General features: G+C 68.8%; 49 protein-coding genes (2 of these 49 cut by a window edge). 24 read left to right on the top strand and 25 right to left on the bottom strand.

Annotated features, from left to right (window positions below; genetic code table 11):
• A protein-coding gene (locus CY652_RS08695) for an AarF/UbiB family protein (protein ID WP_102130304.1) crosses the window boundary here: on the top strand, nt 1-1,090 show its 3' portion. 479 nt of this gene lie to the left of the window's left edge; only the last 1,090 of its 1,569 coding nucleotides appear in the window; its start codon lies off the left edge, out of view; the stop codon is at nt 1,088-1,090.
• Nucleotides 1,091-1,142: 52 nt separating this feature from the next.
• Here the strand turns inward: CY652_RS08695 and CY652_RS08690 are convergent, their stop codons facing one another.
• From CY652_RS08690 to CY652_RS08680, 3 genes are all read right to left on the bottom strand, one after another.
• Entirely contained in the window at nt 1,143-2,282 is a 1,140-nt protein-coding gene (locus CY652_RS08690) for a L,D-transpeptidase (RefSeq protein ID WP_374703636.1), read from the bottom strand.
• Between the two features lie 210 nt (nt 2,283-2,492).
• Complete coding sequence (locus CY652_RS08685) at nt 2,493-2,801, bottom strand: splicing factor SR family RNA-binding protein (RefSeq protein ID WP_258002240.1); 309 nt, start codon at nt 2,799-2,801, stop codon at nt 2,493-2,495.
• A gap of 208 nt (nt 2,802-3,009) precedes the next feature.
• Nucleotides 3,010-3,630, bottom strand: coding sequence for a hypothetical protein (locus tag CY652_RS08680; RefSeq protein WP_102130303.1), 621 nt, complete (start codon nt 3,628-3,630; stop codon nt 3,010-3,012).
• Between the two features lie 241 nt (nt 3,631-3,871).
• Here CY652_RS08680 and CY652_RS08675 point away from each other — a divergent pair, with 241 nt between their 5' ends.
• From CY652_RS08675 to CY652_RS08645, 7 genes are all read left to right on the top strand, one after another.
• Entirely contained in the window at nt 3,872-4,387 is a 516-nt protein-coding gene (locus CY652_RS08675) for a DUF1993 domain-containing protein (RefSeq protein ID WP_102130302.1), read from the top strand.
• Nucleotides 4,388-4,486: 99 nt separating this feature from the next.
• On the top strand, nt 4,487-4,720 hold the full coding sequence (locus CY652_RS08670) for a hypothetical protein (RefSeq protein ID WP_102130301.1): 234 nt from the start codon (nt 4,487-4,489) through the stop codon (nt 4,718-4,720).
• A gap of 252 nt (nt 4,721-4,972) precedes the next feature.
• Entirely contained in the window at nt 4,973-5,293 is a 321-nt protein-coding gene (locus tag CY652_RS08665) for an ArsR/SmtB family transcription factor (RefSeq protein WP_102130300.1), read from the top strand.
• 64 nt (nt 5,294-5,357) lie between these two features.
• On the top strand, nt 5,358-6,419 hold the full coding sequence (locus tag CY652_RS08660; protein WP_102130325.1) for an alkene reductase: 1,062 nt from the start codon (nt 5,358-5,360) through the stop codon (nt 6,417-6,419).
• A 182-nt stretch (nt 6,420-6,601) separates the two neighbouring features.
• Nucleotides 6,602-6,805: a DUF3562 domain-containing protein gene (locus CY652_RS08655; protein ID WP_102130299.1), complete on the top strand. Its 204-nt coding sequence runs from the start codon at nt 6,602-6,604 to the stop codon at nt 6,803-6,805.
• 407 nt (nt 6,806-7,212) lie between these two features.
• Nucleotides 7,213-8,505 (top strand): aspartate carbamoyltransferase, encoded by a 1,293-nt coding sequence (locus CY652_RS08650; protein WP_102130298.1) that lies wholly within the window; start codon nt 7,213-7,215, stop codon nt 8,503-8,505.
• 244 nt (nt 8,506-8,749) lie between these two features.
• Nucleotides 8,750-9,337, top strand: a complete 588-nt coding sequence (locus CY652_RS08645; RefSeq protein ID WP_102130297.1) for a nucleotidyltransferase family protein — start codon at nt 8,750-8,752, stop codon at nt 9,335-9,337.
• Nucleotides 9,338-9,360: 23 nt separating this feature from the next.
• On the opposite strand, the gene CY652_RS08640 is transcribed toward CY652_RS08645, so the two are convergent.
• The 4 genes from CY652_RS08640 to CY652_RS08625 are packed head-to-tail and all read right to left on the bottom strand — an operon-like array spanning nt 9,361 to nt 14,096.
• Nucleotides 9,361-10,428, bottom strand: coding sequence for a 2-aminoethylphosphonate aminotransferase (locus CY652_RS08640; RefSeq protein ID WP_102130296.1), 1,068 nt, complete (start codon nt 10,426-10,428; stop codon nt 9,361-9,363).
• 1 nt (nt 10,429) lies between these two features.
• Nucleotides 10,430-11,623, bottom strand: coding sequence for a phosphonopyruvate decarboxylase (gene aepY / locus CY652_RS08635; RefSeq protein WP_102130295.1), 1,194 nt, complete (start codon nt 11,621-11,623; stop codon nt 10,430-10,432).
• On the bottom strand, nt 11,620-13,332 hold the full coding sequence (gene aepX, locus CY652_RS08630) for a phosphoenolpyruvate mutase (protein WP_102130294.1): 1,713 nt from the start codon (nt 13,330-13,332) through the stop codon (nt 11,620-11,622). Before aepX ends, aepY begins: the two co-directional genes overlap by 4 nt.
• Nucleotides 13,329-14,096 (bottom strand): phosphocholine cytidylyltransferase family protein, encoded by a 768-nt coding sequence (locus CY652_RS08625; protein WP_102130293.1) that lies wholly within the window; start codon nt 14,094-14,096, stop codon nt 13,329-13,331. Before CY652_RS08625 ends, aepX begins: the two co-directional genes overlap by 4 nt.
• Nucleotides 14,097-14,490: 394 nt before the next feature.
• Here CY652_RS08625 and CY652_RS08620 point away from each other — a divergent pair, with 394 nt between their 5' ends.
• From CY652_RS08620 to CY652_RS08605, 4 genes are all read left to right on the top strand, one after another.
• Entirely contained in the window at nt 14,491-16,059 is a 1,569-nt protein-coding gene (locus CY652_RS08620) for a methyl-accepting chemotaxis protein (protein WP_374703635.1), read from the top strand.
• Nucleotides 16,060-16,154: 95 nt separating this feature from the next.
• Entirely contained in the window at nt 16,155-16,775 is a 621-nt protein-coding gene (locus CY652_RS08615) for a LysE family translocator (protein ID WP_102130292.1), read from the top strand.
• 273 nt (nt 16,776-17,048) lie between these two features.
• Nucleotides 17,049-17,363, top strand: coding sequence for a hypothetical protein (locus CY652_RS08610; protein WP_102130291.1), 315 nt, complete (start codon nt 17,049-17,051; stop codon nt 17,361-17,363).
• Between the two features lie 665 nt (nt 17,364-18,028).
• Nucleotides 18,029-19,651 carry a methyl-accepting chemotaxis protein gene (locus tag CY652_RS08605; RefSeq protein WP_102130290.1) on the top strand — a complete coding sequence of 541 codons (1,623 nt, stop codon included), beginning with the start codon at nt 18,029-18,031 and terminating at the stop codon, nt 19,649-19,651.
• Here the strand turns inward: CY652_RS08605 and CY652_RS08600 are convergent.
• Nucleotides 19,641-20,282, bottom strand: a complete 642-nt coding sequence (locus CY652_RS08600) for a glutathione S-transferase family protein (RefSeq protein ID WP_102130289.1) — start codon at nt 20,280-20,282, stop codon at nt 19,641-19,643. The two genes, CY652_RS08605 and CY652_RS08600, sit on opposite strands and share 11 nt — an antisense overlap.
• A 265-nt stretch (nt 20,283-20,547) precedes the next feature.
• The gene (locus tag CY652_RS23905) at nt 20,548-20,754 is read right to left on the bottom strand and encodes a hypothetical protein (protein WP_146010048.1); all 207 of its coding nucleotides are present in this window, start codon (nt 20,752-20,754) and stop codon (nt 20,548-20,550) included.
• A gap of 332 nt (nt 20,755-21,086) precedes the next feature.
• On the opposite strand from CY652_RS23905, the gene CY652_RS08595 reads away from it, so the two are divergent.
• Complete coding sequence (locus CY652_RS08595; protein WP_102130288.1) at nt 21,087-22,166, top strand: LacI family DNA-binding transcriptional regulator; 1,080 nt, start codon at nt 21,087-21,089, stop codon at nt 22,164-22,166.
• Nucleotides 22,167-22,316: 150 nt separating this feature from the next.
• On the opposite strand, the gene CY652_RS08590 is transcribed toward CY652_RS08595, so the two are convergent.
• Nucleotides 22,317-22,724 (bottom strand): RidA family protein, encoded by a 408-nt coding sequence (locus CY652_RS08590; RefSeq protein WP_102130287.1) that lies wholly within the window; start codon nt 22,722-22,724, stop codon nt 22,317-22,319.
• A gap of 242 nt (nt 22,725-22,966) precedes the next feature.
• Nucleotides 22,967-23,824 carry an oxidoreductase gene (locus CY652_RS08585; protein ID WP_102130286.1) on the bottom strand — a complete coding sequence of 286 codons (858 nt, stop codon included), beginning with the start codon at nt 23,822-23,824 and terminating at the stop codon, nt 22,967-22,969.
• Nucleotides 23,825-23,952: 128 nt separating this feature from the next.
• Between CY652_RS08585 and CY652_RS08580 the strand changes: the two genes are divergently transcribed.
• Entirely contained in the window at nt 23,953-24,912 is a 960-nt protein-coding gene (locus CY652_RS08580) for a LysR family transcriptional regulator (RefSeq protein WP_102130285.1), read from the top strand.
• 71 nt (nt 24,913-24,983) lie between these two features.
• On the opposite strand, the gene CY652_RS08575 is transcribed toward CY652_RS08580, so the two are convergent.
• The 5 genes from CY652_RS08575 to CY652_RS08555 form a co-directional block, all read right to left on the bottom strand.
• Entirely contained in the window at nt 24,984-25,958 is a 975-nt protein-coding gene (locus CY652_RS08575; protein ID WP_102130284.1) for a LysR family transcriptional regulator, read from the bottom strand.
• Between the two features lie 355 nt (nt 25,959-26,313).
• Complete coding sequence (locus tag CY652_RS08570) at nt 26,314-27,408, bottom strand: XdhC family protein (RefSeq protein ID WP_102130283.1); 1,095 nt, start codon at nt 27,406-27,408, stop codon at nt 26,314-26,316.
• 78 nt (nt 27,409-27,486) lie between these two features.
• Nucleotides 27,487-29,715 (bottom strand): xanthine dehydrogenase family protein molybdopterin-binding subunit, encoded by a 2,229-nt coding sequence (locus CY652_RS08565; RefSeq protein WP_102130282.1) that lies wholly within the window; start codon nt 29,713-29,715, stop codon nt 27,487-27,489.
• A 31-nt stretch (nt 29,716-29,746) separates the two neighbouring features.
• Complete coding sequence (locus tag CY652_RS08560) at nt 29,747-30,733, bottom strand: FAD binding domain-containing protein (RefSeq protein WP_102130281.1); 987 nt, start codon at nt 30,731-30,733, stop codon at nt 29,747-29,749.
• Complete coding sequence (locus tag CY652_RS08555; RefSeq protein ID WP_102130280.1) at nt 30,733-31,431, bottom strand: (2Fe-2S)-binding protein; 699 nt, start codon at nt 31,429-31,431, stop codon at nt 30,733-30,735. The genes CY652_RS08560 and CY652_RS08555 overlap by 1 nt, the downstream gene beginning before the upstream one ends.
• A gap of 636 nt (nt 31,432-32,067) precedes the next feature.
• Here CY652_RS08555 and CY652_RS08550 point away from each other — a divergent pair.
• The 5 genes from CY652_RS08550 to CY652_RS08530 all read left to right on the top strand — a co-directional run bounded on the left by CY652_RS08550 (nt 32,068) and on the right by CY652_RS08530 (nt 38,568).
• Complete coding sequence (locus CY652_RS08550) at nt 32,068-33,126, top strand: NAD(P)-dependent alcohol dehydrogenase (RefSeq protein ID WP_102130279.1); 1,059 nt, start codon at nt 32,068-32,070, stop codon at nt 33,124-33,126.
• 137 nt (nt 33,127-33,263) lie between these two features.
• A complete protein-coding gene (locus tag CY652_RS08545) occupies nt 33,264-35,021 on the top strand; it encodes an ABC transporter ATP-binding protein (protein ID WP_102130278.1) in 1,758 nt (585 codons plus the stop codon).
• A gap of 187 nt (nt 35,022-35,208) precedes the next feature.
• Nucleotides 35,209-36,066, top strand: a complete 858-nt coding sequence (locus tag CY652_RS08540; RefSeq protein WP_102130277.1) for an oxidoreductase — start codon at nt 35,209-35,211, stop codon at nt 36,064-36,066.
• Nucleotides 36,067-36,549: 483 nt separating this feature from the next.
• Entirely contained in the window at nt 36,550-37,287 is a 738-nt protein-coding gene (locus CY652_RS08535) for an acetoacetate decarboxylase (RefSeq protein ID WP_102130276.1), read from the top strand.
• A 48-nt stretch (nt 37,288-37,335) separates the two neighbouring features.
• A complete protein-coding gene (locus CY652_RS08530) occupies nt 37,336-38,568 on the top strand; it encodes a patatin-like phospholipase family protein (RefSeq protein ID WP_102130275.1) in 1,233 nt (410 codons plus the stop codon).
• Between the two features lie 68 nt (nt 38,569-38,636).
• Here CY652_RS08530 and tkt read toward each other — a convergent pair whose 3' ends face one another.
• The 5 genes from tkt to CY652_RS08505 form a co-directional block, all read right to left on the bottom strand.
• A complete protein-coding gene (tkt, locus tag CY652_RS08525) occupies nt 38,637-40,637 on the bottom strand; it encodes a transketolase (protein WP_102130274.1) in 2,001 nt (666 codons plus the stop codon).
• 131 nt (nt 40,638-40,768) lie between these two features.
• Nucleotides 40,769-42,097 carry an MFS transporter gene (locus CY652_RS08520; RefSeq protein WP_102130273.1) on the bottom strand — a complete coding sequence of 443 codons (1,329 nt, stop codon included), beginning with the start codon at nt 42,095-42,097 and terminating at the stop codon, nt 40,769-40,771.
• Between the two features lie 75 nt (nt 42,098-42,172).
• The gene (locus CY652_RS08515) at nt 42,173-43,021 is read right to left on the bottom strand and encodes an NAD(P)-dependent oxidoreductase (protein ID WP_102130272.1); all 849 of its coding nucleotides are present in this window, start codon (nt 43,019-43,021) and stop codon (nt 42,173-42,175) included.
• 22 nt (nt 43,022-43,043) lie between these two features.
• Nucleotides 43,044-44,045 carry a transketolase family protein gene (locus CY652_RS08510; protein ID WP_102130271.1) on the bottom strand — a complete coding sequence of 334 codons (1,002 nt, stop codon included), beginning with the start codon at nt 44,043-44,045 and terminating at the stop codon, nt 43,044-43,046.
• Nucleotides 44,042-44,935, bottom strand: coding sequence for a transketolase (locus CY652_RS08505; RefSeq protein WP_102130270.1), 894 nt, complete (start codon nt 44,933-44,935; stop codon nt 44,042-44,044). The genes CY652_RS08510 and CY652_RS08505 overlap by 4 nt, the downstream gene beginning before the upstream one ends.
• Before the next feature lie 177 nt (nt 44,936-45,112).
• Here CY652_RS08505 and CY652_RS08500 point away from each other — a divergent pair, with 177 nt between their 5' ends.
• Nucleotides 45,113-46,021 (top strand): LysR substrate-binding domain-containing protein, encoded by a 909-nt coding sequence (locus CY652_RS08500; RefSeq protein WP_102130269.1) that lies wholly within the window; start codon nt 45,113-45,115, stop codon nt 46,019-46,021.
• A gap of 52 nt (nt 46,022-46,073) precedes the next feature.
• Here CY652_RS08500 and CY652_RS08495 read toward each other — a convergent pair whose 3' ends face one another.
• Genes CY652_RS08495 through CY652_RS08485 form a run of 3 tightly spaced genes read right to left on the bottom strand, consistent with a single transcriptional unit; the run spans nt 46,074 to nt 51,934 of the window.
• Nucleotides 46,074-47,552, bottom strand: coding sequence for an efflux transporter outer membrane subunit (locus CY652_RS08495; protein ID WP_102130268.1), 1,479 nt, complete (start codon nt 47,550-47,552; stop codon nt 46,074-46,076).
• Nucleotides 47,545-48,744: an efflux RND transporter periplasmic adaptor subunit gene (locus CY652_RS08490; protein WP_102130267.1), complete on the bottom strand. Its 1,200-nt coding sequence runs from the start codon at nt 48,742-48,744 to the stop codon at nt 47,545-47,547. Before CY652_RS08490 ends, CY652_RS08495 begins: the two co-directional genes overlap by 8 nt.
• Nucleotides 48,734-51,934 (bottom strand): efflux RND transporter permease subunit, encoded by a 3,201-nt coding sequence (locus tag CY652_RS08485; protein ID WP_102130266.1) that lies wholly within the window; start codon nt 51,932-51,934, stop codon nt 48,734-48,736. Before CY652_RS08485 ends, CY652_RS08490 begins: the two co-directional genes overlap by 11 nt.
• Before the next feature lie 183 nt (nt 51,935-52,117).
• Between CY652_RS08485 and CY652_RS23900 the strand changes: the two genes are divergently transcribed.
• Nucleotides 52,118-52,480, top strand: a complete 363-nt coding sequence (locus tag CY652_RS23900) for a hypothetical protein (RefSeq protein ID WP_146010047.1) — start codon at nt 52,118-52,120, stop codon at nt 52,478-52,480.
• Between the two features lie 150 nt (nt 52,481-52,630).
• On the opposite strand, the gene CY652_RS08475 is transcribed toward CY652_RS23900, so the two are convergent.
• Nucleotides 52,631-53,611, bottom strand: coding sequence for an aliphatic sulfonate ABC transporter substrate-binding protein (locus CY652_RS08475; RefSeq protein WP_258002239.1), 981 nt, complete (start codon nt 53,609-53,611; stop codon nt 52,631-52,633).
• A gap of 225 nt (nt 53,612-53,836) precedes the next feature.
• Here CY652_RS08475 and CY652_RS08470 point away from each other — a divergent pair, with 225 nt between their 5' ends.
• The 3 genes from CY652_RS08470 to CY652_RS08460 all read left to right on the top strand — a co-directional run.
• The gene (locus CY652_RS08470) at nt 53,837-54,907 is read left to right on the top strand and encodes an LLM class flavin-dependent oxidoreductase (RefSeq protein ID WP_102130263.1); all 1,071 of its coding nucleotides are present in this window, start codon (nt 53,837-53,839) and stop codon (nt 54,905-54,907) included.
• A gap of 375 nt (nt 54,908-55,282) precedes the next feature.
• The gene (locus CY652_RS08465; RefSeq protein ID WP_102130262.1) at nt 55,283-56,524 is read left to right on the top strand and encodes an MFS transporter; all 1,242 of its coding nucleotides are present in this window, start codon (nt 55,283-55,285) and stop codon (nt 56,522-56,524) included.
• Nucleotides 56,517-56,575: the 5' end (the start) of a thiamine pyrophosphate-binding protein gene (locus CY652_RS08460; RefSeq protein WP_102130261.1), read on the top strand. Its footprint extends 1,603 nt past the window's final position; the window shows 59 of its 1,662 coding nt (coding positions 1-59); its start codon is at nt 56,517-56,519; the stop codon falls past the right edge of the window. The genes CY652_RS08465 and CY652_RS08460 overlap by 8 nt, the downstream gene beginning before the upstream one ends.

Below are 56,575 nucleotides of genomic sequence, written 5' to 3'. Positions count from 1 at the left end.
CGACGACGACGCCGCGCTGCTCTGCTCGGTCGCGCGCTGGATGGAGCGCTTCTCGCTAACCGCGCGCCGCCTGCAACTGCACGCGCTCGCCCTCGCGTTGCGCGAGGAGTTGCGGCGCCGTTTCGACCTGCGAGCCCAGGCCGCCAACCTGAGCCAGAGCGGCCATCACTTCGCGCAGGACCGGCGCGTGCTTTCGCCCGACGTCATCTGGGACCTGTGCTCGGGACACACGCTCGCCGTCCAGCACGTCGATACGCTGCCCGCGACCGACGTCGCCGGCCTCGCGATGCACGGCGTGAACGTCGCCCAGGTGGCCGCGCATCTGATCGAAGTCGTCGCGCACCAGGCGTTCGAACACGGCTTCTTCCACGCGGCCTTCGACGCGCGCCACGTCGAGGTCAGCATCGAGCCGTCGACGCGCGGCCGGCTCGTGCTGGCCCGCTGCGCCCAGATGTCGAGCCTCTCGTCGCCCGAGCGCGAGTTCTTCGTGCATGGCGCAGCCGCGCTCTTCGAACAGGATTACGGACGACTCGCCGAGCTGCATCACATGGCCGGGCACCTGCCGGCGACGGCGCGCCCCGAGAAGCTGGAAGCGGAATTGCGCATGCGCAGCGAGGCCCATTTCGCGGCGCCGGCCGACACCCGCAGCGCCGGCGCGCTCCTGCATCCGCTGCTGCACGCGGTACAGCCGTTCGGCGGCCAGGTGTCGCCGCGCCTCGCTGCCGCGCAACGCGCCTTCGCCGATGCGGAGGCGCTCGCGCGCACGATCCATCCGGAAATCGACGCATGGAGCATCGCGCATCGCGCGCTGTCCGGCATCGCCCAGCGCGATCTCGATCATCGTGGCTGGATCAGGCGGCTTTCGAGCGAGTTGCCGCATCTCGCGCAGATCGCCCCGCGCGTGCCGCAACTCCTCTTCTGGTATCTGCAGCAGCAGGGCGGCGCCGCGTCGGAACGCCCGGCATCGGTCGCCGCCGGCACGCTCGTCGACGCCGTGCGCCGCGAACACCGGCGCACGCACAGCCTGCTGCTCGCCTGCGCGGCTTGCGGCGTGTTCATCGGCGTCGCGGCCATGCTGTTCGCGCGCTGAGCGCTTCGGGCCGCCAGCCGACGCGCGACGCGCGCCCCAACCGGCAGCCCCCTCAATCGGCCGTGTCGCCGCCCGGCGGCACCAGCGCCCGCGCCCGGCTGCCCGGCGCGGGCGACCAGGCGGGACGCGTCCGGCGCGCCGAATCGATCACGACGATATAGCGCCCCGCCCAGGGCGTGACGTCGCGATCCCGATGCAGCACCCAGAGCGACTTGCCCGACGCCACCAGCGCCTCGTACTCGGCGTCGAGGATGCCGTGGTGATCGATGAACACGTTGAGCGAGGCGGGAATGCGCACGCAGCCCTTGGAATGCCGGATGCCGAGCAGCGGTTCGAGCCGGTCCGGATCGGTTGCGTGCATCTGGAAGCGCATCGGCGAGACCCCGCCCTTGCCCCAGCCGCGCTCGCCGTCGACCCAGCCGAAGTCGTAGATGCGCATGTCGCGCTTGCCGTAGCCGCGAATGCCGTTCTCGTTCATCGTGCCTTCGGCGCGAAAGTCCATGTTGGACGGCGTGTGCTCGAATACGCCGAGCGGCGTGAGGAAGTGATCGAACTGGCCCGGCCGGCCGGTTCCGACGGGCGATGCGCCGATCATCTGCCACGGCTCGTCCGGCGTCGCGCGAAAGTAGATGAAAAGCGCCTGGACGTTCGCGCTGCGATCGACGAGCACAACGTATTCGTCGGCGAGCGAACCCAGTTGACGCTGCTCCAGCGCCGCCTGCAAACGCTCGCCGTACGCGCGCTGCGCCGCAGGCGGCACGTGCAGGCGGCGCGTCACCTCGCGCGCGAACGCATCGCGCAACGCCAGCGCGCGATGCGCTTCCTCGACAGCCTGCTCCGGCGAAAGCGCCGGATGCACGGGCACGGTCATCGACGCCGGCACGGCGGCGGACGCGGCGACGGCACTCGCAGCCGCCGATGCCGGCGCGCCAGGCGCCGAGCCCTGCGCGAACGCGGACACCGCTGAAGCTGCCGATGGAGCGTCTGCCGAGGCAGATCGAGGCGCGAGTGCGCCATGGGCATCGGAAGCCGGCAACGCATCGGCGGCCCATACGCCTCCGGTTACGCCGAACCATGCCGCCGCGCATAAGACGCGAACGCACGCGCTGCCGGCCCAAAGTCTGGAACGGCGCGACTTCGGCGCCCGACCCTCGCCCTCGCCGCCGGGGCGAAACTGTTCTTCTTTGCTCATCGTGAATTCGCGCCAATCAGGCTTATCGTCGACAGAAGCGGCTGCTCAACGCCGCCTCGCAGCCGCTCGCATGGTACCCCGAGTACGTGACCCGCCGCCGATCCGGGCCCTCGTCCACGACAGGCATGCGCCGCCCGCGGCCGACAACACCCTGAGGCGGAAAAAACAGGCAGAGAAAATCAGGCGAAGCCGGGCCCGACGGAAAACGCCTCACTCGGGCGCCGGGAACGACGTCGGCGCATCGGGTCGGGTATCGGACGATGAATGGGACTGCGGATCGAACGGCGCGGCACTCACCCGCAACGCGACGCCGGCAAACCGGCGACCCTGGAGTTCACGCGCGACGGCCTCGGCAACGTAGGGCACGTCGGCCTGGAGTTCGAGGTCGGCGTGCGCGTTGGAAGTGCCCACGTCGTAGACCGTGATGCTCTTCGCATAATGGCCCAGCTCCTGCTCGAAGAAGGACCGCACGTCCTGCTCGGAGCAGGACTCGGGAATGTTCCAGACGGTCAGATGCATGGCGCGCCTCGCCGTGAAAGAGAGGCGGACTCAACCGCCGCCCGCGCGGGCGGTCGGCCGGAAGCGGCAGAAGACGAAAGGCCGGGCGCAATCATCTCAAACCTCCGTTCGCATGAACCGCCTTCAGCATATCCCGAAATTCGGCACGCGCGCTACGGCTCGTCGCAGTGCTCGAACAGGGAGAGCAACGACGGTTCGGCGAACCCGGTCAGGAACCGCTGCTGGCCTTGTCCTCGGCGTCCGTCGTCTCGTCGTCGTCCGCCGCGCACGCGAGACGGGTGAAGCGCGCATACTCGCCGACCCAGTCGCCCATGATCGCGGCCTGGGCGTCCGCGAGGCTGATGCTGCCGGAGCACACGCAACGCTTGAGCCTTACGGTCAGGAGCGCCTTGCGTCGCTCGCCGCCATGCCCCGCCCACGGCAGCAGATCGAAGTTGTCCGGCGCGTCGGGCGAGCCGCCGAGCACGATCGGCACGCGCCGGTCGAGCGCATACGACGGACCGTCGCTCGCGTCGATCCCGCGCGCGGCCAGCAGCCGATCCTTGTACGCCATGATCTCGTCGAACGGCGGCGAGACGGTATCGGCATAGCCCGGACGGCAGATCGTATCGGCCACCGACTGCTGCGTCACGCGGCTGTCGAACAGCGACCCGTCCTGCGCCTGCACTTGCGCCCCGGCGACGCCATCGTGCAGGCCTCCCATGAGCAGCGCGAGCAGCACGGCGACGCGGCCGGCACGCAACGGCAGCGCACCGGCCGGCCGGCGGAGAAAGAACCGTTCAACCCTGCAACGCGCGTTGCCGCGCTTCTCTGCGTTTCCTGCGTCCATTGGTCCGCGCATCATGCGATGCGAATTGAATGTTTTCGCCGGGCAATTAAAACACATTCGAATTACAACAGGACAAACGGGCCGGGCCCTCGTACAACGCTCACGACGGGCGGCCCCATCTTGCCCGCCGGACCTGTGCGGGCGCCGGTCAAAGGCCGCCCGCGCCGATGGCGCATAATGAGCCGCCCGCCCGGCTCCGGCCGCGAAGCGCGGCGCGTCACTCCAGAAAAAAGGAATTCCCATGTCCCTCTCCATGTACCAGGCTTCGGTGCCCGTGCTGCTGCGCGGCCTCGAGAATCTGCAGGCCATCATCGGCAAGGGCGAAGCCCACGCTGCCGAAAAGCAGATCGATCCGTCCGTGCTGACGGGCTTTCGCCTGTTCCCCGACATGCTGCCGTTCACGCGTCAGATCTACATCGCCACCGACACCGCCAAGGGCTGCGCCGCGCGCCTCGCGGGCGTCGAGGCGCCGAAGTTCGACGACGTCGAGATGACCTTCGGCGAACTGGAGGCCCGCGTCCAGAAGACGATCGACTATCTGAAGACGTTCGAGCCTGGCCAGATCGACGGCTCGGAAACGCGCAGCATCACGCTGAAGATGCGCAGCGGTCCGCTCGAATTCACGGGACAAAGCTATCTGCTGCAATTCGTGCTGCCCAACTTCTACTTCCACCTCACCACGGCCTACGACATCCTCCGCCACAACGGCGTGGAACTCGGCAAGCTCGATTATCTCGGCGGCAAACCCAACGCCTGAACGCGCGAGGGCGCGACTGCGCGCATCGCGTGCGGCCGCGCCTCGTGCATCGACCGAAGCCCGCCGTTCCTCTTCCCCACTCTTCTGGATGGAATCCCCATGACACCCGACGAAGCGCGAGCCGAAGAAACGCGCGCGATGGCGCGCGTGCTGAGCGCCACCCAACGCGTGCAGACCGCGTTCGCCGCGCTGCAATCGCAGTTTCCGCCCGCCGGCAACGGGTCGCCGTCACCGCTCGCGCTGCAGACGTTCGATGCCTCGCTGCAGGAACTCGAGGACGCCCAGGCCGCCTTCGACGAACTGCTGAACGATCTGCTCGACGGCAATCGGTGAACCCCGGTTCCGACAACGATCCCGGCGCTCCTGACAGCTCTGTCGGCATCGCGGGCGAGCCGCCGGCATCTCGGCGTCAGGGCGAAACGCGATGCCGTTTGGTGGCGAGTACCGGGGTTGACCGTTAGTTGCGAATTGAATCGTGCATATCGGTAAAATCCGATATATGATTCGGCAGGTCACGATGCAAGCGGGTCGATTATCGGTTGATTATCAGCCGATTGCCGGCCGCCCCGCCCACCCACACACCCGATGAATCCGCCCGACAACCCCGTCGACATCGATGCCATCCACAAGGCGCTCGCCAATCCCGTGCGACGCGAAATCCTCGCCTGGCTGCGCGAGCCGCAGGCGCATTTCGCCGAGCAGGAACTGGCGCTGCTGGAGCACGGCGTCTGCGCGGGCCGCATCGACGCGCGCTGCGGGCTGTCGCAATCAACGGTCTCGGCCCATCTCGCCGCCCTGCAGCGCGCGGGCCTCGTCACGTCGAAACGCGTCGGACAGTGGGTGTTCTTCAAGCGCAACGAGGCGGTCATCGAGGCGTTTCTCGCGCACATGAACGCCGAGCTATGAACCGACGAACCGCATCGCCCGTTTTTCCCTGCCCGTTTCGATGGTCAACAAAAAGGTGAACGCAATGGCAACTCTCTTCGACCCGATCCAGATCGGCGACCTCACGCTGCCCAACCGCGTCTTCATGGCGCCGCTCACGCGCCAGCGCGCCGGCGACATTCGCGTGCCCAACGCGCTGATGGCGAAGTACTACGCCGAACGCGCGTCGGCGGGCCTGATCCTCAGCGAGGCCACCTCGGTCACGCCGCAGGGCGTCGGCTACGCGGCGACGCCCGGCATCTGGTCGCAGGAGCAGGTGGAAGGCTGGAAGCTCGTCACCGAAGCGGTTCATGCCGCGGGCGGCCGCATCTTCATGCAGTTGTGGCACGTGGGCCGCGTCTCCGACCCGACGTTCCTGGACGGCGCGCTGCCGGTCGCGCCGAGCGCGATCGCGCCGCAAGGCCACGTGAGCCTCGTGCGTCCGGAGCGCCCGTTCGTGACGCCGCGCGCGCTCGGGCTAGAAGAGATTCCGGGCATCGTCGCGGCCTACCGCAAGGGCGCCGAAAACGCGAAAGCGGCCGGCTTCGACGGCGTCGAAATTCACGGCGCGAACGGTTATCTGCTCGACCAGTTCCTCCAGGACAGCACGAACCGCCGCACCGACGCCTACGGCGGCCCGATCGAGAACCGCGCGCGGCTCATGCTCGAAGTCACCGACGCCTGCATCGCCGTCTGGGGCGCGAACCGCGTCGGCATGCACCTCGCGCCGCGCGGCGACGCACACACGATGGGCGATTCGAACCCGGCCGCGACGTTCGGCTATGTGGCGCGCGAGCTCGGCAAGCGCAAGATCGCGTTCATCTGCGCGCGCGAATCGCTCGGCGACAACCGCCTCGGACCGCAATTGAAGGAAGCATTCGGCGGCCCGTACGTCGCAAACGAGAAGTTCACGAAGGAAGACGCCCAGCAGGTGCTCGACGCCGGCGAGGCCGACGCGGTGGCCTGGGGCAAGCTCTTCATCGCGAACCCGGACCTGCCGCGCCGCTTCGAACTGAACGCGCCGCTCAACACGCCGGACCCGGACACGTTCTATGCGCCTGGCGAGGCCGGCTACATCGACTACCCGTCGCTCGAAGACGCGGCCTGACGGCGAGCCGTCGCGTCCGCCCGGCCTGCGATCGGCTGGGCGGACGCGATCCTGCCTGGCGACGCTTCCTGCGCAAAGGTGCCGGCGATAGGCCGATTCAATTGGCATACGCCGCCGGAGTGTTCTCTAATTCCAATCCCTGCCTGCGCCTTCCCAATCGCCCCGTCCCCGGAGATCGTCTCATGTCCCAGCCCGACGCCACGCAGATCGTTCACGACATCGCCGCGGAAACGAACACGCCGGAAGAAACGGTCGCCCGTATTTACGCCGATACGCTGAACAGCTACCGCTCGGACGCGCGCATCCTCGACTACGTCCCGCTGTTCACCGCGAGGAAAGTACGCGAAACGCTCAGGCACCACCACACGCCGAATCAGCGCAAGTAATCCCCGCCGTCTCTTTCCGTTTCCCCGGTTTCGAACCGCGATTCACGTCGCGCCTCGCGTGCCTGCCGCATCGCGGCAGATGCCGGCGTTGCCGCGCCCGTTCGTCTTCCGTCCGGCACGCATCGTCGCCGCGCGGTGAGGCCGGGTTTCCTGCTTCTTAAGGTCCGTTTAATTCTTCGCTGCGACCATACGTTCACCCCTGTTCGGCCGCCAGCGTATCGGCGGCATTTTTTTGCCCGGACGGTTCGCGCCTTGCGTCACTTGCATCAACCCACGCAAGCCGTTTGATCGGGAATGCAGGAGACTTCGCCCGTCCCGCGGCACCGCCTCGTAAAATCGCTTGACTTCCCGCCGCGCCAGACTAATATACGCAACGCGTACATTAACTACTGACAACGGGTGCCGGCATGAGTGTTCCGCAACAGGCCTTTCTCCGCGACGCCATGCGGCGTCTGAACATGACCCGCGACACGTTCGCGAGCCGCATCGGCGTGTCGCGCCGGGCGCTCGACACCTGGCTGCTGCCCGACGACTCGCAGGAATCGCGCGCCATGCCGGAGATCGTCGAACGCTTCGTGTCCGAGATCGTCACCGGCACCGAACCCCGCGAAGGCTCTACGCAGAGCGTAGATTCGCAGTCGCTTGCGAGCCAGATGCTGTTCGAAGGCCGGCCCCAATTGCTTTCCGTGGACCAGTTCTCGCGCGACTCGGTCGAAGCGCTCTTTCGCGTCGCCGACATCATGCAGCCGATCGCGCGCCGCCGGAAAATCTCGCGCGTGCTCGAAGGCGCCGTGCTCGGCAATCTCTTCTTCGAGGCCAGCACGCGGACGCGCGTGAGCTTCGGCGCGGCGTTCTGCCGGCTCGGCGGCTCGGTCTGCGACACGACGGGCTTCACGTTCTCGTCGATGGCGAAGGGCGAATCGATCTACGACACGAGCCGCGTGATGGCCGGCTACGTCGACGCGATGGTGATCCGCCATCCCGAGCAGGGCTCCGTGGCCGAATTCGCGCGCGCGACCAACGTCCCCATCATCAACGGCGGCGACGGCCCCGGCGAGCACCCGAGCCAGGCGCTGCTCGACCTCTATACGATCCAGCGCGAGTTCTCGCGGCTCGGCAAGATCGTCGACGGCGCGCACATCGCGCTCGTCGGCGACCTCAAGTACGGGCGCACGGTGCACTCGCTCGTCAAGCTGCTCGCGCTCTATCGCGGCATCAAGTTCACGCTCGTCTCGCCGCCGATGCTCGAAATGCCCGCCTACATCGTCGAGCAGATCTCGCGCAACGGCCACGTCGTCGAGCAGACGCCCGACCTGAAGGAAGGCCTGCGCGGCGCCGACGTCGTCTACGCGACGCGCATCCAGAAGGAACGCTTCAACGACGAATCGTTCGAAGGCTACACGCCGGACTTCCAGATCAACCAGGCGCTCGTCGATACGGTCTGCGGCCCGGACACGCTCATCATGCACCCGCTGCCGCGCGACAGCCGGCCCGGCGCGAACGATCTCTCGACCGACCTGAACCACGACTCGCGGCTCGCCATCTTCCGCCAGACCGACAACGGCATCCCCGTGCGCATGGCGATTTTCGCGGTGCTGCTCGGCGTCGAAAAACTGGTGCAGCACTCGATGCGCGACGCGGCATGGCGGCCGCCGACCCATCTCGGTCCTGACGACGCGGTCTTTCACGGCATCGATTGAGGCCGGCGCGCGCGGTATCGGCGAGATCGGCGTCACGGGCGTGCCGGCGGCTGGTCGCGAATGCCGTCTATCGCGCGACGGGCGTGCGGGGCGCGATCCGCCGATCGCGCCCGACAAGGTCGTGACGCCGGATCGCGCATGACGGGCCGCGGCGCCCGACGGCACGCCCGCGCGCGCGACACTTGCCTCGCCGGTCGTTGCGCCCCACAATCGGCCTTGTCCCCTCCTATCGGCGGCTCCCTTCATGGCCTATGCCTCGCTCGCCACCGGCTTACTGCTCGCCGGCGGCACTGGGTCGCGATTCGATCCCGACGGCCTGCGCAACAAGCTGCTCGCCCCGCTCGCGCGGGGCACCACCGTCGCACATCAGGCCGCTCATCAACTACTGCTGATCGTTCCCAACGTCATCGCGGTCGTGCGGCCCGGCTCCGAAACGCTCGCCCGCGCGCTCAACGAGGCGGGCTGCAGCGTGGTGTTCGCGGCCGACGCGACGCGCGGCATGGGTGCCAGCCTCGCGGCCGGCGTGGCGGCGAGCGACGATGCGGAGACGTGGCTCGTCGCGCTCGCGGACATGCCCTGCATAGAGGCCTCGACGATCGAAGCCGTCGCGCGCGCCGTGGACGGCGGCGCTTCGCTCGTCGCGCCGTACTATCGCGGCCAGCGCGGGCACCCGGTCGGCTTCGGCCTCGAGCATCGCGCGGCCCTGCTCGCGCTCGACGGCGACGAGGGCGCGCGCGCGCTCATCGCCGCCCATCCCATCACGCGCATCGACGTGGACGACCCCGGCATTCTGCGCGACGTCGATACGCCCGACGATCTGCACGGCCTCTAATCGGCAGGCCGTTTTTTAGTGCTTCAACGGATCGCTTCGTCGAACGCGGCGAGCAGACGGTCGACGTCGGGCGCGTGGATGTCGCCCATCGTCGAGATGCGGAACAGTTGCGAGGACAAGCCGCCCTGCCCCGCGTAGATCACGAAGCCGCGCGTCTTCAGCGCGTCGTGCAGACGGTCGTATCCGACGCCGGCCGGCAGCCGGTAGGCCCGCAGCACCACCGACGCGTCGCCGACCGGCAGCACGCCTTCGATGCCGCGCACGGCGAGCCCTGCCCGCGCCTGCTCGGCAAGCGCCGCGTAGCGCGCATGGCGAGCGCGCCAGCCGCCCTCGTCGGCGAGTTCGCGCAGCGCCTCGACAAGCGCGTAGTACGCATGCACCGATGGCGTGAACGGCGTGTTGCGATGATCCTGCAACCGGGCGAGCCGCGCGAGGTCGAGATAGTAGGCCCGGCTCGCCGCCCGTTCCAGCGCGTCGCGTCGCGCCACGACGAACGCCGCGCCCGGCACGCCGTGCAGGCACTTGTTCGCCGTCGCGGCCACGGCCGCGATGGCCGTATCGCCGAAGTCGATCTCCTCGGCCGCGAAGCTGCTCACGCCGTCCACCAGCAGTTGCACGCCGCGCGCGCGGCACGTCGCGCCGAGCGCGCGCAGATCGTTGAGCCGCCCCGTCGTCGTTTCGTGATGGATCACGGCGACGTGCGTGAACGCGCGGTCCGCGTCGAGATGCGCCGCGATGCGCGCGAGATCGGGCGCCTGCATCCAGTCGTGCTTCACAACCTCGTGCGCGATGCCGTACTGCGTCGCAATCTGCGTGATGCGCTCGCCGTAGACGCCGTTCTCGATCACGAGCAACTTGCCGTCGGCCGGCACGAGCGAGGCCACCATGCTTTCGACGGCCGCCGTGCCCGAACCCGTCAGCAGTACGGCCTGCCACGCCTTCGCGTCGAGTCCGTACACGCCGACGAGCCGCGCGCGCGCCTCGTCCTGGAGATCGAAGAACTCGCTTTCGCGATGGCACAGGTCCGTTTGCAGCAGGCTGCGCCGCACGCGCTCGGTCAGCGTGACGGGGCCGGGGTTGAGCAGCAGCATCTCAGCGAACTCCTTCGGCGGCACCGATGTGGCGCATCAGACGCGCTTTCACTTCGGGCGGGGTAATGGTGGGACGCGGCAGGCCGTCGGGCGTGCCGCGCCGGATCGCGATGCGCACGAAGCGCGGGCCGCCGCGCGCTGCGGAGGCCGCGGCGCGGGGCTCGCGCGCCGCCTGCAGCACCGCGTCGAGCGCCCCGAGATCGTCGCTCTCGACAGCCTCCGCATAGCCGCAGGCCGCGGCCACGCCGGCGAACGAGACCTGCGGCGAGACCGTCGCCTGGCCGCCCGTCGAATCGTGCGAACCGTTGTCGAGCAGCACGTGCGTGAGATTCGCGGGGCCGTACGCGCCGAGCGTCGCGAACGCGCCCATGCGCATGAGCGCGGCGCCGTCGCCGTCGAGCGCGATGACCGAGAGGTCCGGCCGCGCGAGCGCGAGACCGAGCGCGAACGGCGTCACGCAGCCCATCGAGCCGACCATGTAGAGCTGGTTCGCGCGGTCGTCGAGCGCGTAGAGCTCGCGTCCGCAGAAACCCGTCGAGGCGATCACGACGGTCGAATCGGCAGGCGTGCGCGCGATCACGCGTTCGAGCGCGTCGCGCCGCGACGGCAGCGCGTCGGCCTCGCGCGCGTTCCAGCGCGCCTGCACGGGCACAGCCTCACGCCGCGCGGGCGCCTCGCCCGGCTTGAGCGCGTAGGGCGCGACGCTGCCCTTCTGCATCACGAGCGCGTAGGGGCGCCCCGTCTCGTCCATATACGCGATCGCCCGATCGAGCGCCGGGCCGACCGCCCCGGCTTCGGTCGGGAACGTCTCCCACGGCACTTCCATCGTGTCGAGCATCTGCGGCGTGACGGGCCCCATCAGCGCGTGCTGCGGCTCGTCGGCGACGCCCGGCTGGCCGCGCCACGTGACGATCAGCAGTTGCGGCAGCCGGAACGTCCACGTGAGCGAGGTGAGCGGGCTCACGGCGTTGCCGAGCCCCGAGTTCTGCATCATCGTGATGCCGCGCCGGCCCGCGAGCGCCACGCCCGCGATCAGCGCGACCGCATCGCCCTCGTTGGCCGCCGATACGTAGTGCAGCGACGGGTCCTGCAGCACGTAGTTGATGAACGGCGTGAGGAACGAGCACGGCACGCCGGCGTACCAGTCGAAGCCGCGCGCGCGCGCCGCCTCGACGAACTGCGCCGCCTCGATCATGCCTTGTCTCCGGCGCCGCTCTCCGCCCCGATCGCGCCGAGCGGCGTCTGCGCGTGCGCGAAGTCGCCCGCGCGGCGGAAGTCCTCGAGATCGTTCACGCCGCGCCAGTGGCCGTGCACGTACTGCACCTCGATCTGCTCGCCCGCGTCGATCAGCGCGTTGAGCAGCGCCGGCATGTCGAGCGTGTCAAAATCGTCGCGCCGGCGCAGCTCGGCCAGCTTCGCGGCCAGCTTCTCGCCGCCCGCGCCGCGCACGTTCAGCAGCCCGACCCAGCGGCCGTGCGGCGCGCCCTCGCCGGTCGCGTGCGGCGCGTCGGCCTGGCCGCTCGACACGCGGCGCAGCAGCACGCGGTTGCCGAACAGGTCGCGATCGTCGGCCGCCGAGCACCAGGCGAAATCGCGCACGCTGCTGTTCTCGGTCGCCGGCGACGAGTCCACGACGACGCAGAAGTCGGCCTCGCTCTCGACGAGGTCGCGCACGATGTAGCTGCGAAACAGCAGGTCGCCGTACGAGATGACCGTGTCGCCCGCGAGCCGGTCGGCCGCGCATGCGAGCGAGGCAAGCTCGCCCGTCTGCTCGTGGCGCTCGTTGACGACGAGCCGGATGCCGGCCGTGTCGATCGCGTCGGCGCGATAGCCGCCCACCACCGTGATGTCGTTGACGCCCTGCTTCTTGAAGCCGTCCACGAGCCAGCGCAGGAGCGGCTTGCCGGCGACGGGCAGCATGACCTTGGGACGGTCCGTCGTCACCGCGTCGAGGCCGGTGCCGCGGCTTGCCGCGAGCACGACGGCCGAACCCGACTGGCTCGACGCCGACAGGTAGCGGCTCTCGGCCTCCGAGTATTCGTCGGCGTCCTGCAGACGGAAGATCTCGCCGACGGGCGCGATGCGGTCTTCGATGTCGACGAGCGTCTCGCTCTCGTGAATCTGCTTCGCGACCGCCTGCATCGCGGACGTGGCCGCGCGCACGAGATGGTTCGCCCAGATCACGACGCTGATGCCGGCCTTGCGGAACGCCTCGGTCGGCGTGCTGTAGTACTTGGTCGGCACGATCACGAGCGGGCCGCGGCCCGCCCATTCGCGCGCGAACGCGAGAATCTCGTCGGGTTTGGAGAGCTTGCTGTGAATGAGGATCGCGTCGGCGCCCGCGAGCCGGTACGCCTCCGCGCGCCTGAGCGCTTCGTCCATACCCCAGCCCGCGATGAGCGCCTCGACGCGCGCGACGATCGAGAAATGCTCGTCGTTCTGCGAGTCCTTGCCGGCCTTGATCTTGCCGCAGAACTCGTCGATCTCGGCGAGCGGCTGGCGCTCGCCGTTGATGAAGCTGTTGGTCTTGGGAAACTGCTTGTCCTCGATGCAGACGCCCGCGATGCCGCGCTGCTCGAGTTTCCTCACGAGACGGCGCACGTTGTTGAAGTTGCCGTAGCCCGTGTCGCCGTCGAGCAGGATCGGCAGGTCGCTCGCGTCGGCCATGAACTCGAGGTTGTCGACCACCTGGGTCCAGCTCGCCTCGTTGTTGTCGCGCACGCCGAACTGCGCGGAAATCGACAGGCCCGAGCCCCAGATCGCCTTGAAGCCGGCCTCGCGCGCGATCCGCGCCGACAGGCCGTTGTGCGCTTCCATCAGGAATTCGAGCTCGTTGCTGAGAAGCATCTGGCGCAGCCGGGCGCTGCGCGATGCGGAAACCATCACGGGTTCGCGTGCGTTCATCGTGTCACTCCTGCAGGACGGCGCAATTGCGGCAGCACCTGCTGCGCGGCGCGCGTCACATCGTTGGGAAAATCTATCTCGATCCACGGCGCGCCCGTCACGTCCGCCGTCTCGAACTGCGCTCCGCGCTCCAGCAGCAGGTCGCGCAGCGCCTCTTCGTGCGGCAGGTTCGAGCGCCCGCCCTCCACGTACCCCGCCACGATCCGCGCGAACCGCCGCGCCGTCTCTTCGTTCAGCCGGAAAAACCCCACCGATTCCCCGATCGTGTCGTACTCGAGGCTCACCGCCACCTGCTTGCGCAGCTCCACCGGTACCCCGTTTCGCAGGCACAGCTTCACCGGCTCGTCGCCGGCTTCGAAGTCGCGGTCAATCAGCAAACGGTTCGCCGGGCCCGCGCCCGCCACCAGTGGCCCGAGCACCCGCTCGTCGTAGAGCACGTCCGCATCCATCAGCAGCACGTCGCCGCCGCGTTCGAGCGCTCCGGCCACGCAATGCACCGTCAGCACGCTGCCCAGGTCGAAGCGCGGATTCAGCACGATCTCCACTTCATGCGGCCAGCCGATGCGCGCGAGCTCCGCCTCCACGCGCTCGGGCTGGAAGCCCAGCGCCAGCGTCACCTCTGTCACGCCCAACGCTTCGAGCAGTTGCAGGTGCCGTTCGAGCAGCGTCACGCCCTCGAAGCGCAGCAGGCATTTCGGAAATTGTTCCCCGGGAGGTTGCTGAAGCCGCAGGCCGAGACCCGCGGCAAGAATGATGGCGCGCATGAGTGTCGAGGGAGAGTGGTGGAGGCCCCTGGCTGGCTTCTGACCTTGCTTTTTATGGTCTGGTCGCGCTTCCCGTCGCGGGTCGCCTCACGGCTGCGCGGCCGCGCAGCGTCGCTGGCCGGGCCAAAGTCGCGACTATAACGGAATTGACACATCGTTGCTGTATGGCACCCCGAGTCGTGGCGAATCCTGTCATCACATGTCAATTTGTGGCTTTTTATGCCGATTTTTCGTGGATATTGGATCATCCCTGCACCGGGGTCCGTCGCCGTCGGACGTCCCCTTCGTGCCTCGCGATGCCCGCTCGCGCAGCCAGGGTTTGTCCCTGCTGTCCCGGCGTGTCGCACGACCGTAAACAAGACAGGAACAGAGGAGACAGCCGGGATCGATCGCCATGAAAAACATGACTCTCAATAGAAAGCTCGGCTCGATGATCGTCATCCTGTGGGTAGGACTGCTTTTGATCGGTGCGTTCGGCGCCTGGCAAACCCGCCTGTCCATGACGCTCGACCGGAAAACCCAACTCGCCTCGCTCGTCGAGGAAGCCGTCAGCATCGCCAACCATTACTACGCGCTCTCGCAGCGGCACGTCCTCAGCGAAGACGACGCCAAAAGGCAGGCGCTCGATGCGATCGGCGCGATCCGCTACGGACAGAGCGGTTATCTGAGCGTGAACGACGCGCGGCCCGTCATGCTCATGCACCCGACGCAGCCGCAGTTGATCGGCAAACCGCTCGCCGACTACGCCGACCCCAACGGCAAGCACCTGTTCCTCGAAATCGTCCGCATCGGCAACGGCCCCTCGGGCGGCGGCTTCCTCGACTACCTCTGGCCCAAGCCCGGCTCGACGGCCGCGGTGCCGAAATTGAGCTACGCGCAACGCTTCGCGCCCTGGGGCTGGTATCTCGTCACCGGCATGTACATGGACGACGTGAGCGCCGCGTTCTACGCCAGCCTCGCGCACTGGCTCGCCATCACCGTCGCGCTCGGCGCGATCTCGACCGTCGTGATGAGGCTCGTGCTGCGCAGCGTGCGCGGCAGCCTCGGCGGCGAGCTCGAAGTCGCCATCGAGGCCGCGCGACGCATCGCGCACGGCGACCTTACGGGCCCGGTGAGCGCGGCGGGCCGCAATCCGCGCAGCCTGATGCGCGCGCTCCAGACGATGCAGACGGGCCTCGCCGACACCGTCGCGCGCGTGCGCAGCGGCGCCGAGAACATCAACGTCGGCGCCAACGAGATCGCGGCCGGCAATACGGACCTCTCGCAGCGCACCGAGGAGCAGGCCGCCGCCCTCGTCCAGACGGCGTCGAGCATGGACCAGATGACCGCCAACGTGAAGCAGAACGCCGACAGCGCCGGGCAGGCGGCGCGCCTCGCGGGCGAAGCGGCCGACGTCGCCGTGCGCGGCAGCGAGGTCGTCGACGACGTGGTGCGCACGATGGGCGACATCACGGCGCACTCGCAGCAGATCGGCGACATCATCGGCGTGATCGACGGTATCGCATTCCAGACCAACATCCTCGCGCTCAACGCGGCCGTGGAAGCGGCCCGCGCCGGCGAGCAGGGCCGCGGCTTCGCGGTGGTCGCGGCCGAGGTCCGCAGCCTTGCGCAACGCTCGGCGAGCGCCGCGAAGGAGATCAAGGCGCTGATCGAAAAGTCGACGCAGACCGTCGCGCAGGGCTCGACGCTCGTCGCGAACGCCGGCGCGACGATGGGCGAGATCGTCCGGTCGGTCCGGCAGGTCAACCGGATTCTCGAAGAGATCAGCCACGCCTCGCGCGAGCAGAGCGCCGGCATCGAGCAGGTGAATCGCGCCGTCGGCGAGATGGACCAGGTCACGCAGCAGAACGCGGCGCTCGTCGAACAGGCAGCGGCAGCCGCGCACTCGCTCAAGGACCAGGTGACGGACCTGCGCGAGGCGATCGCGAGTTTCCATCTGCCGGCATCGCGCGATGCAGCCTGAGCGATGGACCCCGGCGGCCGGCCTGCTTCGCCCGCTTTTCGGGTTATGCTCGCCGCTTTATCCGGTTGCCCCCGATTAGACGAAACTCGCCGCCCATGAACCACCTCGCCCAACTCGCCGCCATTGCCGGCGTCATGCTGCTCGCCTGCGTGAGCCCCGGTCCCGATCTGCTCGCCGTCACCTCGCACGCGTTCTCGCGCCGTCGCGCGGGCCTGTGCGCGGCGGCCGGCATTTCCACGTCGCATGCCCTCTGGGCGACGCTCGCCGTGTTCGGCCTCGGCCTCATTCTCGCGAAGCTCGCCTGGCTCTACATGGGCATCCGCATCGCGGGCGCGGCGTATCTGCTCTATCTCGGCGCGAAGACGCTGATCGGCCTGCGCCGGCCCGCGGGCGAAACCGCCGTGCCGGCCGCGCGGCCGGCCAGCGGCCCGCAGGCGTATCGGCGCGGACTGCTCGTCGGCCTGACCAACCCGAAGGGCGCCGCGTTCTTCGGCAGCCTGTTCGTGACCGTACTGCCCGTGCACGCGCCGCTCTGGGTGCACGGCGCCACGATCGCCACCGTGGCCGTCGTCTCGATCGTCTGGTTCACGGCGATGGCGCTGCTCTTTTCGACCGGACGCGTGCAACGCGGCTACTCGAAACTGCGCCGTCCCGTCGACGCGTTGATGGGCACCGTGCTCGTCGCGCTCGGCGCGAAGCTCGCGTTCGACCGATAGCTTCGGCAGTACGCCGTCGCGGGACGGGGAATGCAACGTCCGTCGATAGCCTCGCCGGCTATCTTCATTCCCGCCTCGCGCGCGAGCGCCGTCCCGTTCGTCGCGCGGTGCCGCCCTCCACGTGACCGCGCGAGCCGGCGACTCTGATACGTATGCTTACAAGTGCTCACGGTTTTGCGCCGGCATCCCCGCTAAGCTGAATCCCGTCGATGGCCTCCTGTCGCGGCACCAGCCAGACAGACCACGCGACGACGAACTCGAAGAGGAGGATGAATGAAGACCCGAAGCTGGAACAAGCCCACGCGCGCCATCGTCACCGCGCTGCTCGCAAGCGGCGCACTGCTCGGCGCCGGTAGCGCCTTCGCCCAGGCTCAGCCGTACGCGCTGACGACCGACACGTCCGAAGCCGTGGGCGAGGCGCACCTGCTGCCGGTGGACCTGCACGTGTCGATCGGCTGGCACGGCAACCGTTACTGGGACGGCCATCGCTACTGGGCGCACGACGACTGGATGCACCGCCATCCGCACGATCCGGGCCCGCCCCGTGGTCGCGACGACCGTCGTCCGCCGCCCGGTCAACACTACTGATCGTCACGACGCCCGCTGTCCGGAGCGTCGCCGTTTCAGCGACGGCATAACGACAAGGCCGGTTTTCCCGTCGTGGGAAAACCGGCCTTGCCGCATTCGGCATTCGGCCGCGAGGAACGGAAGCACGCGTACCGCGCGCCGTCGCGCCGCCCCGGCGTCAAGCACCCCTGTCATTTTTTGATAAGAATTGCCGCTCTATTTTGATTCACGTAATCTGGACTCGCCTTTGAGAACAGGCGAGCTTTGCACTCACGCCCCGGCCGCACGAGCCTCGTTCGGCCGGGCTTTTTTCCGGCAAGCCGGAAAAATTCGCGCTGCGTAAGCGAGCGCAAACGATGTCGTCCGGCCCCGGTGATCATCGGGGCCATCAGATCGAGGCGCCTTGCTTCGGAGTTCTTGTCGGCCGGCCGCCCTCTCGCGATTCGCCGGCCCCGGTCGCCATTCGTTAACGCCGCCTCGCCGCGCCATTCGCGGTTGCGCTGCCGGCCGCCGTTGACGCAATCCGCTTCGACCGTCCGCCTCGCCCCTTCCCCGCTTCGCCCTCAAACCTGAGCGATTTACCAGGAGACCCTGAGCCTCGTAGGGGCTCTATCTCTAAAATCGGACTAAAAAGCCCGAGGACGCCGGATTGGCGGCCTTCGCACGCCCATCCAGCAAGGAAGACCATGCGCAACAACCAGCCCGTCACGCAGCAGGAGTACGACTACCCGCCCGCCCAGATGCTCGTCTCCGCGACCGACCTGACCGGCCGCATCCAGTACTGCAACCCCGCGTTCGTCTCGGTTTCGGGCTACTCGAAGGAAGAACTGGTCGGACAGCCCCACAACGTCATCCGCCACCCGGACATGCCTCGCGAAGCGTTCGCCGACCTCTGGACGACGATCCGCTCGGGCAGCCCCTGGTCGGCGCTCGTGAAGAACCGGCGCAAGAACGGCGATCACTATTGGGTCCGCGCGAGCGTCACGCCGGTCGTCGAGCAGGGCAGGACGGTCGGCTACCTGAGCGTGCGCGTCAAGCCGGGCCGCGACGAGATCCGTGCGGCCGAGGCGCTCTACGCGAAGCTGCGCGAAGGCCGGCTGCGCGGCCGGGTGCTGCTGGGCGGCCAGCTCGTGCGCACCGGGCTCGCGGGCCGACTCCAGAAGCTCCTGCGCGTCCCCGTCGCCGCGCGCGCCGCGATCAGCTACGCGGTCGCGCCCATCGCGCTGCTGGCAGCCGGCCTCGCCGCCTGGCAGGGCATGCCGCCCGCGCCGTTCTGGATCGCACTCGCCGTCACGACCGCCCTGAGCCTCGCCTCCTGGCAGCTCGTGGCGCGCACGCTCGGCGAACCGCTGCGCGACCTCTCGGGCGTCTCGCGGCGCATGGCCGCCGGCGACCTGACCGCCGAACTCGTGGTGACGCGCCAGGACGACCTCGGCGACATGCTGCGTGCGATGAACCAGTTGAAGGCCAACCTCACCGCGATCGTGCGCGACGTGCGCACGCAGATCGCCGGCGTGCTCGACGCGGCGCGCAGCATCTCGGAGAGCAACGTCGATCTCGCGCGCCGCACCGAAATGCAAGCCGCCTCGCTAGAGGAAACGGCCGCCACGATGGAACAGCTCACGGCGACGGTCCAGGCCAACGCCGACTCGAGCGAGCGGGCGCTCGAACTCGCGAAGAACGCTCAGGCCGCGGCGGCGGCGGGCGGCAGCGTCGCCGGCCAGGTCGAACAGACGATGGCCGGCATCGCCTCGGCCTCGCACCGCATCGCCGACATCATCGGCGTGATCGACGGCATCGCGTTCCAGACCAACATCCTCGCGCTCAACGCGGCCGTGGAAGCGGCCCGCGCCGGCGAGGCCGGCCGTTCGTTCGCGGTCGTGGCGAGCGAGGTGCGCATGCTCGCGCAGCGCTGCGCGTCGTCGGCGAAGGAAATCAAGTCGGTCATCGACGAAAGCACGGCCGAGATCACGCAGGGCACCGAACTCGTGATGCGCACGACCGCGCAGATGCGCGAAATCGACGAGGCCGTGAGCCGCGTGTCGTCGATCATCGTCGAAGTCGCCAACGCGAGCGGCGAGCAGGCCGACGGCATTCGTCAGATCAATCAGGCCGTCTCGCATCTCGACGGCGCCACGCAGCAGAACGCCGTGCTCGTCGAGCAGGCGGCGGTGACGGCGCAGCGGCTCGCGGAACAGGCCGACGTGCTCGACGAGGCCGTGCGCCTCTTCACGGTCGAGGCGCCGGGCACCGCCGTCGCCGGGCGCGGCAAGCCGGCCGCTCAGCCGGCGGCGGCCGTCACGGCCTGAGCACGACCTCGAACGCGGGGCGCGCCGTCGCCCTGCCGTACCAGTCGGCGAGCGCGGGCAGCGTCTCGCGCTCGCCCACGCGATCGGCGAAGCGATCGCCGAGATCGATCCACCGATGCACGCACAGGGCGACGACGAGGTCCGCCAGCGTGAAGCGGTCGCCCGCGAGATACGGCTGCCCTTGCAGCACGCCGTCGGCAATCGACAGCAGGCGCGAAGCGCCGTCGTACGACCCGGCGATCGCCCGATAGTCGCGCTGCGCCTCGGGCGTGCGGGTCAGACCGAGAAACGCGACGCGCAGCGTCGCCCACAACGTACCCAGTTGCCAGTCCATCCAGCGCTCGACGTCGGCTCGCGCACGCGCGTCCGCGGGCAGCAGCGCGCCGTCGCCGTACGCCGTCGCGAGATAGCGCGCGATGCTGTTCGATTCCCAGAGCACGAAGTCGCCGTCGACGAGCGTCGGCACGAGACCGTTGGGATTGAGCCGGCGATACTCGGGCGTGTCGATCACGCCGAACGCCAACCCCGCGTCGATCCGCTCGAAATCACGTCCCTCGACGCGGCCAAGCTCCGCGAGACACCACAGCACCTTCTGGACGTTGATCGAACTGCGTCGCCCGTACAGCTTCATGAACGCTCCTCCTTTGTCTGCCAGCGCGTCGTATCGCGAGCGAGGCACCGTGTGCCCGGCCCACGCGGTGGCCGCGAGTTCGCGAGCCACGGCGCAGTATCGGCTTCGTGCGCCGGTTCGGCAACCGGAATGGGGACGGACGGACGCGCTCGCCGGAAGAGACGACCTCGCGCGTTATCGCGAGTTATGGCGAATCGGATTGAACACGTGAAAAGGAAACGTTTTTAATCGCGACGAACGCTGCGTGAACGCCGTTATCGTCTTCTCAATGACGACGCTCGACGTCATCGCGAAGACGACGAATAAAAAAGAAAAAAATCGCTTGAAGCGCGAGGCGCGCTGCGGTCAGCGCGACACAACGGGACATAACGGAATAGGCGCTCCACTCTACGTTCACGCCAACGTTGTCGCTTGCCGTCGCGTGGCGGATGGCAAGCCGGTGTGCCGGCCCGTCGAGAGGCAAACGTTCCATGCCGCCCGTTCCCCGTTTTCTTGCGCCATTCGCATCGCACTCAAATTGAAGTCGTCAATGCGTCGATGCGCGTTTTGCGATTACCACACTTCATCGCAAACACAGCGGCAATTACAGGGGTCTGTCCCGTGCGATCTATCTCGTCGACCTGGATTTTGGAACCGTAGAATGAAAGGTTCCGGGCTCGATCCTGACGATGGACTGGACCCATTTACTGGCACGTCATCGACCAGGTTTTCCCCACAACCGTCAAATATCGTCAGGAATCAGAATGGAAACGTTTCCCGACGATATCCTCGCGACACTTAGTTGTCAAGGCGCAAGAGAACAGAATGAGCAAGAACGAGTCGGACGCCCCGCGCGGCAGGCCAGGCATCAAGGCCGTAGCCAAGCTTGCCGGCGTCGGAATCGCGTCGGTATCCCGGGTGCTTTCGGGACAGCCGGGAGCCAGTCCACAACTTACGCAGCGCGTGCTCGAGGCCGCACGCGAACTCGGCTATACCCCCAACGCACTGGCGCAAAGCTTGAGGCGGCGCACCACGCGCTCGATCGGCTTCGTCGGTTCGGACATCACGAATCCGCTGATCGCCGCGATCGTGAGCGGCGCGGAAAGCACGCTGAGCCACGCCGGTTATTCCGTTTTACTGACTAATTCGGGCGGCGTGCCCGGCATGGACGCGCGGCGCATCGAGGTGCTGCTGCAGCGCCAGGTGGACGGACTCATCGTCGTGCCGACGTTCGAGGACGAGCCCGACACGCTCGCGACGTTGCGCAACACGAGAACGCCCGTGGTGCTGGTCGATCGCACGCTGCCCGACGACGTCGGCGCGCACTACGTGCTGTCCGATCACTACCGCGGCGTGAGCGACGCGATGCGGCAGCTGCTGGCCGCCGGACACGAGCGGATCGGTCTCGTCGTCGGACGCGACGTGCGGCCCACGCGCGAGCGCATCCGCGCGGCGCAGGACGCCTATGCGGCCGCGAATCTCGCCCCCGATCTGCTGATCCATCGCGGCACGCTCTCGTCCGATCACGGCGAGGAAGCGCTGGAGTCGATGCTGTCGGACGCGAAGCCGCCGACCGCCGTGCTGCTCGGCGGCAACCAGTTGCTCGAAGGCACCCTGCGCGTCGTGCGCCGGCGCAGCCTCCTGCTCGGCCGCGATCTGTCGCTCGTCTGCTGCGACGACGTTCCGCTGAGCCGCCTCCACCAGCCGCCCATCGCAACCGTGACGCGCGACTCGACGCTGCTCGGCAAACGTGCGGCCGAACTCCTGCTCGCGCAGATCGGCTCGCCGGGGCCGAGCGAACCCGTCTATCTGCCGACCTGGTTCGAGGCGCGCGCGAGTTTCAGCCCGCGCAAGACGGGCGCGGCGAACGGCCGGCACGAATCCGCCTCGCAGCGGGCCGACTGAGCGGGAACGGGATTGAACGAAGAAGGCCGGGCGGCAGTGCGCCGCCCGGCCTTCTTCGTTGCCGGTCGAAACCGGATGCGTCGGAGAAAACGTCCTGTCCGACCGGACAGCGAACGGCATGACGAAATACGACGATCGGGATAGCGACCGTTACGTCTGCGCCGGACGGCGCGCGACGAAATCGATCTCGACGAGCGCATCGCGCGCGAGCCCGGTCACGCCGATGCAGGTGCGCGCCGGCAACCGACCCGGCGGGAAATAGGCCGAGTAGGTTTCGTTCATCGCCGCGTAGTCGCGCTTGAACTCGGTCAGGTAGATGCGCACGGACAGCACGTGCTCGAGCCCGAGTCCCGTGCCCTTCAGCACGAGAATCAGGTTGTCCATCACCCGCTTCGTCTGCGCGACCACGCCCTCGGGCAGCGGCGCGCCGTCGTCCTCGGGGAACGTCGGCATCTGGCCGGTCACGAATACCCAGCCGTCCTGTTCGGTTGCGTGGGAGAACGGGGCAACCGGCGTCGGCGCGCCCTCGACCATCCAGAATTTCGTCGGCGAATCCATCCTGCCTGGCTCCATGCAAAAAAGCCGCGCATGCGCGCGTCGGGGTGACGTTCCGGGAAAAACCAGCCGCGCAGGCGCGGCACAAAAAAATACCCCGGCCGGACGTGATCGGAACGGCGCGGGGACAGGAGGCAAAAAATTGCCCGCCTACCTTAACAGAGACCGAAATTTTCCATCAACCGGAAAATAAATAGGCCCGGCGCGACCCCGTTCCATCGCCCCGGAACAAAATCCGAAAAAAATCAGGACGAAAAATCCGTCGAGGCCGAGAGCGCACGCCACGCTTCCGTTTCCTGTTCGACGAAGGCGTTCTTCTCGGCGATCGCCTTCAGCGTGTCGGTGCCGAGCGGCAGACGCAGCGGCGGATGCGGCGCGTCGACCAGACTGACGAGCGCCGCCGCGAGCCGCTCCGGATCGCCCGGCTGCCGACGGTTGAGGCCCGCCGCCCGGCGGCGCACCGCGCCGGCCGTCGCGTCGTAATCGTCGATCACGTCGGGCGCGACGACGAGCGACGAGGCATCGAGAAAGTCGGTGCGGAAGTAGCCGGGTTCGACCACGGTCGCATGAATGCCGAGCGGCTCGAGCTCGCGATGCAGCGCCTCGGTCAGGCCCTCGACCGCGAACTTCGTCGAGCAGTACACGCCGAAGCCCGCCGAGCCCCGGTAGCCGCCGATCGACGAAATGTTCACGACGTGCCCCGAGCGCCGCGCGCGCATCGCCGGAAGCGCGGCGCGCGTCACGTTCAACAGCCCGAACACGTTGGTGTCGTACATCCGGCGCACGTCGGCGTCGCGCGACTCTTCCACCGCGCCGAGCAAACCGAAGCCCGCGTTGTTGACGAGCACGTCGAGACGGCCGAAGCGCGCGAGCGCGGCGTCGACGGCGGCGCGGGCCTGAGCCTCGTCGGTCACGTCGAGCCGCAACGGCAGCAGCGCGGGCGAATCGCCGAGGCGCGCGACGATCGGCTCGACGTTGCGGCCGGTCGCGACGACGGCGTTGCCGTCGGCGAGCGCCGCCTGCGCGATCAGCGCGCCGATGCCGCGCGAGGCGCCGGTGATGAACCACACCCGCTTGAACGCGGGTCGGGAAGCAGTCGTCATGAGGTCTCTCCTGTCGGGACGATGAAAGCGAACCCATGATAGGCAGCGCGACTAGCCAAAACTAGACGCCGATTGCTAGACTGATAATCAACTTTAATTTGCGAATCCCACGCGCTCCCTGCCCGGCCATGAACGAAATCCGCGCCATCACGACGTTTATCCGGGCCGCGACGCTCGGCAGCCTGCGCCGGGCGGCCGTCGATCAGGGCATCTCGCCCCAGGCGGCGAGCCACGCCGTGATGCAGCTCGAAAAGGAACTGGGCGTGCGGCTCTTTCATCGCACGACGCGCAAGCTGAGCCTGACCGAGGAAGGACAACGCTTCTTCGAATCGGTGCAACCGGCCGTGTCGATGCTCGCGGCCGCGCTCGACGACGCGCGTCGCGCCCGGCAGGAAATCGCCGGGCCGCTGCGGATCAGCGCGCCGCGCACGCTGGGCCGGCCGATGCTCTGGCAGCCGTTCTGCGCGTTCGCCGAACGCTATCCGGACGTGCAGCTCGACGTCCAGTTCGACGACCGCTTCACCGATCTCGTCGCCGAACGGGCCGACGTCGGCTTCCGGGGCGGCTCGCCGCCAGCCGCGGGGTCGATCGCGCGACGGCTCATGCCGATCCAGCTCATCGTCTGCGCGTCGCCCGACTACCTCGCGCGCCACGGCGCGCCGGCCTCGATCGACGACCTCGCCCGACACCGCTGCACGGGCTATCGCCGCGCGAACACGGGCAAGCTCGCGCTCTGGGAATTTCAGCTCGGCGACGAAACCGTCTATCGCGACGTACCCGCCGCGTTCTGCGCCAACGACACCGAAGCGGAAGCCGAGGCCGTGCTGACGGGCTATGGAATCGGGCAGCTCGCGAGCTTCACGGCCGTCCCGCCGATTCGCGCAGGGCGTCTCGTGCCGCTCCTCACGCCGTACGTGGCGCAGCGCGAGTCGATCTACGTCTACTACCGGCATCGCACCGAGCAGCCGCTGCGCGTGCGCACGTTCATCGACTTCATGGTCGAGCGGCTGGCCGACAACCCCGCGTTCCGCCTGACGGACGACGAACTGCGCGACCCTCGCCTCGCGACGCGGCGCGGGCTTCGGTAGGCGCGAACGAAGAACCGGGGGAAACCGGGGGAGGAAGGAAACGGAACGAGGCGGGGCGCCCCGCGAAAAACCTACCGCCCGGCAATCGGCTCGCGCAGCGCGGCCGGCCGCGGCGGCACGCTGCCGGGCGGCGGCGCCGAGGCGTTACGCAGCCGCTCGACCGAGCGGCTCGTCATGACGAAGTCGATGAACTGGCGCACGCGCACCGGGATGCGCTCGCGCTGGGCGTAGTACATGAAGATGCCGAGGCGATGCGTCGAGAGTTCGGGCAGCAGTTGCACGAGCGTACCGTCGCGCAAATCCCCGGTCACCATGTAGGTCGGCAACTGCCCGACGCCGATGCCCGCGCGCACCGCGCAGATTTCCGTCTCCACGTCGTTGAAGGTCGCGACGGCCGGGATCGGCTGATAGACGAACTCGCCGCCCACCTGCAGCTCCCAGGGCATCGGGCGCCCCGTGTTGGGATGCCTGAAGCCCGTGCAGCGATGCGCGAGCAAATCCTCCACCGACGCGGGCGCGCCGTGACGCGCGAGGTAGTCGGGCGAAGCGCAGATGATGAGTTCCATCGGGCTCAGCGAGCGCGCGATCACGCTGCGCTCGGGCTCGCTGCCCGCGCGAAAGCCGATGTCGATCTTCTGCGCCACGAGGTCGGTGAAGTGGTCGTCGAGCGCGGCTTCGAACTGCACGTCGGGATGGAGCGCCTGGAATTCGGCGATCAGCGGCACGACGAGCTGCAGGCCCAGCGAGCGCGGCGCGGTGATCCGGATCGTGCCGCCGAGCTGCTGCTTCGCGTAGATGGTCTTGTCCATCGCCTCGTCGAGCAGGCGCAGGCCCGCCTCGGCGAGCTCGAAGAGACGGCTGCCCTCGTCGGTGAGGCTGACGCGCCGGGTCGTCCGATGCAGCAGACGGATGCCGAGATGCGCCTCGAGCTGGGCGACCGCGCGGCTCACCGCCGGGGTCGTCAAGCCGGTGTCGAGCGCGGCCTGGCTGAAACTGCTCGCGCGGGCGACGCTCAGAAAAATGCCGAGTACCTTTGTCGTGTCCATGTCGAATCGTCGGCGGATGTGCCGGGACGAAGGCCGCGGCGAGGCGCGGCCCGCCGGCCGGGCCGGTCGCGCGAGCGCCGCGCGCGCGGAGAAAACGCGGCGCGGCGGATCGCGGTTGGGGGGGAAACGTCGAGCTGACCTTTCAAGATACCCGCAAGCCTATCCGAGCCGGGCCTGCCGGGCAAGACCCCGCCGCCGGCGGGCAGCGCCGGCGAACGGCGGAACGAGGCGGACGGACGGGCCGGAAGCCGCCGCCGGCCCCTTTCCGCCAGCGTCAGGCAACGGACAGCGGGCAACGGCAGCGGGAAACCCGCCGCGAGCCGCTACGCCCCCGCCCCTTTTGACGGACCCGCGTTCAGACGCCGGCGAAACTCGACGCGAAAGCGGCGACACCGGTAGCGACGCCGGCATCGTCCGCCGCCTCACCGGGCAGCGCGCAGGCCGACATCCCCGCCGAAAGCGTGCCGAGCGCCGCCTTGGCCGCCTCGACGTTGACCGCGCGTACCACCTCGACGTTGTTCTTGCGGGCAGTCAGCTCGGCGAGAATCGACAGCGCGATCTCGGGCGGCGTGCGGCTGCCGATGTAGAGGCCGACCGGCCCGTGCAGCGCGGCCAGCTCGGCGTCGGTCACGCCGAACAGTTTCAGCCGCTCGCGCCGCGCCGCGTTGTTGCGCCTCGACCCGATGGCGCCGACGTAGAACGCCGGCGTCTTCAGCGCCTCCATCAGCGCGAGGTCGTCGAGCTTCGGGTCGTGCGTGAGCGCGACGACGGCCGAGCGCGCGTCGAGTTGCATCGCCAGCACCGTGTCGTCGGGCATGGTCCGCACGAGCCGCGTGCCGCTCGCCTGCCAGCCGTCCGCATACTCCTCGCGCGGATCGCAGACGGTCACGTCGTAGCCGAGGCCCGTCGCGACCGTCGCCACGTAGAACGACAGTTGTCCCGCCCCGATCAGCAGCATCCGGTAGCGCGGGCCGTGCACCGTCGAGAGCGCGCGGCCGTCGAAGCGCAGGCTCCCGGACGCCGCCGACGGCGCGATCCGCGCGCGGCCCGTGGCCATGTCGAGCGTGCGCGAGACGAGCCGCCCCGCGCGCACGGCCTCGATCAATTCGCCGATCCGGCTTTCGGCGCGCAGCGGCTCCAGCACGAGGCGGATCGTGCCGCCGCACGGCAGGCCGAAGCGATACGCTTCCTCGGCGCTCACGCCGTATTCCGCGACGCGCGGCGGCGCGTCGTCGATGCCCTCGCGCCGCACGCGCCCGATCAGGTCGTCCTCGATGCAGCCGCCCGAAACCGAACCCGCCGTGCGGCCGTCGTCGCGCACCGCGAGCAGCGAGCCCTCGGGCCGCGGCGACGAACCCCACGTCGCCACGACCGTGACGAGCAGAACCCGGTGGCCGCCGTCGAGCCAGCGCTGCGCGGCCGAGAGCACTTCCGTGTCGATACTTTCCATGTCGATTGAGCCATCCGGCCGGGCCCGCGCGAAACAGGCGGGGCCCGGCCGCGCACCGTGGCGGCGCGGCCGGCGCGCCTACGCGCTCAGCGGCGCCGATTCGTCGATCAGCTTGTCGAGCGTGATGGGCAGCTCGCGCACGCGCTGGCCGGTCGCGTGATAGACGGCATTGGCCACCGCCGCCGCCAGCCCCGTCGCACCGATCTCGCCGATGCCGCGCACGCCGAACTCGTTGAGCTGAAGGTCCGGGTAGTCGAGCAGGATCACGTCGATGTCGGGCTGGTCCGCATGCACGGGCACGACGTACTCGGCGTAGTTGTTGTTGCCGGGCCGTCCGCTGCGCGGGTCGTACTCGGTGCCCTCGAAGAGCGCCATGCCCATGCCCATGATGATCGCGCCCTCGACCTGGTTGCGCGCCGTGAGCGGATTGACGACGTGGCCGACGTCGATCGCGCTCACCACGCGCGCCACGCGCAGGTGCGAGATGCCCGGGTCCCAGCGCACCTCGACGAAGTGCACGCCGAACGAGCGGAACGAATACTGGCCGACCGGCGCGCCCGGCGTGTGGGCGTACCCTTCGGCGCTCGCGAGCCGCTGGCCCTTGAGCACCGTCGCGAAGTCGACCGAGCGGTCGCCGTGCGTGAGGCGGCCGTTGCTCACGGCGATGTCGTCGGGCTTCACGCCGGCGAAATAGGCATTGCCGGTCGTCGCGAACAGCTTGAGCTGCGTCGTGGCGTGGCGCGTGGCCTCGGCGATGGCCGGCATCACGCTCGCGGTCGCCCACGAGCCGCCGGAGACCGGCGCGTCGGGGAACGACGAGTCGCCGAGCTTCACTTCAATCTGCCCGATCGGCAAGCCCGTCAGCGCCGCGACGGTCTGGGCCGCGATCGTGTAAGTGCCCGTGCCGATGTCCTGCACCGCGCAGGTCACGGAGGCCGTGCCGTCGCTGAGCAGTTGCACGCGCGCCTCGGCCGGCGTGCGGTAGGCGTCCCAGTTGCAGGCGGCCATGCCGTAGCCGATCACCTCGTTGCCGTCGCGCATCGAGCCGACGCGCGGATCGCGCTTCGCCCAGCCGAAACGCGCGCCCGCCTGCTCGATGGCCTCGTGCAGATGGTTGCTCGACCACGGCAGGTTATCCGCCTCGTCGCGCGTCGAGATGTTGAGCAGACGAAACTGCATCGGGTCCATGCCGGCCTGCAGCGCGAGTTCGTCGATGGCCGACTCCAGCGCGAAGAGCCCCGGCGCCGCGCCCGGCGCGCGCATCGAGGTGGGCGTGCCGCGGTTCACCTGGGTCGTCTGATGGCTCACGAGCACGTTCGGGCACGAGTAGAGATTGCGCGAGACGCCGCCGCAATTCTCGACGTACTGATCGATGTACGAAGTCGCGTTGATGGACTCGTGGCGCAGCGAGGTGAGCCGCCCGCTCGCATCGGCGGACAGGCGCAGGTGCTGCTTCGTCTCCGGCCGGTGGCCCGTGGTCGTGAACATCTGCGCGCGCGGCACGACGAGTTGCACGGGACGGCCGACCGCGCGCGAGACGGCGCTCGCGGCCACCGAATGCGGCCACATGAAGAGCTTCGAGCCGAAGCCCGAGCCGATGAACGGCGCCTCCACGACGACCTGGTCGGGCGTCAGGCCGAACACGCGCGCGATCGTGTTGCGATGGACCGTCACGCCCTGCGTGGACTCGTACAGACGCAGCGTGCCGCCGTCCCAGTACGCGACGCTCGCGTGCATCTCCATCGGATTGTGTGTTTCGACGGGCGTGCGGTAGACCGCGTCGATGCGGTGCGGTGCGCTCTCGAAGGCCGGCTCCGGGTTGCCGCGCGCGTGGCCGCGGCCGCCGTCGCGCGTGCCGCCGGCGGCCACGCCCTCGTCTAGGGTCGTGAGCGGCTTGTTCGTCGCGTACTGCACCGACACCTTGCCGGCCGCCTCGCGCGCGTGCGCGAACGTGTCCGCGACGACGAGCGCCACGAACTGGCCGGCATAGCTCACGTTGGCGTCCTCGAACGGCAGCCGGCGCTCGCTCGTCACCGACGCGCCGAGGTTATCCCTCGAAAACGGAATGGGCGGCACGCGGTAAAGCCGCGGGAAGTTCTCGTGATGAAAGATTTCGATGACGCCGGGTGTGCGGCGCGCCGCCGTCGTGTCGATGCGCAGCACGCGGCCGCTCGAAACGGTGCTGAACACCCCGTAGGCGTACACCATGCCGCTCGGGTGCTGGTCCGCCGCGTAGCGGGCCGCGCCCGTCACCTTGAGCCGGCCGTCGATGCGGCGCTGCGGTTGACCGATGATCTGTTCGTTCATGTCGTGTTCTCGCCAGTGAGCCGTCGCGTTGTCAGGCGACGAGCGACGACAGGTTGCGGAAGACGGCCTGCTGGCCGAGCGCGATCTTGAAGCCGTTCTGCCCGTACGAGCGCGCGCCGTCGAGCGCGACGGCCGCCGCGCGGCGGAACGTGTCCGGGCTCGCGGGCTGGCCCTTGAGCACGGCCTCGGCGTTCTGCGCGCGCCATGGCTTGGTCGCGACGCCGCCGAGCGCGAGCCTGGCATCGCGTATCGTCGAGCCGTCGAGCACGAGGATCGCCGCGCTGGAAGCGAGCGCGAACTGGTACGAGGCGCGGTCGCGCAGCTTCAGGTAGCCCGAGCGGCTGTGCGCGAGCGGCGCGTCGAGCGTGACGTGCGTGATGATCTCGCCGTCGCCGAGCGCATGCTCCTTCCACGGCGTGTCGCCGGGCAGCAGATGGAAGTCGAGGAAGTCGACGTCGCGCGCCGCGCCGTTCGGCCCCTGCACCTGGACGGTCGCGCCGATGGCCGCCATCGCGACGCACATGTCCGACGGATGCGCGGCGAAGCACTGGTCGCTGCCGCCGAGCACGGCGTGAACGTTGCGGTTCAGTCCGCCCACGGCCGAGCAGCCCGAGTTCGGCTCGCGCTTGTTGCAGGCCGACACGCCGTCGCGGAAGTAGCCGCAGCGCACGCGCTGCATGACGTTGCCGGCCGTCGTCGCCTTGTTGCGCAATTGCGTGCTCGCGCCGGAGAGCAGCGCCTCCGAAAGCACCGGGTAGGCCGTGCGGATGTGCTCGTTGCGCGCGAGCTCGGTGTTCGTGACCATCGCGCCGACGCGCACGCGGCCGTCGCCAAGCACCTCGATGCGGTCGAGATCGAGCCGGTGGATGTCGACGACGCGCGCCGGGCGCATCACGTCGAGCTTCATGAGGTCGAGCAGCGTCGTGCCGCCCGCGAGATAGACCGCGTCCGAGCCCTGGGCGCGCGCGGCCATTGCGTCGTCGAGCGAGGCGACGCGTACGTAGTCGAAGGCGCGCATCAGCCGGTCCTCCCCATCTTGCCGCGGGCCGTCTGGACCGCCGCGATGATGTTCTTGTACGCTCCGCAGCGGCAGATGTTGCCGCTCATCGCCTCGCGCACCGAATGGTCGTCGGCGGGAATGCGCGCGTCCTTGAGCACCGCGACGGCGCTCATCATCTGCCCGGACGTACAGTAGCCGCACTGGTAGGCGTCGTGCTCCCAGAAGGCTTCCTGGACCGGATGCAGGCGGCCGTTGTTCTCGAGCCCCTCGATGGTCGTGATGCTGTCGCCGTCGTGCATGAGCGCGAGCGAGAGGCACGAGTTGATCGACACGCCGTTCGCGTGCACCGTGCAGGCGCCGCACTGGCCCAGGTCGCAACCCTTCTTCGTGCCCGTCAACTGGAGCTGGTCGCGCAGCACGTCGAGCAGGATCGCGTTGGGCGCGACGCGCAGCTTGTACAGCGTGCCGTTGACGGTCAGTTGCAGCGGCAGCAGGTCGCCGCTTCCGGCCACGGCTGCCGCGACGGTCGCGGCATCGGCCGGCGCGTCGGGCGTCTGCGCCTCGGCCCGCTTCGCCACCAGCGTGCCGCTCGCGGCGGCAACGCCCGACGCGCCGACCGATTGCAGAAACCGCCGTCGCGATACGCCGCCCGAAGGCGACGCCGTTTCTTCGACCGGCGCGTCGACGGCGCCGTCAGGTTCGTTTCGCTGAGTCATGTGTGGACCACCTCGAATGAAAATCGCCCCGGTGAATGGAATCCGGGCGAATGTCCGGTTGCGCGTCTCGCCGGCCCCGGACCGGAATACCCGCCGGACGGCGTCTTCCGGACGCATGCGACAACTGCGCGACACTGTGCGAAAACCGGGCGACAATCGCGTCGCGCGCCTCCCCGTGCGTCCCCGCGGCCGGACCGTGCCGCGAGTAGCGCATCCGATGATAGGGCGACATGTGCCGCATCGGCCAGCTCATTTGATACCGCAATCATCAACAGTGATTTAGAGAAAGCTTAAAAGTTCGGGTTATTGTTGTGGTTTACATTGCGACAGCCGTGTCCGGGCGCCGTCATTGTTCACAAACGGTAAATTTTGTCTGTGACGCCGCGGTAATTTAAAACGCGGACCGATCACCTAGAATGAAGGGGCTGCGCAAGCGCCGTTCCGTTCAACGGACGTTCGCGCGAGCCGGCGCCGTCATCCGAAGACCTTCCTTCACGCGCTGCGCCGCCGGCTCGCCGTGCCGTGCCCTCGGGACACGGCACGGCGCCGATACCCCGCGGTATCGGGCACGGCGGGCGGCCGCAGCGCCGCCCGCACCCGCCGACTGTCGACACCCTTGTAAAGTCAGGAACCTCTATGCAAACGAAAGCCTATGCCGCTCAATCCCCCAGCACGCCGCTCGGGCCGATGACGATCGAGCGCCGCGAGCCCGGTCCTCACGACGTCGCCATCGACATCCTGTACTGCGGCGTTTGTCACTCCGACCTGCACACGGTGCGCGGCGAATGGCCGGGCATCCTGTATCCGAGCGTGGCGGGCCACGAGATCGTCGGGCGCGTCACCGCCGTGGGCTCGTCCGTGACGAAGTTCAAGACCGGCGCGCTCGTCGGCGTCGGCTGTATGGTCGATAGCTGCCGCGGTTGCCCGTCCTGCGAGGGCGGCTTCGAACAGTATTGCGACAAGGGCTTCATCGGCACCTATAACGGCAGCATCTTCGGCGGCTCCGAAAACACCTACGGCGGCTATTCGACCGCGATCGTCGTCGACGAACATTTCGTGCTCTCCGTCACGCACGACGAGAAGGACCTCGCGGCCGTCGCCCCGTTGCTCTGCGCCGGCATCACGACGTGGTCGCCGCTGCGCCACTGGAAAGTGGGACCGGGCATGAAGGTCGGCGTCGTCGGCATCGGCGGCCTCGGCCACATGGGCATCAAGCTCGCCCACGCGCTCGGCGCGCACGTCGTCGCGTTTACGACTTCGGCGAACAAGCGCGAAGCCGCGCATGCGCTTGGCGCCGACGAGGTAGTGGTGTCGCGCAACGCCGACGAGATGGCCAAGTACGCCGGCTCGCTCGACTTCATCCTGAACACCGTGGCCGCGCCGCAGGACCTCGACGCGTTCATCGGACTGCTCAAGCTCGACGGCACGATGACGCTGGTCGGCCTGCCCTCCACGCCGCACCCGTCGCCGTCGGTCGCGCCGTTCATCTTCAAGCGCCGCTCGCTCGCCGGCTCGCTCATCGGCGGCATCGCGGAAACGCAGGAAATGCTCGACTTCTGCGCGAAGCACGGCATCACGTCCGACATCGAGGCGATCCGCATGCAGGACATCGAGGAAGCCTACAGCCGCATGCTCAAGAGCGACGTCAAGTACCGCTTCGTCATCGACATGGCCTCGCTGAAGGCCGCCGCCTGACGAGCTGAAAGCAGCCGGAACGCCGGCAAGGACGCGCGGCCGGCCCCGCCGGCCGCCGTCGCCGTCGCGTCGTCTTTTTTGCCGACCGCCCGCCCCGCGCGGGCTTCCGGCCCGTTCCGCGCAGCCACGACACCTTCATGCAAGCTGCTCTCAAACGCCGCCGCCCGCAGGGCGGAACGGCCCCCGTCACCAACGCCCAGGTGCTCCGGTTCATCGCCGGGTACTGGATGCGCCACCGCGTCGCGTTCGCCGTCGCCTGCGCGCTCACGCTCGTCTGGACCGGGCTCGACCTGTGCCTGCCCGTCGCCTCCTCGCGCCTCATCGCGACCGTGGCCGCGCACGCCCACGGCAGCGCGTCGGCCTGGCGCGCCTGGCGCCTCTTCGTCGGGCTCTTCGCCGGCTACGTCGTCGCCCGCAACGCCACCTACCGGCTCTGGGCGCGCATGTCCGCCTACAACATGGAGGCGATGAACAACGAGGTCTTCGCGAAGGTGCAGGCCGCGCCTTCGGAGTGGCACAACGCGCGCCTCGCCGGCGAGACGATCCGGCGCGTGGTGCGCGCGATGTGGGGCTACGACGCCGTGACCGACGCCGTCACGGGCTGGTTCGTGCCCGCCTTCGTCGTGCTGTTCGGCCTGTGCGCGATGATCTTCTGGCGCGAGCCGCTCGCCGGCGTGCTCGCGCTCGCCATCGTCATCCTTTTTCTCGCCGTCAACGCCGTCCTGACGATCCGCTACGTGCGGCCCGCCAACCTGCGCTCGAACGCGCGCGACGCGGCGCTGAGCGGCATGCTGGCCGACTCGATCACCGCCAACGCCACCGTGAAGAGCTTCGCCGCCGAAGCGCGCGAGGCGACGCGCGTCGCCGGGGCGACGGCCGAATGGCGCGCCGCGGTGCTGACGACGTGGCGCCGCTTCATCAACATCGGCCTGCTGCAGAACTTCTTTCTGCTGACGCTGCTCGCCGGGCTCTCGGGCGCGATGCTGCGCGCCTGGACGCACGGCCGGGCCGGCCCCGGCGACGTCGCCTTCGCCATCACGTCGTTCCTGCTCATGAGCAGCTACCTCAAGAACGTGGGCGACAACATCCGCATGCTGCAACGGGGCATCGACGACACCTCGGACGCCGTCGCCATCCGCGACGAGGAGGCCGAGGCCATCGGGGAAGCGCCGCCGAGCGCGAGCGGCGCGGGCGGTGCGAAGCCGACGCGCGGCGAGATCGCGTTCGAGCACGTCTCGTTCGCCTATCCGGGCGCCACGGCGCCGGTCTGCCGCGACCTGTCCCTGCGCATTCGCGCCGGCGAGACGGTCGCCATCCTCGGCGAAAGCGGCTCCGGCAAGTCGACGCTCGTGAAGCTATTGCAGCGGCTTTACGAGCCGCAGCAGGGCCACATCGTGATCGACGGCGTCGACGCGCGCGAAATCTCGCTGCATGCGCTGCGCACCTCGATCGCGCTCGCGCCGCAGCAGCCCGACCTGTTCCACCGCAGCGTGTTCGAGAACATCGCCTACGGGCGACCCGGCGCCACGGCCGCCGAAGTCGAGCGGGCCGCGTACGCAGCCTGCGCCGACGCGTTCATCGCGGCGCTGCCGCACGGCTATGAAACGCAGGTCGGCGAGCGCGGCGCGAAGCTCTCGGGCGGCCAGCGGCAGCGCGTGGCGCTCGCGCGCGCCCTGCTCTCGGACGCGCCCATCGTCGTGCTCGACGAGACGACCTCCGCGCTCGACGTCGAGACCGAGCGCAACGTGCTCGAACGAATCGAGCCGCTGCTCGAAGGCCGGACCTGCATCGTCATTACCCATCGCGAATCGACCGCGCGCATCGCCGACCGGGTGCTGCGCTACGAGAACGGCCGGCTGCACGAAATCGAGGCCGACCTGCGGCGCATCGCCTGACCCGAACGCGGCCCGGACGGAGCAGCACGGCGCGCCGCGCCGCCGCCCGGCCGCTTCATCGGCTTCCGTCGGCTTCGCCGGCTTCCGTCAACACCGCGCATCGTCCGCGCCGGCATGCCTCGCTGGTACGCCAGCGCGACATGCGATGCGCTTCACCCCGCCTCAACTTTCGCAAGGAGCAAAGAAGATGGCTGACCAATCCCAACGCCCCGTCTGGTTCATCACCGGCTGCTCGACCGGCTTCGGCCGCGAACTCGCGCAAAAGACGCTGAGCCTCGGCTACCCGACCGTCGTCACGGCGCGCAACCCGGCCACGCTCGTCGACCTCGTCAAGGGCCACGAGAGCCACGCGCTCGCGCTCGAACTCGACGTCACGAAGCCGGCCCAGGTGCAGTCCGCCGTGCGCGAGACGCTCGCCAAATTCGGCCGCATCGACGTGCTCGTCAACAACGCCGGCATCGGCTACTTCGGCTCGTTCGAGGAAAGCGAGGCCGAGGAAGTCCGCAAGATGTTCGAGATCAACTTCTGGGGACTCGCCGACATGACGCGCGCGGTCCTGCCCGACATGCGCAAGCGCAAGTCCGGCACGATCGTGAACATCTCGTCGGTCGGCGGCATCGCCGCGTTCCCGGCGCTTTCCTTCTACAACGCGACCAAGTTCGCCGTCGAGGCGCTCTCGGAATCGCTCTCGCAGGAACTCGCGCCGATCGGCCTGAAGGTGCTGCTCGTCGAGCCGGGCCCGTTCCGCACCGACTGGGCCGGCCGCTCGGCCAACCAGGCGCCGCAGACGATCGACGACTACGCCTCGACCGCGAAGGCCCGCACCGACATGATCCGCGGCTACAGCGGCAAGCAGCCCGGCGACCCGGTGCGCGCCGCGCAGGCCATCGTGGAGACGGTCGAAAGCGCGAATCCGCCGCTGCGTCTTCTGCTCGGCAAGCCCGCGCTCGCGGGCGCACGCAACAAGCTCGAAGCGCTCAAGCGCGACTTCGACGGCTGGGCCGAGGTTTCGGCCGCCGCGGACTTCCCCGCCGACGAAGCCTGATCCGTCCCTCTCGCCCGGCCGACGCGGAGAAACACCGCCGCCGGCCGGCGACCTGCCTCGCCCCACCTGCAATTCGGGCAATAAGACATTGCGAATTCCGGCGCCGCCGTCATGCAAACGACAGGCGGAACCCGCGCCGCGCGGGCGGTGCGAGGCCCCGCCGGCCGCGCCGCCCGAATCCCGCCCGAGCCTTGTTTTGCGAGGACTCCACGCGATTTTCCGGTCGGCCGGTCGGCCCCCGCCGTCCCCGCTTTCCGGCCGAGCCCGCGCCGCGCCCTTTTCTCCGGCTGACGAAACGCTGTCGGTCGCGTGCCATCCCCATTCCGCCCGGCCATCCGTCCCTGCCCGTTATCCTGCGGCGCAACACCGGCCTGTGTTCAAATGCGGCTGACGCGGCGAGCCGAGGTCGTTCGCCGTCCCGATGTCGGGAATGCTGTTCGGGATCGTTATTTCCACAACCGATTTCCACAGGTGCAGACAGACATGGACATCCAGAGCGTGCGGGAAAAGGCATTCGCCATGCCGCTGACGAGCCCGGCCTTCCCCATCGGCCCCTACCGCTTCGTCGATCGCGAATTTCTCATCATCACCTACCGGACCGACATGGACCGCCTGCGCGAAGTGGTGCCCGCGCCGCTCCAGGTCGACCAGCCGCTCGTGCATTACGAGTTCATCCGCATGCGCGACTCTACCGGCTTCGGCGACTACACCGAGAGCGGCCAGGTCATCCCGGTGTCCTACGACGGCGTGGCCGGCAGCTACACGCTGCAGATGTTCCTCGACGACCACCCGCCGATCGCGGGCGGCCGCGAACTCTGGGGCTTCCCGAAGAAGCTCGCCAAGCCGACGCTCGAGGTGCACACCGACACGCTGATCGGCACGCTCGACTACGGTCCCGTGCGCGTAGCGACGGGCACGATGGGCTACAAGCACCGCACGCTCGACATCGCGGAACAGAAGCGCCGCCTCGAGGCGCCCAACTTCCTGCTGAAGATCGTGCCGCACGTGGACGGCACGCCGCGCATCTGCGAACTCGTCCGCTACCGCCTCGAAGACATCGAGATGAAGGGCGCGTGGTCGGGCCCCGCGTCGATCGAACTGGCCCAGCACGCGCTCGCGCCCGTCGCGCAGCTACCGGTGCTCGAAGTCGTCGAGGCACGGCACATCGTGGCCGACCTCACGCTCGCGCTCGGCGAAGTCGTCTTCGATTACCTCGCGTAAAGCCTCGGCCCGCGGCGCGCGCGCAACGGGCACACAAAAGGACACGCCATGAAGCCTCACGCTCCCACCGAGCGCCAGCTCGACGATACGGCCGAACTGGGCGCCGCGCCCGGCGCGCAATCGGCACCGCGCCCCAGGCGCCTGAAGGTGCCGCCCTACGAAACGATCGCGCTCGTGCTGCAGGGCGGCGGCGCGCTCGGCGCCTATCAGGCCGGCGTGTTCGAGGGCCTCCACGAGGCCGGCGTCGAACCGAACTGGATAGCGGGCATCTCGATCGGCGCGCTGAACACGGCGATCATCGCGGGCAACGCGCCGGCCGTCCGGATGCAGCGACTCCAGCAGTTCTGGGAGACGATCTGCCGCCCGGCCTGGTCGCCGCCGCTGCCGGCCGCGCTCGAGCACACCCTCTTCAACGCCCACGCCGAAATCCGCAAGCTGTTCACGGGCCTGCAGGCGACGGGCGCCGTCCTGCAGGGGCAGCACGGCTTCTTCGCGCCGCGCTTTCCGACGCCGCTGCCGTGGCTCGCGGGCGAACCGGACACGGCGAGCTGGTACGACACCTCGCAGCTCAAGTCCACGCTGCTGCGCCTGTGCGACTTCGACCGCATCAATTCCGGCGGCATCCGCGTCTCGGTCGGCGCGGTCAACGTCGCGACCGGCAACTTCGCCTACTTCGACAACACGAAGATCGCGCTGCGGCCCGAGCACTTCATGGCCTCGGGCGCGCTGCCGCCCGCGTTCGCGCCCGTCGAGATCGACGGCGAGTATTACTGGGACGGCGGCGTGGTCTCGAACACGCCGCTCCAGGAGGTGCTGCGCGCCACGCCGCAGAAGGACTCGCTCGTGTTCCAGGTCGATCTCTGGAGCGCACGCGGTCCGGTGCCGGACAACATCACGGACGTGACCGCGCGCATCAAGGACATCCAGTATTCGAGCCGCACGCGCTTCGTCACCGACACGCTCCAGCGCAGCCAGCACTTTCGCAACGTGCTGCGGCACGTGCTCGACAAGGTGCCGGAGGACGTCCGCGCGAACGACCCGTGGTGCAAGGCGGCGGCGAACATCGCGAACGGCCACCGCTACAACGTGCTGCACCTCATCTATAACCACAAGCCGTACGAGGGGCACTACAAGGATTACCAGTTCGGCGTTTCGACCATGCGCGACCACTGGGCGACGGGCCTGAAAGACATCCGCCAGACGCTCGCCCAGGAGGACTGGCTCGAGATGCCGACCAACGACGCCGGCTTCGTGACGCACGACATCCACCGGGTCCGCTGACGAACCGACGGTGACTGACAGGCCGGCGGCAGGCCGGACGAACCCCGCGCACCGGCGCTCGTCGCGCGTCAGGCGCGGCTGTCGCCGGACAGCAGACGCATAGCCTCTTCCTCGACGCGCGCGGGCGTGATGCCGAAGCGCTCGTAGAGCGCCTCGGCCGGCCCCGACGCGCCGAACCCGCGCATCCCGACAAACCCGCCCCGCTCGCCGAGATAACGGTCCCAGCCGAAGCGCACGGCGGCCTCCACCGCCACGCGGACCGTCTGCGCGCCGCCGAGCACGGCCGCGCGATATGCGGCGTCCTGCTCGTCGAACAACTCCGGGCACGGCATCGAGACGACGGCCGTCGCGATGCCGCGCGCCTGCAACCGCTCGCGCGCCCGCAGGGCGAGCGCGACTTCCGAACCGGTCGCGAGCAGCGTCACGCGCCGCTCGCCGCCTCCGGCCTGGGCCAGCACGTAGGCGCCCCGGCGCGACCGGTTCTCGGCATCATCGTCGAACCGCACGCCCGGCAGCGCCTGACGGGCGAACACGAGCGCGCTCGGCCCGTCCCGACGCTCGAGCGCGATCTCCCAGCATTCGGCTGCCTCGACGGCATCGGCGGGCCGCAGCACGCGCATAGTCGGCATCGCCCTCAGCGAGGCGAGGATCTCGACCGGCTGGTGCGTGGGACCGTTGCGGCCCACGCCGATCGAATCGTGGCTGAATACGAAGATCACCGGCAGGCCCATCAACGCGGCCATCCGCATCGCCGGCCGTTCGTAGTCCGAAAACGCGAGATAGGTGATGCTCGTGGCCCGCACGCCGCCGTGCGCGGCCATGCCGTTCGCCATCGCGCCCATCAGATGCTCGCGCACGCCGCAATGAACGTAGTGGCCGCCGCGCGCCTGCGCCGTGAACGCGTTCAGTTGCCGCTTGTGCCCGGTCGGCCCTTCGAGGTCAGCGCAGCCGATCAGGCGCTCGGGCAGGTACGGCACGAGCCGGTCGCTGATCTCGGCCGACGCCACGATGCCGGCCATGGGCTCGGCCGAGCGCGCCGCCTGCCGCCGATACTGTTCGAGCGGCTCGCGCCAGCCGCGCGGCAACTCGCCGGCCAGCACCCGCTCGAACTCCGCGCGCTCGCCGTCCGGCAGGGCCGCCACCCTCGCCTGCCAGTCCCGGTAGCGGCCGAGACTGCGCCGGCCGGCGCCGCGCCAGGCGGACAGCACGTCGGCCGGCACCTCGAAGGGCCCGTACGGCCAGCCGAGCTGCGCGCGCGCCCGCGCGGCATCGTCGTCGAACAGCTTGCCGCTGTGGCCGCCGCGCTCGCCCTGCAACCGTTCGAGGCCGCGCGCGATGACGGTACGGCAGGCGATCAGCGACGGCCGCGGATCGGCGCGCGCCATCGTCATCGCCGCCGATACGGCCTCGACGTCGTGGCCGTCCACCTCGAGCACGTGCCAGTGCGCCGCGCGAAAACGCGCGCAGACGTCCTCGCTGATCGAAAGCGCCGTGCTGCCGTCGTCGGTGATCCGGTTGTCGTCCCAGCAGACGATCAGCCTGCCGAGCCGCAGATGCCCGGCGAGCGAAATGGTCTCCTGGCCGATGCCCTCCTGCAGGCAACCGTCGCCGGCAAAAACCCAGGTGTAGTGATCGATGAGGTCGCGGCCGAACTTCGCGCCGAGCCAGGCCTCGGCGACGGCCATGCCGAGCGCGTTCGCGATGCCCTGGCCGAGCGGGCCCGTCGTCACCTCGATGCCGGCCAGCGGATCGCGCTCCGGATGGCCGGCGCAATGCGAATCGAGTTCGCGGAACGTGCGAATCGCGTCGAGCCCGATGCGCTCGTAGCCCGTCAGATAGAGCAGCGCGTAGAGCAGCATCGAGCCGTGGCCGTTCGAGAGCACGAAGCGGTCGCGATCGGGCCAGGCCGGATCGGCCGGATTGAATTTCAAGTGGCGCGTAAACAGCGCCGTGGCGATCTCGGCCATGCCGAGCGGCACGCCCTGGTGCCCTTCGCCGGCGCGCACGATGGCATCGATGGAAAGAAAACGGATCGCATGAGCCAGCGTTCCGGCTTCGACGGTCGACATGACGGATACTCCGCTGCGCCCTTGCCGCGGCGCAGACTTGACGGGATGGATGGAAACGACGCGCGCGGGCCGTACCGGACGAACCGCGCGCGGGCCCGATACGGGCGACGGGGTCCGGCGACGCCCGCGTCCTAACGGATGCTGACGCCGTGACTGATCGACGAGACCGCCTGCTTGCGCGCCACGGCGGCGGGCGCCGTCTCGCGCATCGCCAGCGCGCAGCCGGCCGAGATCAGCCCCAGCACCGAGAACATCAACGCGGGGCCGATCCATCCCACCACGCCGTAGGCGGCCGTGGCGACGATGGGCAGCAGGCCGGCCACGACGGACGCGCCGTTGTAGCCGAGCGAAATGCCCGACGAACGCACGTTGGGCGGGAACTGCTCGGAGAACCAGCTCGATTCGACGGCGAAAATCGGGTCGTGGCTGAAGAGCAGCGCCAGCGAGATCGCCGTGACGACCATCACGGCCGAGCCCGTATTGATGAGCAGGAACATCGGCACGCCGAACGCGACGGTGAACAGCGCGCCGCAGAGGAATACGGGCCGGCGGCCGACGCGGTCGCTCAGCGCACCGTAGACGAGATGACTGACGAGACCGATGAGCGAGCCGATCAGCGTGCCCCAGAGCACGTTGCGTGTCGTCGAGACGTGCGCCAGCACCACGTAGGAGAGCATGAAGCTCGTCGTGATGTAGTAGCCGCCGGTCTCCGCCATGCGCAGGCCGATGATCCGGAAGATCATTCGCCAGTCGCTGCGGAGCACCTGCATGGCCGGTTGCCGGACGATCTTCTTCTCCGCCTTGATCGCCTCGAACGCCGGCGACTCGTCGACGCTCAGGCGAATGAAGATGCCGATCGCGACCATGACGAACGAGATCAGGAACGGCACGCGCCAGATCCAGTTGCCCTCGAACCACGCGCCGGACAGCAGGAACGTGCCGTTGGCGAGCAACAGCCCCATCGGAATGCCGAGCTGCGGCACCGCGCCGAAGAACCCGCGCCGGGCCGCCGGCGCGTGCTCGCAGGCCATCAGCACCGCGCCGCCCCACTCGGCGCCGAAGCCGACCCCCTGCACCATCCGCAGCAGGATCAGGAGGATCGGCGCCGCGACGCCCACCTGGTCGTAGGTCGGCAACGCGCCGATCAGCACCGTCGCGCAGCCCATCGCGAGCAGCGACCAGAGCAGGACCGCCCGGCGCCCCAGCCGGTCGCCGTAGTGCCCGGCCAGGTAGCCGCCGAGCGGGCGCATCAGGAAGCCGACCGCGAGCGTCGCGAACGACGCCGCGATGCCGACGAGCGGATCGTTCGTATGAAAGAAGATCTTGCCGAACCAGGCGGCCGCGGCCGTGCCGTAGATGAAGAAGTCGTAGCTCTCCACCGCCGAGCCGATCATCGAGGCGAAGGCCACGCGGAACGGGCGGCCCGTCGGGGCCGGCGGCGTCGCAGTCGGGGTATTCATGGTCGTGTCTCCGGATAGTCGTTTTAATGGATCGGCCGGATCGTTGCCGGCCGGATCGGAATGGCGAAACGGGAATCAGGAATCCCAGGTTTCGATTACCCGGCTGTCGTCGCGCTTGCCGAGCCCGGCCTCGGCGGCCTGGCGGTAGCGTGCCCTCGCCACCGCGAGCAGCGGCACCGCGGCGCCGCACGCCTCGGCCGCCTGCGCGACGAGGCCGCTGTCCTTGACGAAGATGTCGACGGAGCTGGTCACTTCGACGTCGGAGCCGCCCAGCATGCGCGGACCGCGGTCGGAGAGCATCCACGAGCCCGCCGCGCCCTTCTCGACGAGACCGAGCACGGCGGCCGGATCGAGCCCGAGCGAGCGGGCGAGATTGAGCGCCTCGGCCGCCGCGACGATGTGCACCGAACACAGGTGCTGGTTCACCACCTTGATGCTCTGTCCGTCGCCTAGCTGGCTGCCCGTCACGCGCACGCGTCCCATCGTGCCGAAGATCGGCTCCACGGCCTCGACGTCGGCAGCCTCGCCCGCGGCGAAGATCACGAGCTCGCCGGTTTTCGCTCGGGCGACGCCGCCCGTCACGGGCGCATCGACGACGCGCGCGCCCATCCGGCGCAGACGCTCGCCCGCTTCGCGCACGCTGGCCGGCCCGACCGTCGACATGAGTATCCAGCGCTGGCCGCCCGCCACGTCCTTCACGCCGTCCACGAGGCTCGCCAGTTGCTGCGGCGTCGCGACCATGACGACCACGAGGTCGGCCGCCGCCGCGTCGGCGAACCGCCCGACGCTGGCCAGACCGCTTTCGGCCGCCTGCGCGCGCACCGCCTCCGACAGGTCCACGCCCGTCACCGCGTGTCCCGCGTGCTGAATCCGCAATGCCATCGGCAGTCCGATCGCGCCGATACCGACAAAGGTCACATTCATGAGTTTTCCTTTCTTGTTCCTGTTATCCGAGCCATGTCCTGATGCTGTCGGCGAACGCCGACGCGGAGATGCCGTAGCGGTCGTGCAGCGTGGGCAGCGCGCCGGCCGCGAGAAACTGGTCGGGCAGCGCCACCTGGCGAAACACCGGCTGCACGCGCTCGCGCATCAGCAGCGCGGCGACGGCCTCGCCGAGCCCGCCGATGCGGCTATGGTTCTCCGCCACGATCACGAGCCGGCCGGGCCGCCGGCATTGCGCGAGGATCGTGTCCTCGTCGAGCGGCTTGACGGTCGGCACGTGCAGCACGGCCACGTCGGCGCTGCCGTCGGCCAGCGCTCCGGCCACCTCCAGCGCGCGCATGGTCATGATCCCCGACGAGATGACGAGCACGTCCCGCCCGTCGCGCAGCAGCTTCGCCTTGCCGAGTTCGAAGCGATAGTCGTACTCGTCGAGCACGAGCGGCACCCGGCCGCGCAACAGACGCATGTAGACCGGCCCCTCGTGCGCGGCGACGGCCGCGACGGCCTGCTCCGTGTCGAGCGCGTCGCAAGGGTCGACGATCGTCAGGCCCGGAATGCCGCGCATCATCGCGATGTCCTCAGTCGCCTGATGGCTCGGCCCGTAGCCCGTGGTCAGCCCCGGCAGCGCGGCGCAGATCTTCACGTTCAGATGCTCTTCGGCGATGACCTGGTGAATGAAGTCGTAGGCGCGCCGCGTCGCGAACACCGCGTAGGTCGTCGCGAACGGCATGAACCCTTCCTTCGCCATGCCGCCCGCCGCGCCCATGAGCAGTTGCTCGGCCATGCCCATCTGGAAGTAGCGCTCGGGATACGCCTCGGCGAACAGGTGCAGGTCGGTGTACTTCGAGAGGTCGGCCGTCATGCCGACGATTTCGGGCCGCTTTTCGGCCTCGGCCACGAGCGCATGGCCGAACGGCGCGGGCCGCGTGCGCTGGCCCTCGCCCGCGATCGAGGCGATCATCGCCGACGTCGTCGGGCGCGGTTTCTTCTGGACGGTCGCGCTCATGGCTGCGCTCCTTCCGGCCGCGCGGCATCGAGCGCGTCGATGGCCAGTTGCCACTCGCCGGGCTCGACGCGAATGAAGTGATTTTTCTCGCGCGCCTCGAGGAACGGCACGCCCTTGCCCATCAGCGTGTCGCAGAGAATCACGCGCGGCACGGGCTCGTCGTGCGACGCGGCGCGGTCGAACGCCCGCGTCAACGCCGCCAGATCGTTGCCGTCGACGCGCTGGGCATACCAGCCGAACGCGCGCCATTTCTCCTCGAGCGGCTCGAAGCCGAGAATCCGGCGCGAATCGCCGTCGGCCTGCTGCCGGTTGACGTCGACGAGCACGATCAGGCGATCGAGCCGGTAGTGCGCGGCCGACAGCGCCGCCTCCCAAGTCGCGCCCTCGTCGAGCTCGCCGTCGGACATCGAGTTGTAGACCCGGGCCGGATTGCGCTTCTGGCGCAGGCCGAGCGCCATGCCCACGGCGATGCTGAGCCCCTGGCCGAGCGAGCCGCCCGACATCTCCATGCCCGGCGTGTAGGTCGCCATGCCCGACATCGGCAGCCGGCTGTCGTCGGCGCCGTAGGTTTCCAGTTCGGCTTCGGAAAGGATGCCCGCCTCGATCAGCGCCGCGTAGTAGGCGATCGCATAGTGACCGTGCGAGAGCAGGAAGCGGTCGCGCCCCTCCCATCGCGGGTCGTCGGGGCGGACGTTCATCGCATGGCGGAACGCCACGGCCAGCACGTCGGCCAGCCCGAGCGCCTGGCCGATGTAGCCCTGGCCCTGCACCTCGCCCATGCGCAACGCGAACCGGCGAATCCGCCACGCGTGGCGCGCGAGCGTCGCCAGCGCCGGATGGGGAGCCTCGGCGAGCGCCGCCGTCGGCCCTGATTCTGTCGTCAATGCCATCGTCTCCGTTCCTTCTAATATGAGATACGCCGCGCCCCGGCTTCCTGCTTTCATCCGCGCATAGATGCCTTTTATTCAATAGTTTGCGGCGAACCGGGAGGCTGAAGGCAGCGTATCATCGGCAAGACGCCTCCGACAAAAGAAAAGATTGCACCCGTCGATGAATTCAATTCACGAATGAATACGCTACGCAAGGTTCCGCTCTCGTTTCTGCGCGTGTTCGAGGCCGCGGGCCGGACCGCGTCGTTCGCGACCGCGGCCGGCGAACTCGGGCTCTCGCCGAGCGCCGTCAGCCATTCGATCCGCAAGCTCGAGGAGACCGTCGAGCTGCGCCTGTTTCAGCGCAGCACGCGCGACGTCCAGCTCACGCGCGAGGGCGCGATCCTGCTCGAGCACATCCAGCGCGGCATGGAGGAAATCCGGCGCGGCTTCTCGCTCGTGGCGACCGACGAGCCGACGCCGCTACGGCTGCACACGTCGCCGAGCTTCGCCACGCAATGGCTGCTACCGCGCCTCGCGGGGTTCGTGCGGGCGCATCCGGACATCGATCTGAGGTTTTCGGCGAGCACGGACTACGCCAATTTCGAAGACGACGATTTCGATCTCGACATCGTCTACGGCGAACCGAAGTCGTCGCCGCACGAGAAGATTCCGCTCGCCGTGGAAGGACTGACGCCGCTCTGCGCGCCGGCGCTGGCGGAGGACATCCGCAGGCCGCAGGATCTCTACCGTCACACGCTGATTCAGTGCGACGTGCAGCTTTTTCAGTGGAAGGGATGGTTCGAGGCGAACGACCTGACGCCGCCGCATCACTACGGCCTGCGTTTCGACCGCAGTTCGATGGCCATCGCGGCGGCGGTCGACGGCCTCGGGGTCGTGCTGGAATCGACGCTGCTCGCCGAACGCGAGCTCCAGAGCGGAGCGCTCGTGCGCCCGCTGAGCGGCAGTACGCGGGAAGTGCAATACGTGGGCCACTACCTCGTCCACCCGAAGCGGCTTCACCATCACGAAGCGTTCGCGGTCTTCAAGGCATGGCTCCTGACGCAGCTCGGCATCAGCCAGTACGACTCGGGCAACGCGGCCTGAGCGGCGGCACCCCATTGCGGGAACGCCGCCCGGAAAAAAACCGCTTACCCGGCTATTCGGCCTTGCCGCCCGCCTGCTGCGTCGCCGCCAGCGCCGGCATCTGCGCGGCCCGGGCCAGCTCGTCCTTCGACCAGCCGCCGCCGAGCGCGTGGATCAGTTGCACGTTCGCGCCCAGACGCTGGGTCTGGAGCTGGAGCACGCCGCGCTCGGTGTCGAGCGCCGTCGTCTGCGCCTGCACGACGTCGAGATAGCCGACGGCGCCGTGCTTGTAGAGCTGCAACGCCAGATCGACGGCGTGCTGCGCCGCGCTCGCCGCGTCGCGCTGCTGCTGGATCGCGGTGCCGAGGTCGTCGAGCAGCGTCAGGTTGTCCTCGACCTGCTGGAACGCGCCGAGCACGACGCCGCGATAGCGATCGCCGGCCTCGTCGAGCGCCGCGCGCGCCGCCCTCAGGCGCGCGCGCCGCAGCCCGCCGTCGAAGATGTACTGCGCGAGCTGCGGGCCGACGGCCCAGAAGAAGTTCGGCGCGCTCAGCAGGTTCGGATACTGGTCGCTCTGCACGCCGCCCTGGGCGCTCAGCGTGATGGACGGGAAAAACGCCGCGCGCGCCACGCCGATCTTCTCGTTGGCCTCGGCCACGTGCCGCTCGGCCTCGGCCACGTCGGGCCGGCGCTGCAGCAGATCGGACGGCACGCCGACGGGCACTACCGGCACCGGGAGGTCCGCCGTCTGCATGGGCAGCGAGAACTCGGACGCCGACGCGCCCACGAGCACGGCCACCGCGTGTTCGAGCAGCGCGCGCTGCGCGCGCGTCTGCGAAAGCTCCGACTGCGCGGTGGCGAGCTGCGTCTGCGCGCGCGTCACGTCGAGGCCCGAGACGACGCCGTCGCCGTGCAGCGTCTGCGTGAGCTGCAGCGCCTTCTGGTAGGCCGCCACGGTCTCGACGAGCAACTGGGTCTGCTGGTCGAGGCCGCGAATCTGGAAGTAGTCGTTGGCGAGCTGCACTTCGAGGCTCAGCTCGACCGACGCCAGATCGGCCTGTTCGGCCTGCGCCTCGTCGCGACTCGCCGCCACCGTGGCGCGCACGCTGCCCCAGAGGTCGAGGTCGTAGTCGATTTCGCCGTAGAGCGTCGCGGACGTGTAGTCGTTCGGGCCGCCCGCACGCAGCGGCCGGTTGTTGGACTGCCGGTCGCGCTGCGGCTCGGCGCCCGCGCTCAGCGTCGGATAGAGCGCCGAGCTGGCCTCGGACACGTAGGCCTGCGCCTGCTCGTAATGCGCCCACGCCGCGGCGAGGTCGGTGTTGCTCGCGATGAGCCGCGTCTGCAGCGCGTCGAGCTGCGCGTCGCCGTAGATCGCCCACCAGCCGTTGCGCGAGAGCCGGTCGGCCGGCTTCGCGCTGACCCACGGGCCCGTGCCGCGAAACTGCGCGGTCACGGGCGTCGCCGGCACCTTGTAGTTCGGCACGAACGAGCAGGCGCCGAGCGCGAACGCCGCCGCGCCGGCGAGAAAGAGCCCGGACCTCGATCTAGCCATGCGCCGGTGCTCCCGTCTTCCCCGCGTTCGCGGTGGCGCTCGACAGTTCGACCTGGTCGCCGTCGACGAGGCCGTCGGGCGGTGTGTCGATCACGCGGTCGGTGGCCGCAAGCCCCGCGCCGATCTCGATCGTGCTGCCGAAGTCGTGGTTGATCGTCACGTGCTTGAACCGCACGCGGTTCTGCGCATCGACGGTCGCGACGAGCAGGCCGCGGTTGTCGAACACGAGCGCGCTCGCGGGCACGTCGAGCGCGTTGCCCTGCGCCGGCATCCGGAACGTCACGCTCGCGAAGCCGCCCGGCAGCAGCTTGCCGGCGGAGTTGTCGACGACGAGCTGCACGAGCGTCGTGCCCGAGTTCGCGTTGACGGCGTCCGCCGTCGCGATGACCTTCGCGGGGAATTCCTGGCCCGCGTAGGCCGGCACGCTCAATTGCGCGGCGAAGCCGGGCTTGACGAGCGGCGCGAAGTTCTGCGGCACCTGCACGTAGAGACGCAACTGCTTCACGTCGGACACCGTGAAGAGCTGCTGCCCGGGTCCGCCCGTGCCCGCGTTGATGAGCGCGCCGATGTCGGTGTCGCGCGAAGTCACCACGCCGTTGAACGGCGCGACGATGCGCGCGAAACCCTTCATCGCGACGAGCCGCTCCACGTTCGCCTGGGCCGCGGCGACGGCCGCCTCCCGCGCCGCGTAGTCGCTCGTGCGCGTATCGATGTCCTGCTGCGCGACCGAGTCGGTGCCCGCGAGCGCCTGCCAGCGCTTCGCCGTGATGCCGGCGAGCTGCGCGTTGGCCTGCGCGGTGCGCAGATCGGCGCGCGCCTGCACCAGTTGCTGGTCGAGTTCCGGCGTGTCGATCACGGCGAGCTGCTGGCCCGCCTTCACCGGCGTGCCGATGTCGACGCTCCACGATTGCAGGTAGCCGCTCACGCGCGCGAAGATCGGCGCGCGCGACCAGGCTTCGAGGCGGCCCGGCAGTTGCAGCGTGGGGCCGTGGGTCACGGGCTGCGGCGAGACCACGGTGACGGTCGGCACCGCCTGCTGCGCGGTCCATGAACTCAGGTCGCGCGCGTCAACGACGCGCACGGAAACGCCCGCCACCACGATGACGACGACGAGCGCGAGACCGATCACGCCGGCCACCACCAGCCGCCGGCGCGACGGCGGATTCTCCGGCGTCAGCGATTCAGACGACATTTTCAGATCCTCCAGAAGCAGAATTCGATTCCGCCGCGCGAGCGTCGCGCAAGTGGACAATGCTGAACACCACCGGCACGAACAGCAGCGAGGCGACCGTGGCGAACATCAGGCCGCCGATCACCGCGCGCCCGAGCGGCGCGTTCTGTTCGCCGCCCTCGCCGAGCGCGAGCGCCATCGGCAGCATGCCGATGATCATCGCGAGCGCCGTCATCAGCACGGGGCGGAAACGCGTGAAGCCGGCCTCGAGCGCGGCGCGCACGGGGTCGCCGTGCTCCGCGAGCCGCTCGCGGCAGAAGCTCACGACCAGAATCGAGTTGGCCGTCGCCACCCCCATGCACATGATCGCGCCCGTCAGCGCCGGGACCGAGAGCGTGGTGTGCGTGGCGAACAGCATCCAGACGATGCCGGCCAGCGCGGCGGGCAGCGCCATCACGATCACGAACGGGTCGAGCCACGACTGGAAGTTCACGACGATGAGCAGATAGATCAGCACGATCGCGCCGAGCAGCCCGAACAGCATGCCCGCGAAGGCGGTGTTCATGGTCTGCACCTGGCCCAGCAGCTCGACGTGCGCGCCGCGCGGCAGCGCGCCCGCGTTGTTGCGAATGATGCGCTGGATGTCCGAGGCCACGCCGCCGAGATCGCGGTCCTGGGTCGCCGCGAAGATTTCGACCATCGGCTGGATGTTGTACTGGCTCACGACCTCGTTGGTCGCCGTGCGCCTGACCGTCGCGATGCCGCCGAGCACCTGCGGGTCGCCGCTCGAATCGTTCGCCGCCGTGATCGGCAGGTTGCGCAGCGCCGCGAGCGAATCGAGCGTGTACTGCGGCGTCTGGATCACGATCGGGTAGGTGATGCCGTTCGCCCCGTTGAGCCAGTAGGTCGGCGCCACCTGGCTCGAGCCGGCGAGGTTCACGACGAGGCTGTTGGTCACGTCGGCCTCGGTGATGCCGAGCAGTTGCGCCTGGGTACGGTCCACGTCGACGTCGAACGTCTGGTTGGCCTGCGACTGCTCGATGCGCGCGTCGACGACGCCGGGCACGCGGCGAATCTGGTCCAGCAGCCGGTTCGCGTAGGCGAAGTTGGCGTCGAGGTCGTTGCCGCGCACCTGCAGGTCGATCGGCGCGGGCGAGCCGAAGTTCAGGATCTGGCTGATGATGTCGGCCGGCGGGAACGAGAACGTCACGCCCGGGAACGCGCGCGGCAGCACCTCGCGCATCCGGCGCACGTAGTCGGCAGTCGGGCGATGGCCCTCGTTGAGCGCGAGCTGGATGTCGCCGTCCTGCGTGCCGATCGTGCCGGTGTTGTTGTACGCGATGTTGATGCCGCTGACCGGCAGGCCGATGTTGTCCACCACCGTGCCGAGATCGGACGGCGGAATGATGGTGCGGATCTTGTCCTCGACGTCGGCGAAGATCTGCGCGGTGCGCTCGACGCGAAAGCCCACCGGCACGCGCACGTGCATCAGGATCTGGCCGGCGTCCACCGCGGGGAAGAAGTTGCGGCCGAGCATCGGCACGAGCAGGAACGACAGCAGCACGAAGCAGAGGAAGCCGGGCACGAAGCGCTTCGGGTTCGCGAGCGCGAGCGTGAGCAGGCCGCGGTAGCCGACGCGCACGCGCTCGAAGCGCGCCTCGAAGCCGCGCTGGAAGCGCCCGAGCGGCCCGCCGGCCGGCTTCGCCTCGTGACCCTCCTCGTGGGCCTCGTGCTGGCGCAGCAGGTACTTCGCCATCGTCGGCACGAGCGTACGCGAGAGGATGAACGACGAGATCATCGCGAAGATCACGGCCTCGGCCATCGGCACGAACAGGAAGCCCGCGACGCCGTTCAGGAAGAACATCGGCACGAACACGATGCAGATGCAGAGCAGCGAGACGAACGCCGGCGTCACGATCTGCGCCGCGCCGTCGAGAATCGCGGTCTCCACCGGCTTGCCGTGCTCGAGGTGCCAGTTGATGTTCTCGATCGTCACGGTCGCGTCGTCGACGAGAATGCCCACCGCGAGCGCGAGCCCGCCGAGCGTCATGATGTTGAGCGTCTCGCCGATCGCCGAGAGCGCCGTGATCGAGCCGAGAATCGCGAGCGGGATCGAGGTGGCGATGATGACCGTGGAGCGCCAGCTACCGAGGAACAGCAGGATCATCAGGCTCGTCAGCGCGGCCGCGATCACGCCTTCGCGCGCCACGCCCGTGATGGCCGCGCGCACGAACAGCGACTGGTCGCCGATCGGGTCGATGCGCAGGTTGTCGGGCCACGACGACTTGTACTCCGCGATGCGGTCCTTGATGCCCGAGATGATGGCCAGGGTCGAGACCGAGCCGTTCTTGAGCACCGACATCAGCACCGAGCGGTGCCCGTTCACGTTGACGATGTTGGTCTGCGGCGGGTTGCCGTCGCGCACGTTCGCCACGTCGCGCATGTAGACCGTGGTGCCGTTGACCGCCTTGATGGGCAGGTCGCCGAGCGCGCTGATGGCGCCGGGCGCGTTGTTGAGCTGCAGCGTGTACTCGTAGTCGCCGATCTTCTCGGTGCCGATCGGCGTGAGCAGGTTCTGGTCCGCCAGCGCGTTGGCGACGTCCACGGCCGAGAGGCCGCGCTCCTGCATGGCGGTCGGGTCGAGGTCGATCTGCACCTCGCGCGTCTTGCCGCCGAACGGGTAAGGGATCGCCGAGCCCGCCACGGTGGTCAGCGCCGGGCGGATCGTGTTCAGCCCGAGGTCGCCGAGCGCCTGCTCGGACAGCCCGCGCCCGGAAAGCGCGAGCTGGATGATCGGCACCGTCGAAGCGTTGTAGTTGAGGATCAGCGGCGGCGTCGTGCCGGGCGGCAGTTGCCTCAACTGCGTCTGCGCGACCGCCGTGACCTGGGCGTTGGCCGTGGCGATGTTCACGCCCGGCTGAAAGAAGATCTTGATGATGCCGAAGCCCGCGACCGATTCCGCCTCGATGTGCTCGACGTCGTTCACCGTCGTCGTCAGCGTGCGCTCGAACGGCGAGGTGATGCGCCCGGCCATCTGGTCCGGCGGCAGGCCCGTGTACTGCCAGACCACGCTGATGACGGGAATGCCGATGTTGGGGAAGATGTCGGTCGGCGTTCTGAGCGCCGCGAGCGGCCCGATGATCAGAATGAAAATAGCCAGTACGACGAAGGTATAGGGCCTGCGTAAGGCAATGCGAACCAGTGCGATCATCGGCGCTCCCCTGCGGCGGGAGCGGAACGAAGGCGACGCCCGGAAGGCGGCACGCAGGCGCGACGGCGCAGGGAATTCGGGCTACCGCCGTCCGCGCGGACGGGCGATTCCCCGGTAAGGCCTGGCTTGGCCAGAGGCTTGGTCTTAGGCTCGGTCTTCATTATGTCGAAATCGTGCAGCGGCATGAACAACGCAAAAACCCGAGAGTTGTCCCGAAACTGGCTGTTGGCTGGCAGCCTTGTCAGCAAAGGCTGTGGGCCATGCAGCATGCGTCGGAACGAACAAAACGCGAATGTACACAAACTGATCCAAATACGCTATCGGTCACAAATCAATCGCTGCCCGATCGATGCCCGCGCCGGCCAGAACGTGAGGACACCGTCATGCCTCATCGCCGGTCGCAGCAAGACTTTGCACGACATCGACGAGGATGCCGTGCCGGCCGTGGCAGGCGTGCGAATTTTTTATTACGAAGTATTCGGGTCCGGACGCAACGCCGTTCGCGCCGTCGAGCGCCGCATCGCGCGATGCTGCAGCACAGCATGAAAAGCCGCGAAACGAAAGCCGATCGTCGGAGCGCTGCGCGCCGAATGGAAGGCGAACGCTACTTTTTCGAAAGCGTCGCAGCCCTGATCGAAAAAAGAAAGGCAAAAAAATGACGCCGCGAACCGCGGCGCCCGGTGCAAACCTCGCTTCTCACTTCGCCGGCGGCGGCGTCCAGATCCGGATGTCCGTCGCCTTGAGCGGGGCCGGAATCAGGCCGGCCTGATAGTAGGTCGTGGCGATGCGCTGCTGTTCCGCGAGCGCATCGCGCCGTACCGGCACGATGTCGTAGCTGCGCCGGCTGTTTGCCAGCTCGACGGTCGGCACGGGCAGGTTGCCCCAGAGCGGACTCAGGATCTGCGCGGCGTCCTGCGGATGCGCCTTGACCCACTGGCCGGTCTTGCGCAACTCGTCGAACACGACGGCCAGCACGTCCGGATGCTTGTCGGCGAACGAGGTCGTCGCCATGTAGAAGCGGTTGTACTGCGCGAGGCCGTTGGAGCCGTCGGCCACCACGCGCACGTGCCCCTGCTGTTCTTCGTCCGCGAGGAACGGGTCCCAGATCACCCAGGCGTCGACGTCGCCGCCGCGAAACGCGGCCATCGCGTCGGGCGCTTCGAGGTAGCGCACCTGGATGTCCTTGATCGTCAGCCCCGCGCGCTTGAGCGCGGCCAGCAGCAGGAAGTTGCAGCCCGAGCCCTGGGAGACGGCGACGCGCTTGCCTCTCAGGTCCGCCACCGTGTGGATCGACGAGTTGGCCGGCACGATGATCGCCTGCGCCGAGGGCGCGGAGGTCTCCTCGGCGTAGTAGGTGAGCGGCGCGTTCGCCGCCTGCGTGAAGAGCGCGAACGCATCGGCGACGTCCGAATGCAGGTCGACGCTGCCCGCGTTGATCGACTGCAGCAGGCCGGTCGAGAACTCGTGCCAGCTCACGTCGTAGCCGAGCGCGTTGAGCCGCTTCTCGAGCTCGCCGTTACGCTTCAGGATGATGAAAAGCGTCGAGGAACGCTGATAGCTGATCGAAACCGTCTCGCGCGCGAAGGCCGCGCCCGGCGACGCGAGGCCGAGCGAAAGGATCGTAGCGGCGCAGAAAAAGGCGAGCCAGCGGCGCGGGGAGCGCAACGAGGCGAGCAATGAAGCGCGCGATAAAAGGCGCCGCGAAAAAGATGAAAGGTCCATGGACGTGAATGAGCGTCGGAAAAGTCGAGCGCCCGAGTCTACTGAATCGGGGAAGACGTCCAAATGCCGATTTCATCGAACGATAGCGGGATAAATTCGATCGGCAAGCCGCGGCGCAACGCAGGGATTGAGGCATGATGCCCAGTTCCCTTTGCCTCCGCTTCAGCAGAAAACACCGACATGTCCGCCACGTTTCCCCGCTTCGGCATCTGGGCGCTGGTTCACGGCAGCCGCGCCGCGCTTCAGGACCCGGACGAGCCCTACGACGCGTCGTGGGCCCGCAACCGCGCGCTCGTGCTCGAGGCCGAGCGTCTCGGCTACGACTCCGTGCTCGTCGCCCAGCACACGATCAACCCGCACGACGGCGAGCGCGACCAGCTCGAGGCGTGGACCGCGTCGGCCGCGCTCGCGGCGCTGACCTCGCGCATCGAGATCATCGCGGCCATCAAGCCGTACCTCTATCACCCCGTCGTGCTCGCGAAGATGGCGCAGCAGATCGAGCACATCAGCGGCGGGCGCTTCGCGGTCAATCTCGTGAACGCGTGGAACCGCCCCGAGCTCGAACGCGCCGGCATCGGCTTCGACGACCACGACGCGCGCTACGCGTACGGCCGCGAATGGATCACGGTCGTCGATTCGCTGCTGCGCGGCGAGCGCACGACCTTCGACGGGCAGCACTTTCATGTCGACGACTACGTGCTGCGCCCGGCCGATCCGTTCCGCGCGCGTCCGCGCATCTACGTGGGCGGCGAATCGGAGCCCGCGCGCCAACTCGTCGCCGACAAGGGCGACGTCTGGTTCATCAACGGCCAGCCGCTCGACGACGTGAAGCGCCTGATCGCCGACGTGTCCGCGCGGGCACGGCCGACGCATCCGGTGCCGCTCGCGCCGCTGAACTTCGGGCTGTCCGCGTTCGTCATCTCGCGCGAGACGGACGAAGCCGCCGGCCGGCACCTCTCGCACCTGTTCGAACTGGCGACGAAGGATGCGTCGGTGCGCCAGCGCCAGCAGGCCAACACCGATCCGAAGGCAGTCATGTTCCAGACCTTCGCGCAGACGCCGCGCGTCGGCTCGAACGGTGGCACGGCGGCCGGCCTCGTCGGCAGTCACGACACCGTGGCGCAGCGCATCGCCGCGTTCCATCGCGCGGGCATCGAACTCTTCATGCTGCAGTTCCAGCCGTTCGAGGCGGACATGCGGACGTTTGCCGAAGAAGTGATCCCGCGCGTGCGGGCGCTCCTCGCGCGATAAGCGAGCCGCCGCGCATCCGCCCCGGCTCGTCCGCCCCCGCCGCCGGACCGGGGCATCGGACCCACTCGTCGGAGACCGACCCGCAGGGGCCCGGAAAGCCGGCGCCTCGCTCCCGGCCGGCCCCTGCAACTCCATATATAGCAATAGCGGCTTGCGGCGAGCCGTTTCCCGGCGCCCGGCCTGCCTCCCCCGCTGAGGCGATGCGCGTCCTCCCCTATCATTGCAACGGCGACATCGGCGTCATAGCTGATATGCGCTGCGCGCCATGAGCCACCACATCGTTGCGTTCATACTTTCAGCTCGCTAAAAGGCGCCACGCAAGAGCTTTCGGGGTATAGGGACAAAAAAAGCCGTGGCATCAAGGAGATCAAGTTCATGCAGTCGTGGTATCGCAGTATGGCTCCCACCCAGCGCCGCACGTTCTGGGCATGCTTCTTCGGCTGGGCGCTCGACGCCATGGACGTCCAGCTCTTCGCCTTCGTCATTCCAACGCTGCTGACGATATGGGGCATGACGAGAGCGCAGGCCGGCGTGATCGGCACCTCCGCGCTCGTGTCGTCGGCCATCGGCGGCGTGATCTCCGGCCTGCTCGCCGACCGCATCGGCCGCGTGCGCGTGCTCAAGCTCTCGATTCTCTGGTTCTCGCTCTTCACCGGCCTCTCGGCCTTCACGCACAGCTTCCACGAACTGTTGTTCACCCGCAGCCTGCAGGGGCTCGGCTTCGGCGGCGAATGGGCCGCGGGCGCCATCCTGATCGGCGAGGTCGTCGACAAGCGCATCCGCGGCCGCGCGGTCGGCTCGGTGCAGAGCGGCTGGCCCGTCGGCTATGCGTTCGCGGGCCTCGCCTACTGGGTGCTCTACCGGCTGCTGCCCGAGCACACCGCCTGGCGCGCGCTGTTTCTGGTCGGCCTCGTGCCGGGCCTGCTCGTCGTCTGGATGCGGCGCAACATCGAGGAGTCGGAGGTGTTCGCCGCCACGGCCGACTACCGCGAGAAGAGCGGCATGTTCCACACGTTCGCGCTAATCTTCTCGCGCGGCGTGTTCGGCCGCACGCTGCTGGCCTCGCTGATGGCTGCCGGCGCGCTCGGCGGCAACTACACGATCCTCACCTGGCTCGTCACGTTCCTGCGCCAGACGCAGAGCCTCACGGTCAACGTGACCACGGCCTACCTCGCCGTGAACATCTTCGGCTCGTTCTGCGGCTATATTGGTATGGCCTACCTGAGCGACGCGCTCGGGCGGCGGCGCACCTTCGCGCTGTCGGCCGCTGGCGCCACGCTGACCGTGCTGGCCTACACGCGGCTGCATCTGCCGATGCCCGCGCTGCTCCTGCTCGGCTTTCCGCTCGGCCTGTTCCAGTCGGGCATCGTCTCGGGCATGGGCGCGTGCTTCACCGAGCTGTTCCCCGCGCAGATCCGCGGCACGGCCGGCGGCTTCTCGTACAACTTCGGCCGCGGCGTCGGCGCGCTCGTGCCGGCCGCGGTCGGCCTGACGAGCGCCTCGCTCGGCCTCGCGCCCGCCATCGGCGTCTGGGCCGCCGCGTCGTACGTGCTGGTGTTCGTCGTCGCCGTGTTCCTACCGGAAACCCGCAACAAGGAGCTTGAAATCCATGTCTGAAACTGCACAGCCGCGTAACGGCGGACAAATACTGGTCGACGCGCTCGTGCG

It is taken from the genome of Burkholderia sp. WAC0059 (assembly GCF_002870125.1).
In the GTDB taxonomy this organism is placed as follows: domain Bacteria; phylum Pseudomonadota; class Gammaproteobacteria; order Burkholderiales; family Burkholderiaceae; genus Paraburkholderia.
Note: the sequence above shows the minus strand (reverse complement) of the source record. Positions and strands in the feature narration are given on the sequence as shown.

Excerpts from the sequence above, each read along its gene's own strand:
- CY652_RS08580 (WP_102130285.1), top strand. The coding sequence starts at position 23,953 with ATGAACGAAATCCGCGCCATCACGACGTTTATCCGGGCCGCGACGCTC.
- CY652_RS08470 (WP_102130263.1), top strand. The coding sequence starts at position 53,837 with ATGTCCGCCACGTTTCCCCGCTTCGGCATCTGGGCGCTGGTTCACGGC.
- CY652_RS08565 (WP_102130282.1), bottom strand. The coding sequence starts at position 29,715 with ATGAACGAACAGATCATCGGTCAACCGCAGCGCCGCATCGACGGCCGG.
- CY652_RS08505 (WP_102130270.1), bottom strand. The coding sequence starts at position 44,935 with ATGGCATTGACGACAGAATCAGGGCCGACGGCGGCGCTCGCCGAGGCT.
- CY652_RS23905 (WP_146010048.1), bottom strand. The coding sequence starts at position 20,754 with ATGGAACGTTTGCCTCTCGACGGGCCGGCACACCGGCTTGCCATCCGC.
- CY652_RS08570 (WP_102130283.1), bottom strand. The coding sequence starts at position 27,408 with ATGGAAAGTATCGACACGGAAGTGCTCTCGGCCGCGCAGCGCTGGCTC.
- CY652_RS08645 (WP_102130297.1), top strand. The coding sequence starts at position 8,750 with ATGGCCTATGCCTCGCTCGCCACCGGCTTACTGCTCGCCGGCGGCACT.
- CY652_RS08560 (WP_102130281.1), bottom strand. The coding sequence starts at position 30,733 with ATGCGCGCCTTCGACTACGTACGCGTCGCCTCGCTCGACGACGCAATG.
- CY652_RS08670 (WP_102130301.1), top strand. The coding sequence starts at position 4,487 with ATGACACCCGACGAAGCGCGAGCCGAAGAAACGCGCGCGATGGCGCGC.
- CY652_RS08520 (WP_102130273.1), bottom strand. The coding sequence starts at position 42,097 with ATGAATACCCCGACTGCGACGCCGCCGGCCCCGACGGGCCGCCCGTTC.
- CY652_RS08465 (WP_102130262.1), top strand. The coding sequence starts at position 55,283 with ATGCAGTCGTGGTATCGCAGTATGGCTCCCACCCAGCGCCGCACGTTC.
- CY652_RS08590 (WP_102130287.1), bottom strand. The coding sequence starts at position 22,724 with ATGGATTCGCCGACGAAATTCTGGATGGTCGAGGGCGCGCCGACGCCG.
- CY652_RS08690 (WP_374703636.1), bottom strand. The coding sequence starts at position 2,282 with ATGAGCAAAGAAGAACAGTTTCGCCCCGGCGGCGAGGGCGAGGGTCGG.
- CY652_RS08490 (WP_102130267.1), bottom strand. The coding sequence starts at position 48,744 with ATGTCGTCTGAATCGCTGACGCCGGAGAATCCGCCGTCGCGCCGGCGG.
- CY652_RS08515 (WP_102130272.1), bottom strand. The coding sequence starts at position 43,021 with ATGAATGTGACCTTTGTCGGTATCGGCGCGATCGGACTGCCGATGGCA.
- CY652_RS08660 (WP_102130325.1), top strand. The coding sequence starts at position 5,358 with ATGGCAACTCTCTTCGACCCGATCCAGATCGGCGACCTCACGCTGCCC.
- CY652_RS08680 (WP_102130303.1), bottom strand. The coding sequence starts at position 3,630 with ATGGACGCAGGAAACGCAGAGAAGCGCGGCAACGCGCGTTGCAGGGTT.
- CY652_RS08555 (WP_102130280.1), bottom strand. The coding sequence starts at position 31,431 with ATGACTCAGCGAAACGAACCTGACGGCGCCGTCGACGCGCCGGTCGAA.
- CY652_RS08485 (WP_102130266.1), bottom strand. The coding sequence starts at position 51,934 with ATGATCGCACTGGTTCGCATTGCCTTACGCAGGCCCTATACCTTCGTC.
- CY652_RS08655 (WP_102130299.1), top strand. The coding sequence starts at position 6,602 with ATGTCCCAGCCCGACGCCACGCAGATCGTTCACGACATCGCCGCGGAA.
- CY652_RS23900 (WP_146010047.1), top strand. The coding sequence starts at position 52,118 with ATGAACAACGCAAAAACCCGAGAGTTGTCCCGAAACTGGCTGTTGGCT.
- CY652_RS08510 (WP_102130271.1), bottom strand. The coding sequence starts at position 44,045 with ATGAGCGCGACCGTCCAGAAGAAACCGCGCCCGACGACGTCGGCGATG.
- CY652_RS08685 (WP_258002240.1), bottom strand. The coding sequence starts at position 2,801 with ATGCATCTGACCGTCTGGAACATTCCCGAGTCCTGCTCCGAGCAGGAC.
- aepY (WP_102130295.1), bottom strand. The coding sequence starts at position 11,623 with ATGATCGAGGCGGCGCAGTTCGTCGAGGCGGCGCGCGCGCGCGGCTTC.
- CY652_RS08600 (WP_102130289.1), bottom strand. The coding sequence starts at position 20,282 with ATGAAGCTGTACGGGCGACGCAGTTCGATCAACGTCCAGAAGGTGCTG.
- CY652_RS08595 (WP_102130288.1), top strand. The coding sequence starts at position 21,087 with ATGAGCAAGAACGAGTCGGACGCCCCGCGCGGCAGGCCAGGCATCAAG.
- CY652_RS08610 (WP_102130291.1), top strand. The coding sequence starts at position 17,049 with ATGAAGACCCGAAGCTGGAACAAGCCCACGCGCGCCATCGTCACCGCG.
- CY652_RS08640 (WP_102130296.1), bottom strand. The coding sequence starts at position 10,428 with ATGCTGCTGCTCAACCCCGGCCCCGTCACGCTGACCGAGCGCGTGCGG.
- CY652_RS08500 (WP_102130269.1), top strand. The coding sequence starts at position 45,113 with ATGAATACGCTACGCAAGGTTCCGCTCTCGTTTCTGCGCGTGTTCGAG.
- CY652_RS08535 (WP_102130276.1), top strand. The coding sequence starts at position 36,550 with ATGGACATCCAGAGCGTGCGGGAAAAGGCATTCGCCATGCCGCTGACG.
- CY652_RS08495 (WP_102130268.1), bottom strand. The coding sequence starts at position 47,552 with ATGGCTAGATCGAGGTCCGGGCTCTTTCTCGCCGGCGCGGCGGCGTTC.
- CY652_RS08615 (WP_102130292.1), top strand. The coding sequence starts at position 16,155 with ATGAACCACCTCGCCCAACTCGCCGCCATTGCCGGCGTCATGCTGCTC.
- CY652_RS08605 (WP_102130290.1), top strand. The coding sequence starts at position 18,029 with ATGCGCAACAACCAGCCCGTCACGCAGCAGGAGTACGACTACCCGCCC.
- CY652_RS08545 (WP_102130278.1), top strand. The coding sequence starts at position 33,264 with ATGCAAGCTGCTCTCAAACGCCGCCGCCCGCAGGGCGGAACGGCCCCC.
- CY652_RS08620 (WP_374703635.1), top strand. The coding sequence starts at position 14,491 with ATGAAAAACATGACTCTCAATAGAAAGCTCGGCTCGATGATCGTCATC.
- CY652_RS08585 (WP_102130286.1), bottom strand. The coding sequence starts at position 23,824 with ATGACGACTGCTTCCCGACCCGCGTTCAAGCGGGTGTGGTTCATCACC.
- aepX (WP_102130294.1), bottom strand. The coding sequence starts at position 13,332 with ATGAACGCACGCGAACCCGTGATGGTTTCCGCATCGCGCAGCGCCCGG.
- CY652_RS08650 (WP_102130298.1), top strand. The coding sequence starts at position 7,213 with ATGAGTGTTCCGCAACAGGCCTTTCTCCGCGACGCCATGCGGCGTCTG.
- CY652_RS08550 (WP_102130279.1), top strand. The coding sequence starts at position 32,068 with ATGCAAACGAAAGCCTATGCCGCTCAATCCCCCAGCACGCCGCTCGGG.
- CY652_RS08530 (WP_102130275.1), top strand. The coding sequence starts at position 37,336 with ATGAAGCCTCACGCTCCCACCGAGCGCCAGCTCGACGATACGGCCGAA.
- CY652_RS08625 (WP_102130293.1), bottom strand. The coding sequence starts at position 14,096 with ATGCGCGCCATCATTCTTGCCGCGGGTCTCGGCCTGCGGCTTCAGCAA.
- tkt (WP_102130274.1), bottom strand. The coding sequence starts at position 40,637 with ATGTCGACCGTCGAAGCCGGAACGCTGGCTCATGCGATCCGTTTTCTT.
- CY652_RS08665 (WP_102130300.1), top strand. The coding sequence starts at position 4,973 with ATGAATCCGCCCGACAACCCCGTCGACATCGATGCCATCCACAAGGCG.
- CY652_RS08540 (WP_102130277.1), top strand. The coding sequence starts at position 35,209 with ATGGCTGACCAATCCCAACGCCCCGTCTGGTTCATCACCGGCTGCTCG.
- CY652_RS08675 (WP_102130302.1), top strand. The coding sequence starts at position 3,872 with ATGTCCCTCTCCATGTACCAGGCTTCGGTGCCCGTGCTGCTGCGCGGC.
- CY652_RS08575 (WP_102130284.1), bottom strand. The coding sequence starts at position 25,958 with ATGGACACGACAAAGGTACTCGGCATTTTTCTGAGCGTCGCCCGCGCG.